The 57,671-nt window shown below is 38.0% G+C and carries 48 protein-coding genes and 1 other RNA gene (2 of these 49 cut by a window edge); 13 read left to right on the forward strand and 36 right to left on the reverse strand.

Annotation, left to right across the window (positions count from 1 at the left end; translation table 11 throughout):
- Positions 1-1,557 carry the 3' portion of a class 1b ribonucleoside-diphosphate reductase subunit alpha gene (gene nrdE / locus ACFIKX_RS04485; protein ID WP_375627657.1) on the forward strand. 594 nt of this gene lie to the left of the window's left edge, so only the last 1,557 of its 2,151 coding nucleotides appear in the window; the start codon falls outside the window, past its left edge; its stop codon occupies positions 1,555-1,557.
- 11 nt (positions 1,558-1,568) lie between these two features.
- Positions 1,569-2,543 (forward strand): class 1b ribonucleoside-diphosphate reductase subunit beta, encoded by a 975-nt coding sequence (gene nrdF, locus ACFIKX_RS04490; RefSeq protein WP_273722534.1) that lies wholly within the window; start codon positions 1,569-1,571, stop codon positions 2,541-2,543.
- Here the strand turns inward: nrdF and prmC are convergent.
- The 4 genes from prmC to secA all read right to left on the reverse strand — a co-directional run bounded on the left by prmC (position 2,540) and on the right by secA (position 7,849).
- Positions 2,540-3,406, reverse strand: a complete 867-nt coding sequence (gene prmC / locus ACFIKX_RS04495; protein WP_375627656.1) for a peptide chain release factor N(5)-glutamine methyltransferase — start codon at positions 3,404-3,406, stop codon at positions 2,540-2,542. The two genes, nrdF and prmC, sit on opposite strands and share 4 nt — an antisense overlap.
- Entirely contained in the window at positions 3,403-4,479 is a 1,077-nt protein-coding gene (prfA, locus tag ACFIKX_RS04500; protein WP_375627655.1) for a peptide chain release factor 1, read from the reverse strand. Before prfA ends, prmC begins: the two co-directional genes overlap by 4 nt.
- A gap of 222 nt (positions 4,480-4,701) precedes the next feature.
- Positions 4,702-5,193, reverse strand: a complete 492-nt coding sequence (locus tag ACFIKX_RS04505; RefSeq protein WP_273790603.1) for a Fur family transcriptional regulator — start codon at positions 5,191-5,193, stop codon at positions 4,702-4,704.
- On the reverse strand, positions 5,132-7,849 hold the full coding sequence (gene secA, locus ACFIKX_RS04510; protein ID WP_375627654.1) for a preprotein translocase subunit SecA: 2,718 nt from the start codon (positions 7,847-7,849) through the stop codon (positions 5,132-5,134). Before secA ends, ACFIKX_RS04505 begins: the two co-directional genes overlap by 62 nt.
- 435 nt (positions 7,850-8,284) lie before the next feature.
- Between secA and ACFIKX_RS04515 the strand changes: the two genes are divergently transcribed.
- From ACFIKX_RS04515 to mutT, 3 genes are all read left to right on the forward strand, one after another.
- Positions 8,285-9,238, forward strand: coding sequence for a peptidylprolyl isomerase (locus ACFIKX_RS04515; RefSeq protein WP_375611828.1), 954 nt, complete (start codon positions 8,285-8,287; stop codon positions 9,236-9,238).
- A 128-nt stretch (positions 9,239-9,366) separates the two neighbouring features.
- Positions 9,367-10,599: a bifunctional glutamate N-acetyltransferase/amino-acid acetyltransferase ArgJ gene (argJ, locus tag ACFIKX_RS04520; protein ID WP_375627653.1), complete on the forward strand. Its 1,233-nt coding sequence runs from the start codon at positions 9,367-9,369 to the stop codon at positions 10,597-10,599.
- Between the two features lie 125 nt (positions 10,600-10,724).
- Complete coding sequence (gene mutT / locus ACFIKX_RS04525) at positions 10,725-11,138, forward strand: 8-oxo-dGTP diphosphatase MutT (RefSeq protein ID WP_375627652.1); 414 nt, start codon at positions 10,725-10,727, stop codon at positions 11,136-11,138.
- A gap of 912 nt (positions 11,139-12,050) precedes the next feature.
- On the opposite strand, the gene ACFIKX_RS04530 is transcribed toward mutT, so the two are convergent.
- The 4 genes from ACFIKX_RS04530 to ACFIKX_RS04545 form a co-directional block, all read right to left on the reverse strand.
- Complete coding sequence (locus tag ACFIKX_RS04530) at positions 12,051-12,914, reverse strand: NlpC/P60 family protein (protein WP_375627681.1); 864 nt, start codon at positions 12,912-12,914, stop codon at positions 12,051-12,053.
- Between the two features lie 165 nt (positions 12,915-13,079).
- Positions 13,080-14,447, reverse strand: a complete 1,368-nt coding sequence (locus tag ACFIKX_RS04535; protein ID WP_375627651.1) for a M17 family metallopeptidase — start codon at positions 14,445-14,447, stop codon at positions 13,080-13,082.
- 13 nt (positions 14,448-14,460) lie between these two features.
- Positions 14,461-15,459, reverse strand: coding sequence for a type I pantothenate kinase (coaA, locus tag ACFIKX_RS04540; protein WP_375627680.1), 999 nt, complete (start codon positions 15,457-15,459; stop codon positions 14,461-14,463).
- 123 nt (positions 15,460-15,582) lie between these two features.
- A complete protein-coding gene (locus ACFIKX_RS04545) occupies positions 15,583-16,572 on the reverse strand; it encodes an asparaginase (protein WP_375627650.1) in 990 nt (329 codons plus the stop codon).
- Positions 16,573-16,792: 220 nt separating this feature from the next.
- Here ACFIKX_RS04545 and hslV point away from each other — a divergent pair, with 220 nt between their 5' ends.
- On the forward strand, positions 16,793-17,374 hold the full coding sequence (gene hslV, locus ACFIKX_RS04550; protein ID WP_012754621.1) for an ATP-dependent protease subunit HslV: 582 nt from the start codon (positions 16,793-16,795) through the stop codon (positions 17,372-17,374).
- The gene (hslU, locus tag ACFIKX_RS04555; RefSeq protein ID WP_375611822.1) at positions 17,375-18,685 is read left to right on the forward strand and encodes an ATP-dependent protease ATPase subunit HslU; all 1,311 of its coding nucleotides are present in this window, start codon (positions 17,375-17,377) and stop codon (positions 18,683-18,685) included.
- A 19-nt stretch (positions 18,686-18,704) separates the two neighbouring features.
- Here the strand turns inward: hslU and ACFIKX_RS04560 are convergent, their stop codons facing one another.
- The 3 genes from ACFIKX_RS04560 to rpsO all read right to left on the reverse strand — a co-directional run bounded on the left by ACFIKX_RS04560 (position 18,705) and on the right by rpsO (position 22,483).
- Positions 18,705-19,700, reverse strand: coding sequence for a class I SAM-dependent methyltransferase (locus ACFIKX_RS04560; protein WP_375627649.1), 996 nt, complete (start codon positions 19,698-19,700; stop codon positions 18,705-18,707).
- Positions 19,701-19,772: 72 nt separating this feature from the next.
- Positions 19,773-21,965, reverse strand: coding sequence for a polyribonucleotide nucleotidyltransferase (gene pnp, locus ACFIKX_RS04565; RefSeq protein WP_375627648.1), 2,193 nt, complete (start codon positions 21,963-21,965; stop codon positions 19,773-19,775).
- Between the two features lie 248 nt (positions 21,966-22,213).
- Positions 22,214-22,483, reverse strand: coding sequence for a 30S ribosomal protein S15 (rpsO, locus tag ACFIKX_RS04570; protein ID WP_375613306.1), 270 nt, complete (start codon positions 22,481-22,483; stop codon positions 22,214-22,216).
- A gap of 314 nt (positions 22,484-22,797) precedes the next feature.
- Here rpsO and ACFIKX_RS04575 point away from each other — a divergent pair, with 314 nt between their 5' ends.
- Positions 22,798-24,426 (forward strand): MFS transporter, encoded by a 1,629-nt coding sequence (locus ACFIKX_RS04575; RefSeq protein WP_375613307.1) that lies wholly within the window; start codon positions 22,798-22,800, stop codon positions 24,424-24,426.
- 458 nt (positions 24,427-24,884) lie between these two features.
- Here ACFIKX_RS04575 and truB read toward each other — a convergent pair whose 3' ends face one another.
- The 24 genes from truB to ACFIKX_RS04695 all read right to left on the reverse strand — a co-directional run bounded on the left by truB (position 24,885) and on the right by ACFIKX_RS04695 (position 50,897).
- On the reverse strand, positions 24,885-25,847 hold the full coding sequence (truB, locus tag ACFIKX_RS04580) for a tRNA pseudouridine(55) synthase TruB (protein WP_375611817.1): 963 nt from the start codon (positions 25,845-25,847) through the stop codon (positions 24,885-24,887).
- Positions 25,848-25,851: 4 nt separating this feature from the next.
- Positions 25,852-26,259, reverse strand: coding sequence for a 30S ribosome-binding factor RbfA (gene rbfA, locus ACFIKX_RS04585; protein ID WP_375627647.1), 408 nt, complete (start codon positions 26,257-26,259; stop codon positions 25,852-25,854).
- 121 nt (positions 26,260-26,380) lie between these two features.
- A complete protein-coding gene (infB, locus tag ACFIKX_RS04590) occupies positions 26,381-28,900 on the reverse strand; it encodes a translation initiation factor IF-2 (protein ID WP_375627646.1) in 2,520 nt (839 codons plus the stop codon).
- Positions 28,897-29,532: an RNA-binding protein gene (locus tag ACFIKX_RS04595; RefSeq protein WP_375627645.1), complete on the reverse strand. Its 636-nt coding sequence runs from the start codon at positions 29,530-29,532 to the stop codon at positions 28,897-28,899. The genes infB and ACFIKX_RS04595 overlap by 4 nt, the downstream gene beginning before the upstream one ends.
- Positions 29,533-31,164, reverse strand: a complete 1,632-nt coding sequence (gene nusA, locus ACFIKX_RS04600; protein WP_375627644.1) for a transcription termination factor NusA — start codon at positions 31,162-31,164, stop codon at positions 29,533-29,535.
- A gap of 47 nt (positions 31,165-31,211) precedes the next feature.
- On the reverse strand, positions 31,212-31,862 hold the full coding sequence (rimP, locus tag ACFIKX_RS04605; RefSeq protein WP_375611870.1) for a ribosome maturation factor RimP: 651 nt from the start codon (positions 31,860-31,862) through the stop codon (positions 31,212-31,214).
- Positions 31,863-31,989: 127 nt separating this feature from the next.
- Positions 31,990-32,691, reverse strand: a complete 702-nt coding sequence (locus ACFIKX_RS04610) for a tRNA (guanine(46)-N(7))-methyltransferase TrmB (protein ID WP_375661216.1) — start codon at positions 32,689-32,691, stop codon at positions 31,990-31,992.
- The gene (metK, locus tag ACFIKX_RS04615) at positions 32,688-33,956 is read right to left on the reverse strand and encodes a methionine adenosyltransferase (protein ID WP_375613312.1); all 1,269 of its coding nucleotides are present in this window, start codon (positions 33,954-33,956) and stop codon (positions 32,688-32,690) included. Before metK ends, ACFIKX_RS04610 begins: the two co-directional genes overlap by 4 nt.
- 130 nt (positions 33,957-34,086) lie before the next feature.
- The gene (locus ACFIKX_RS04620) at positions 34,087-34,500 is read right to left on the reverse strand and encodes a helix-turn-helix domain-containing protein (RefSeq protein WP_375611810.1); all 414 of its coding nucleotides are present in this window, start codon (positions 34,498-34,500) and stop codon (positions 34,087-34,089) included.
- Between the two features lie 148 nt (positions 34,501-34,648).
- Positions 34,649-36,283: an apolipoprotein N-acyltransferase gene (gene lnt / locus ACFIKX_RS04625; protein WP_375646188.1), complete on the reverse strand. Its 1,635-nt coding sequence runs from the start codon at positions 36,281-36,283 to the stop codon at positions 34,649-34,651.
- Positions 36,246-37,271, reverse strand: a complete 1,026-nt coding sequence (locus tag ACFIKX_RS04630; protein ID WP_273790583.1) for a hemolysin family protein — start codon at positions 37,269-37,271, stop codon at positions 36,246-36,248. Before ACFIKX_RS04630 ends, lnt begins: the two co-directional genes overlap by 38 nt.
- Positions 37,272-37,354: 83 nt before the next feature.
- Complete coding sequence (ybeY, locus tag ACFIKX_RS04635; RefSeq protein ID WP_375627641.1) at positions 37,355-37,846, reverse strand: rRNA maturation RNase YbeY; 492 nt, start codon at positions 37,844-37,846, stop codon at positions 37,355-37,357.
- Positions 37,843-38,967, reverse strand: a complete 1,125-nt coding sequence (locus ACFIKX_RS04640; RefSeq protein WP_375613339.1) for a PhoH family protein — start codon at positions 38,965-38,967, stop codon at positions 37,843-37,845. The genes ybeY and ACFIKX_RS04640 overlap by 4 nt, the downstream gene beginning before the upstream one ends.
- Before the next feature lie 159 nt (positions 38,968-39,126).
- A complete protein-coding gene (miaB, locus tag ACFIKX_RS04645) occupies positions 39,127-40,503 on the reverse strand; it encodes a tRNA (N6-isopentenyl adenosine(37)-C2)-methylthiotransferase MiaB (RefSeq protein WP_375627640.1) in 1,377 nt (458 codons plus the stop codon).
- Between the two features lie 31 nt (positions 40,504-40,534).
- Positions 40,535-41,026, reverse strand: a complete 492-nt coding sequence (gene rimI, locus ACFIKX_RS04650; protein WP_375627639.1) for a ribosomal protein S18-alanine N-acetyltransferase — start codon at positions 41,024-41,026, stop codon at positions 40,535-40,537.
- Positions 41,026-41,712, reverse strand: coding sequence for a tRNA (adenosine(37)-N6)-threonylcarbamoyltransferase complex dimerization subunit type 1 TsaB (tsaB, locus tag ACFIKX_RS04655; protein ID WP_375627638.1), 687 nt, complete (start codon positions 41,710-41,712; stop codon positions 41,026-41,028). The genes rimI and tsaB overlap by 1 nt, the downstream gene beginning before the upstream one ends.
- 734 nt (positions 41,713-42,446) lie before the next feature.
- Positions 42,447-43,475 carry a YeiH family protein gene (locus ACFIKX_RS04660; protein WP_375618033.1) on the reverse strand — a complete coding sequence of 343 codons (1,029 nt, stop codon included), beginning with the start codon at positions 43,473-43,475 and terminating at the stop codon, positions 42,447-42,449.
- Positions 43,476-43,544: 69 nt separating this feature from the next.
- Complete coding sequence (recR, locus tag ACFIKX_RS04665) at positions 43,545-44,150, reverse strand: recombination mediator RecR (RefSeq protein WP_375627637.1); 606 nt, start codon at positions 44,148-44,150, stop codon at positions 43,545-43,547.
- Positions 44,151-44,180: 30 nt separating this feature from the next.
- Entirely contained in the window at positions 44,181-44,504 is a 324-nt protein-coding gene (locus ACFIKX_RS04670; protein ID WP_375606797.1) for a YbaB/EbfC family nucleoid-associated protein, read from the reverse strand.
- A gap of 14 nt (positions 44,505-44,518) precedes the next feature.
- Positions 44,519-46,459: a DNA polymerase III subunit gamma/tau gene (locus ACFIKX_RS04675; RefSeq protein ID WP_375627636.1), complete on the reverse strand. Its 1,941-nt coding sequence runs from the start codon at positions 46,457-46,459 to the stop codon at positions 44,519-44,521.
- Between the two features lie 223 nt (positions 46,460-46,682).
- Positions 46,683-46,780: signal recognition particle sRNA small type (gene ffs, locus ACFIKX_RS04680), an RNA gene on the reverse strand.
- A 1,580-nt stretch (positions 46,781-48,360) separates the two neighbouring features.
- On the reverse strand, positions 48,361-48,768 hold the full coding sequence (locus tag ACFIKX_RS04685) for a hypothetical protein (RefSeq protein ID WP_375613320.1): 408 nt from the start codon (positions 48,766-48,768) through the stop codon (positions 48,361-48,363).
- Between the two features lie 537 nt (positions 48,769-49,305).
- Positions 49,306-50,169, reverse strand: a complete 864-nt coding sequence (locus ACFIKX_RS04690; RefSeq protein ID WP_273790573.1) for a prephenate dehydratase — start codon at positions 50,167-50,169, stop codon at positions 49,306-49,308.
- Positions 50,166-50,897 (reverse strand): 3-deoxy-manno-octulosonate cytidylyltransferase, encoded by a 732-nt coding sequence (locus tag ACFIKX_RS04695; RefSeq protein WP_375627635.1) that lies wholly within the window; start codon positions 50,895-50,897, stop codon positions 50,166-50,168. Before ACFIKX_RS04695 ends, ACFIKX_RS04690 begins: the two co-directional genes overlap by 4 nt.
- A gap of 104 nt (positions 50,898-51,001) precedes the next feature.
- Here ACFIKX_RS04695 and ACFIKX_RS04700 point away from each other — a divergent pair, with 104 nt between their 5' ends.
- Positions 51,002-51,565, forward strand: coding sequence for a c-type cytochrome (locus ACFIKX_RS04700; RefSeq protein WP_375627634.1), 564 nt, complete (start codon positions 51,002-51,004; stop codon positions 51,563-51,565).
- Positions 51,566-52,490: 925 nt separating this feature from the next.
- On the opposite strand, the gene ACFIKX_RS04705 is transcribed toward ACFIKX_RS04700, so the two are convergent.
- Positions 52,491-53,285, reverse strand: a complete 795-nt coding sequence (locus ACFIKX_RS04705) for a molybdopterin-synthase adenylyltransferase MoeB (protein WP_375627633.1) — start codon at positions 53,283-53,285, stop codon at positions 52,491-52,493.
- An 87-nt stretch (positions 53,286-53,372) separates the two neighbouring features.
- On the opposite strand from ACFIKX_RS04705, the gene gshB reads away from it, so the two are divergent.
- The 4 genes from gshB to pstA form a co-directional block, all read left to right on the forward strand.
- Positions 53,373-54,320 carry a glutathione synthase gene (gene gshB, locus ACFIKX_RS04710; protein WP_375627632.1) on the forward strand — a complete coding sequence of 316 codons (948 nt, stop codon included), beginning with the start codon at positions 53,373-53,375 and terminating at the stop codon, positions 54,318-54,320.
- A 133-nt stretch (positions 54,321-54,453) separates the two neighbouring features.
- Complete coding sequence (locus tag ACFIKX_RS04715; RefSeq protein WP_375627631.1) at positions 54,454-55,500, forward strand: substrate-binding domain-containing protein; 1,047 nt, start codon at positions 54,454-54,456, stop codon at positions 55,498-55,500.
- A 75-nt stretch (positions 55,501-55,575) separates the two neighbouring features.
- Positions 55,576-57,036, forward strand: a complete 1,461-nt coding sequence (gene pstC, locus ACFIKX_RS04720) for a phosphate ABC transporter permease subunit PstC (RefSeq protein WP_375627630.1) — start codon at positions 55,576-55,578, stop codon at positions 57,034-57,036.
- Positions 57,033-57,671: the start of a phosphate ABC transporter permease PstA gene (gene pstA, locus ACFIKX_RS04725; protein ID WP_375611793.1), read on the forward strand. Its footprint extends 651 nt past the window's final position; the window shows 639 of its 1,290 coding nt (coding positions 1-639); the start codon lies at positions 57,033-57,035; its stop codon lies beyond the right edge, outside the window. Before pstC ends, pstA begins: the two co-directional genes overlap by 4 nt.

Consider the following 57,671-nt stretch of genomic DNA (forward strand, 5'->3'; position numbering starts at 1 on the left):
GCTTTGCAGCTTTCAAAACGTGGTGGAGGTGTGGCGCTTTGTTTAACGAATTTGCGGGAAGCAGGGGCGCCAATTAAGCAAATAGAAAATCAGTCCTCAGGTGTTTTACCGGTGATGAAACTCTTGGAAGATTCTTTTTCTTACGCCAATCAGCTTGGGGCACGACAGGGGGCTGGAGCTGTTTATTTGCATGCTCATCATTTAGATATTATGAAGTTTTTGGATACAAAGCGTGAAAATGCTGATGAAAAAGTTAGAATTAAAACGCTTTCGCTTGGTGTCGTTATTCCTGATATTACTTTTGAGCTTGCACGGAATAATGAGGATATGTATCTCTTCTCATCGTATGACATCGAGCGTGTGACAGGTAAGCCCTTTAGCGATATTTCTTTAACGGAGCATTATCGTTCTTTTGTTGATAATGCAAAGATTCGTAAAAAGAAAATAAGTGCACGCGTTTTTTTCCAGACATTAGCGGAAATACAATTCGAGTCGGGTTATCCCTATATTTTATTTGAGGATACTGCTAATCGATCGAATCCGATAGCTGGGCGCATAAGTATGAGCAATTTATGTTCAGAAATTTTGCAGGTGAGTGAGGCGAGTGAACTGGAGACAGATTTAACTTATCGCACGATTGGAAGTGATATATCCTGCAATCTTGGATCCATGAATATTGCCAAAGCAATGGAAAGTCCTGATTTTGGACAGACCGTGGAATCTGCTGTTCGTGCTCTTACTGCTGTTTCGGATATGAGCAATATTGCTTGTGTGCCTTCCATTGCGAAAGGCAATGCTGAAAGTCATGCGATTGGTTTGGGACAAATGAATTTGCATGGGTTTCTAGCGCGTGAGCAGATCTATTATGGGTCTCCAGAAGCGATTGATTTTACCAATATCTATTTTTATATTGTGACATATCACGCCATACGGGCTTCCAATTTAATTGCGCACGAACGTCAAGAAATGTTTGCAGGGTTTGAAAAATCAGCTTATGCAGATGGACGTTTTTTCGAAAAATATATTGAAAAAGAATGGAAACCGCAATTTGCGCTTGTGCAAGAGCTTTTTGCACGGAATAATATTGTTATTCCAGATCAAAAGGATTGGCAGGAACTCAAAAAATTAGTTATTGAGTACGGGCTTTATAATCGCAATCTACAGGCAGTTCCTCCCACGGGATCTATTTCCTATATTAATCATGCCACTTCCTCCATTCATCCGATTGCTTCAAAAATCGAAATTCGCAAAGAGGGAAAAATTGGGCGCGTTTATTATCCTGCTCCTTATATGGATAATACGAATTTGAATTTTTACCAAGATGCTTATGAGATTGGCCCTGAAAAAATTATAGATACCTATGCTGCGGCAACACAGCATGTTGATCAAGGTCTTTCATTAACATTATTTTTTCCTGATACGGCTACTACACGTGATATTAATCGCGCACAAATTTATGCCTGGAAAAAGGGGATAAAAAGTATTTACTATGTACGATTACGGCAAGTAGCATTGAGTGGAACAGAAGTAGATGGCTGTGTTTCGTGCAGTTTATAGGAGATCATCATATGACAAAGATTACAACCAAAAATCCTGTTGTGTGCGCTGTTAATTGGAATAGATTACATGATGAGAAAGATCTTGAAGTATGGAACCGCTTAACTGGGAATTTTTGGTTACCTGAGAAGGTTCCACTTTCCAATGACATTCCCTCATGGTCAAGCTTAACGGATGAAGAACGCAAGCTAACGATTCGTGTTTTTACAGGACTAACGCTTCTTGATACAATTCAAAACACTGTAGGAGCCATTTCGCTTCTGGCTGATGCGATAACAGAGCATGAGGAGGCAGTTTTGACGAATATTGCCTTCATGGAAGCGGTTCATGCACGTTCTTATTCCTCTATTTTTTCAACCCTTTGTTCGACGGTAGAAGTTGATGATGCGTTTAGATGGTCAGAAGAAAATATTCATTTGCAGAAAAAGGCTAGATTAGTACTTGAGCGTTATGAAGCAAATGATCCACTTAAGAAAAAAATTGCTTCGACTTTGCTGGAAAGCTTTTTATTTTATTCTGGTTTTTATTTGCCCATGTATTGGGCCAGTCGCGCTAAGTTGACCAATACAGCAGACCTCATTCGACTAATCATTCGTGATGAAGCGGTCCATGGTTATTATATAGGTTATAAATTCCAATTGGGCTTTGCAAAGCTTGATGAAGCCAAAAGACAAGAAATTAAAGATTTTGCTTTTAACCTGCTCTTTGATCTTTATAACATCGAGTGCAAATATACTGAAGATCTTTATGATGCGCTTGGATTGACAGAAGATGTTAAAATTTTTCTTCATTATAACGCTAACAAGGCTTTAATGAATTTAGGTTTTGAAGCTCTTTTCCCCCCTGAGGTTTGTCGTGTTAATCCCGCTATTTTGGCAGCTTTATCACCAAACTCTGACGAAAATCATGACTTTTTTTCAGGGGCAGGTTCTTCTTATGTCATTGGCAAGGCGGTTGCTACTACGGATGATGATTGGGAATTTTAATGTTTGCATGCAAATAGAAGTGCGCGGGGTATTCCACTGAGGTCTTTGCGCATTTCTAAACATTGAAAACCATTTTTTTCAAACAAATTGCAGACTTCATTTTCTTGAGAGAAACCAATTTCAACAGCGACATAGCCGTTTTCTTTTAAGTAGTTGGCTGCTTCATGGGCGAGTTTTCGATAAAAATCAAGTCCATCTTCCCCTCCTATCAGAGCGCGCAATGGGTCATGTAAGCGCACTTCTTTTGCAAGTTTTTTGATATCTTTTGCGGGAATATAAGGTGGATTGGAAACAATAAAATCAAAGCGATCTGTGACAGAATCAAACCAGTCGCTAAGAAGAGGTGTGAAGCGGTGTGCTACTTCAGCATTTTTTGCATTTTTTTTCGCTGTTTTAAGGGCATCTTCAGAAATATCGACTGCCACCGCATAGGATTGGGGAATTTGTTTAAGGAGTGCAATGGTAATGGCGCCACTTCCTGTCCCCATATCAAGGAATGTTGTTCTTCTCGAATTTTCGACCTGTTTTTGGAGAAAAGGGAGAACAAGATCTATCAGCGTTTCTGTATCAGGGCGTGGTTCTAACGTCTCTTGAGATAATGTAAAAGATATACCATAAAATTCTCGTGCTCCTATAATACGGTAAACGGGTTCGCCTGCTATACGCCGTTGTAAAACCTGTTCTATTTGTATAATATGCTTAGAAGATAGATGCATATCTGGTTTAGAAATTCTTTCAGCAGCATTTATTCCTGTTATCCATTCAACGAGTATTTTCGCATCGAGATCGGCTTCAGCAATCCCTTTCGTGCGCAATTTTTCTTGCATCTGTTGGATAACATTCTTGAAAGAATATTTGCTCAATTATTATCCATTTCCATCAGCAGTGTTGTTTGATGATCTGAGATGAGTGCATGAAGAAGCTCATCAAGATCTCCCTCTAGAATGCGATCAAGCTTATACAAGGTTAGATTAATACGGTGATCCGTGACACGTCCTTGTGGAAAATTATAGGTACGAATACGTTCTGAGCGATCACCAGAACCAACTTGGCTTTTACGAGAAGCTGAACGTTCACTTTCCGCTTTTTGTCGTTCGATATCGAATAAGCGTGCCCGTAAAATTTGAAGGGCTCTTGCTCGGTTTTGATGTTGTGATTTTTCTGCTTGTACGACCATAATTCCTGTTGGAATATGCGTGATACGAACAGCTGAATCCGTTGTATTAACATGCTGTCCTCCTGCTCCAGATGCACGCATTGTGTCGATACGAATATCTTCAGGACGAATATCGATATCAATATCTTCAGCTTCTGGAAGCACAGCAACGGTAGCAGCAGATGTATGGATACGTCCACCTGTCTCTGTTTCAGGGATGCGTTGCACACGATGAACCCCTGATTCATATTTCAATTTAGAAAAGACACCTTTTCCTGAAATGCTAGCAATAATCTCTTTATATCCGCCAACTTCCCCCTCACTAAGTGAAATAACTTCTACTTTCCAATGGTGAGCATGGGCATAACGTTCATACATGCGGAAAAGATCACCGGAAAAGAGTGCTGCTTCTGAGCCACCCGTTCCTGCTCGAATTTCAACAATAGCGTTTTTTTCATCAGCAACATCTTTAGGCAAAAGCAGAATTTGGAGTTCTTTTTCAAATTGCTCTACTTTTTTATATAACGATGGTAGCTCTTCCTGGGCAAGATTACGCATCTCTATATCTGTTTGTTTATCGTTGATAATCGTTTCTAATTCTGTAATCTCTTCGTAAAGAGCATTTAATGCGCGTATAGAGGTAATAACGGGTTGTAGTTCTGCATATTCAGAAGCTAATTTGACATATGTTTCAGCATTTGGATTCGTCGTCATTTGGCTTTCAATTATTTCAAAGCGCTTTTCAAGCTGTCTCATACGATCTTGTGGCAAAGAAACCATGATAATATTGGCCTAATTTTTCATAATACAATTTTTATAATATTTTGTTGCAATGATTTTTTGTTATAATATTGGCAATGAATTACCGTATAGCATCATACAAAGAGGGGTAATAAAGCAATTCTTTTTTTTTGCCAATGAAAACTATTATATTTTAAAGGTAAATTTTTATAAAATTTGATTTGCCTGAGGTTTTTTATCTAATGATATATGATCACTTTTTTAAGAGTTTTTTTTTCCGTAAAGTTCAAGGCGGTGATGAATAATATCATAGCCAAGAGATTTTGCAATTTCCTCTTGTAGCTTTTCAATAACATCAGAATGAAACTCGATGACTTGTCCTGTTTCTATATCAATGAGATGATCATGATGTTGCCCATCTGCTTGCTCAAAACGAGATGGACCACCACTAAAGCTATGGCGATGAATTGTTCCATTTCCTTCTAATATTTTCATGGTTCGATAAACAGTTGAGAGTGAAATATTCGAATCTATTTTGTTTGCACGCTGAAAAATTTCAAATGCATTGGGATGATCATTTGTATCAGTCAAAATATCAAGAATAACTCGTCGTTGACGTGTTACTCTTAAACCAGCGGTGCGCAATTCTTGCTCATAATTTCGCTTTTTATTCATTTGCATAATTTGCTTTTCAAATAAAGGCTCCATGACAGTGTTTGTATTTTTTCTCTGAACCGCAAGGACAACGCTCATTACGTCCAACTTTTCCCCATGTGGTTATATCGTTAGGGTCACGATCTTGTGGATTAACAAATCTATTTTCTTGTGATCGTGCCGATAAGGTGGGAGAATTTTCTTGACTTTGATCATTAAAGACAGAAGAAGCAGCATCAGTTTGCTCAGGCATGGTCGGTTCTGTGGGGTGTTGAATGATTTCAAAGCGCATAAGCTTAGAAGTGACAATTCGGCGCAAATTTCTCAACATACTTTGAAAGAGTTCAAATGATTCTGTCTTATATTCATTGAGCGGATCCCGCTGCGCATAACCACGAAAACCAACAACAGAACGCAAATGGTCTAAACTCACCAGATGTTCACGCCATAACGTGTCAATAGTTTCGAGCAATACTGCTTTGTGAAAATAAGCCATAACTTCTGGAGAATATCGTTCAGTACGCTCATTTTCAAGTTTTGTAACAGCATCTGATACACGCTCTAGAATTTGCTCCTCGGCAATTCCATCTTCTTTTGCCCATTCTTCCACTGGAAGCTCAAGATTAAAGAGTTGTTGAAGCTCTTCTTCGAGAGTTTTTGCATCCCATTTTTCAGAATATGTCCCTGATGGAATATAAACCTCTACGAGATCCTCTACGACTTCATTACGCATTTCAAGGATCGTTTCTGATAAATCATCTGCATTCATGACCTCCATACGCTGTTCAAAAATAACCTTGCGTTGATCATTCATGACATCATCATATTTTAGCAGATTTTTACGAATTTCAAAGTTTCGTGCTTCGACCTTTTTTTGTGCTTTTTCAAGGGCTTTATTAATCCATGGATGGATAATAGCTTCATTTTCTTTCAATCCAAGTTTTTGCAGCATACCATCCATACGGTTAGAGCCAAAGATACGCATAAGATCATCTTGAAGAGAGAGAAAGAATTTTGAGCGACCAGGATCGCCTTGGCGACCAGAACGTCCACGAAGCTGGTTATCAATACGACGGCTTTCATGACGTTCAGTAGCGATAACGTAAAGCCCTCCAGCCGCTAAAGCTTTTTCTTTAAGCTTCTGAACATCTTTTTTTATTTCTTCAATTTTAGCTGTCCGCTCTGGACCTTCCGGGATATCCTGTAACTCTTGCCGGATGCGCATTTCAACATTACCACCAAGCTGTATATCCGTACCGCGTCCTGCCATGTTGGTTGCAATGGTGAGAGCTCCAGGAACGCCTGCTTGCGCAATGATGTATGCTTCTTGTTCGTGATAGCGAGCATTTAAGACTCTAAAATCGGTAATGCCTTCTTTTCGCAAACGCTCTGCCAATTGTTCTGACTTTTCAATAGAGGTTGTTCCAACAAGAATAGGCTGTTCTTTTTCGTGTGCTTGACGGATATCACGCACAATTGCCCGATATTTCTCCTCTGCTGTTCGATAAATCTCATCATCTTCATCAATACGTTGTATTGGCAAATTTGTAGGGACTTCGACAACGTCAAGACCATAAATATTTCTGAATTCTTCGGCTTCTGTTGTTGCAGTTCCAGTCATGCCAGATAATTTTCTATACATACGGAAGTAATTTTGGAAAGTGATGGAAGCAAGTGTCTGGTTTTCTGGTTGAATAGCAACATGCTCTTTAGCTTCTAACGCTTGATGAAGTCCTTCAGAATAACGCCGCCCAGGCATCATTCGCCCTGTAAATTCGTCAATAATAACGATTTCATCATTGCGAACAATATAATCTTTATCGCGAGCAAACAGTTTATGAGCTTTTAGAGCATTATTGACATGATGAACGATAGCGACATTTTCTATGTCATAAAGACTCTCACCTTTAAGATGCCCAGCTTGTTCGAGCATTTTTTCAATTTTTTCAGTACCAACTTCGGTAAAGGTCGTTGTTTTTTGTTTTTCGTCTATTTCATAGTCTTCTGGAGTTAAGGCAGGAATAAATGTATCAATAAGGTTATAGAAGTCAGTACGATCTTCTAGAGGACCAGAAATAATAAGGGGGGTACGGGCTTCATCAATAAGAATCGAATCGACTTCATCAACAATTGCGTAATGATGTCCACGTTGGACCATTTGACTATGATCGAAGGCCATATTATCACGCAAATAATCAAAACCTAGTTCATTATTTGTGGCATAGGTGATGTCGCATGCATAGGCCTCTCGACGGGCATCACTATCAAGATCATGAAGAATCACGCCTGTTGTAAGCCCTAGAAAACTAAAAATTTTCCCCATTGTTTCAGCATCACGACTGGCGAGATAATCGTTTACTGTCACAACATGAACGCCTTTACCTTCCAATGCATTGAGATAAATTGGTAGAGTTGCCATTAATGTTTTACCTTCACCAGTACGCATTTCAGCTATGCCGCAGTCGTGAAGGACCATTCCACCAATAAGTTGTACGTCAAAAGGACGCATGTCATAAACACGTTTTGCGGCTTCACGAACAGTCGCGAAAGCTTCTGGTAAGAGCAAATCAACACTCTCACCTTCACTAAGACGTTTACGAAAGGCATCTGTTTTTTGGCAAAGCTGCTCATCACTTAATTTTACGAATTGTTCTTCCAAAGCATTAATTTGTGCAACTTTTTGGCGGAGTGCTTTGAGATGTCGCTCATGAGCTGAACCAAAAAACTTACGGGCAAAAACACCTAAACTGACCATCTCTGGCCCTTTCTTTTAATTGTTGTCACTCTTGTTGGGTAATTCATACGCTCTCCCCATACTCTACATTTTCTTCAAATTATCTGATATCATTAGTGACATCATGAAATGCAGATGGTACCATTATACTTGCTGGTGTGCAATTTTTCACTCTAATTGTAAAGTAGAGATAAGAGGCTAAGCGCTTTATGTCAACTTTAAGTATGCTATTTAACTGATACAATACAAAGTAATTTAAGATACAATATGTCATTTTTCTCTATTATCATGTTTTTCATCTGCATTAGATAGGATTGGAGAAACTGAGATAAAAGGATAATTTTATACTTTTTTAAAATAAAATTACTAATTTATTTCTCTATGTTTAAAGATTAAAGTGTTATGGTAAAGAAAATTGGAATCTTGAACCTGCCTTCATTTTTAAGGAGTATATTTATGAAATTTAACTTTATCACGCTTTTTTTAGCATCAACTTTATTGGCAAGTACAAGTTTAGGGGTGAGTGCTCAAGAAGGTTTGAATTCATCGTCGAGTGATTTAAAGACTTTAGAGAAAGCTTCTGAAAAAGCCGTTTCTCCTTCTCATGTTATGGCGGTTATTGATGGGAAAAATATTACAGCAGGCCAATTGGATGATTTAGCGCTTGAAATAAATCCTAATTTAGCACGTTTTCCTGATGAACAACGCCGTATGATGGTTCTAAAAGCTTATTTAGATATGCAGGCCCTCGCAAAAGCAGCAAGAAGCAAAGGTCTTGATAAGACAGAAGCTTACGATAAACGTATGGCAGTCATGCGTGACAATGTTCTTCAACAGCTTTATTTTAAACAGGCGATTGTTGATAAAATATCGGATACTGATTTGGAAGCTCTTTATAAGCAAGAAGTTGCTGCTTTACCTAAAGAGGATGAGGTTAAAGCGCGTCATATTTTGGTCAAAACGAGAAAAGAAGCAGAAGCTATCATTAAGCATTTAAATAAAGGCGAAAATTTTGAAGAGATTGCAAAGAAAAGTTCAACAGATGGTTCTGCTGCCGTTGGGGGTGATCTTGGTTATTTTAGCCATGGTCAAATGGTCAAGCCTTTTGAAGATGCCGCATTTGGTTTGAAAGTTGGCGAATACACAAAACAACCCGTTGAAAGTCCTTTTGGTTGGCATATTATTAAATTAGAAGATCGTCGTGTAAAACAACCGCCTGCATTTGATGATGTTAAAGAGATGTTGCGGACACAGCTAATAAAAAAGCGCTATCAAGAACTGATTGTTGATTTGCGTAGCAAGATAGATGTGAAATACCCTGATCCTAATGTTACAAAAATCATGGAATCGCTTCATCAAAATGGGACGCTACTTCCCGATGAGACATCTGATGAAGAAGATACGGAATAGCTAGGAAAAATAAGTAGATAGCCTCTTTAATAGATAATTTGCTAGGTTAGTTTTGTTCAAAAAGCCTAGCAGTTTTCTATGAGAGGTTATTGATCTGCAATCATTTCATTTTTTATAGAAGGCATATTGTGGTTTTGAAAATCTCTCCTTTGTCTCCTCAAAAGATCCAAGAGCTTTCTCCATTATCTGGTGTACGGATAGCAACAGCTGAAGCTGGGATTAAATATAAAGATCGTACAGATCTTCTTTTCATCATATTCGATAAGCCAGTGAGTGTGGCCGGTGTTTTTACTCGTTCAAAATGTCCATCTGCCCCTGTAGAGCATTGTCGTGCATCGCTTCCTCATGGGGTTGCGAGGGGTGTTGTTGTGAATTCTGGAAATGCAAATGCTTTTACAGGAAGCAAAGGAAAGCACACAACCGATGCAATTATTTGTGCAGCAGCGAACGCTTTAAAGGTTAGAGAAGATGAAATTTTTATAGCTTCTACGGGTGTTATTGGTGAGCCAATGGATGCATCGGGTATTGTCAATCTTTTACCAAGTATGACAGAGACAGCAGAAGAGGGAAATTGGTTGGAAGCTGCAAAAGCCATAATGACAACGGACACATTTCCAAAACTTGCGACGCGCACTTTTGACTGTGGGGGAGAGCGTGTTACCATTAATGGAATTGCAAAAGGTGCTGGTATGATTGCACCCGATATGGCGACAATGCTGTCATTTGTGGTTAGTGATGCTACCATTTCTTCGGATGCACTCCAATCCATGTTATCAGAGGCAGTTGAGGGTTCTTTCAATTCAATTACTGTTGATAGCGATACCTCAACTTCAGATACGCTTATGTTGTTTGCGACAGGAAAAGAACATTTTCCATGTCTTACAAGTAAATCTGATCCGCGTTATGGGGTTTTTGTGAAACAATTGAGTGCACTTCTGCATGAACTTGCACTACAAGTTGTTTGTGATGGTGAAGGTGCTCGTCATTTAATTGAGGTTAATGTGGTGGGTGCTACAACAAATAATGCAGCTAAAACTATTGCTTTATCAATTGCAAATTCACCGCTCGTAAAAACGGCTATTGCCGGTGAAGATGCGAATTGGGGGCGGGTCGTTATGGCAGTTGGGAAGGCCGGTGTTGAAGTCGATCGTGATCTATTGACGATTTGGTTTGGTGAGCATCGTGTGGCCGTGAATGGCGTACGAGATCCTGAGTATTGTGAAGAGACAATAGGTACTTATATGCAAGGTAAGCACATCACGATTCGTGTTGATATCGGTTTGGGTAAGAGTACGGCGACGGTTTGGTCTTGCGATTTAACAAAAGAGTACGTTATGATCAATAGCGATTACAGAAGTTAATGGATGCACTTTATATTTAACAGTTTATTATTTTTCAGAGCAAATGGGGTATGTGAGCTCTTTTAGGAGCAGAGGGGATATGATAGAAAAGTCAGTTATCTTTATGTTCCCTATTGGGGAGTGATATGTGTATGAAAAGTTCCATTCTTCTTGTTGTTGCATGTGCACTGTTAGATCAGAATAATCGTGTTTTGCTTACACAGCGTCCTGAAGGAAAATCATTGGCTGGTTTATGGGAGTTCCCTGGTGGCAAGGTTGAGCAAGGTGAAACTCCGGAAGCATCATTGATTCGTGAATTAGAGGAAGAGCTTGGTATTTATGTTCAACCAAATAATTTACACCCTTTAACATTTGCAAGTCATAGCTATAAAACATTTCATCTCTTAATGCCATTGTATCTTTGTGACCATTATGAGGGCGTTGCGCAAGGACGAGAGGGCCAAAATTTAGAATGGGTTTTTATTAATGATCTTGATAAATACCCTATGCCTGATGCTGATAAACCATTGGTTCAGGTATTGAAAAATCACCTTCTTTAATGTGTTATAAGGAGGAAATATTGCTTAAATTATAAATCAATATATTGAGTTATAATGATAATTTATAATTTTTTTATGTTGAATGGGAAAGTCCAGGGTCATAAAAATTTTCTCATTTCAAATCTGTTTTATGTTAAATTAGTCAAAACCATTCTTTTGCACGTTCCAAGCGGGGCGGGTCATGTGGATAAAATTATTTAAGAAAGAAATAAAATACGTGTTGAAAGAATACTCTCCAATAGCCAAGGGTTATCGCAACATTGAGAATTGGCAAAGTGTATAATGATGCCTTTGCACGCTTCATAAGCATAAAAATGGTGGTAGATAATGGATTTATACTTTTCGCGATTATTATTGAGAGATTGTCTTGGATGCACCGAGAGATATTAGAAGTATTTCTTTCATAAGATATCGATAATAGGAAAAATTTCAAAAAATGTTGCTTTTGATTAAGAGGGGCATATCCCTTACGTAATATAGAACGCCATTGTGTTGCATATTTGCGGGGTTGTTTAAAAGAGGCATCTCGCAATATTCCAAAGCCCATTTCGTGCCGGCACTCGTGAATGGTATAATGGTAGAGCTTTATAAGATAAAATCTATTGAGCGCCACTATCTTTACGCTTGTGAAGGAGTAAGCTGGTTCCAATGTTAGTTATGATAGCTCTTGGCATTTGAGAGCATTCAGAAGGGATATTTTTCTTTTCGTAATCATTTTTACTTATACATCAATTTCGCTTGTGATGAACAAGCAAGCGATTTTGATTGATTCAACATAAAAACAGATTTGAAATAAGAGAATTTTACGATATTTAGAATGCTTGATGCAGAGTGAATGATGGATAATTATCCTTATAAATCAATCTATTGCATAATAAAAACATTCAATTAATTTTTTATAGGAGGCATGTATTAAGTTTCTTGAATTGGACGGCGTTTTGCGATGGGATATTGATTTTTTTTAGCGATACGCGTAATTGCTTTTTCCAATGGCTCAATCATAACGTCCATAGAAAAACCATTTGCGTGAATAATATTTGCGTGATCGACCATAATAGCAACATGATCTTTCCAAAAAATTAAATCACCTCGTTGAAGTTTATCAGTATCTGTAAGAAGACTGCCTATAGTTTCTTGCTGCATATCGGTGTCACGTAAGACTATTTGATCGGTCATCATCATAGAGAGCTGAATGAGTCCCGAACAATCAATTCCAAAACCGCTGACACCACCCCAAAGATAAGGTGTACGGATAAAGGTTTCTGCAACTGTGACATAATCTTCATATACGCGTCCAATGGGGCTGAGATGGCTCGTAATGATTGCTGTTCCATTTTCAAGAATAGAATACATTGTGTCACGGACTTCAATTTCATCAACAACACTGACTTTGCTTCCCATAGATAATGGGGATACTATTGATCCACGTAAGTCAGCGTGTAAATATTTAAATGTGCGTGGTACTGAAACCACATGTGTTTGTTTTATGGTTGATGTACAAAGAACTTTTGTATCAATATAACCGACATAACCATCTTTGAGTGATTGTCCCCACGACAATGTTTCCCCTTGTTCAAAAATGAGAAGTTCTTCTCCCAATAAGCATTCTGTTTGTCTTTCACTTTTTTTACTATTTTCTTTAAAAAGTCCAGCGACCGCTGTATTAACACGTCTTTTTTCACCTTGAACAAAGCGTTGAGCTGTAATTTCTGTTTCAAGACGTTGATCTGCTAGATCATCTCTGAATGCATGAAGTCTTGGATCTTTAGAGATCATCTTTTTGCTTTCCATTTTGTTACTCCTTACCTTTAAACAAACTCATGAAAACTGTATTGGTAAGGTTTTTATCCTCAAACAAAACTAAGAACACAATTTAAAACGATAGCAACTGTTCTTGAAATTGCAAAATTGTCCATTTTTGTGGATATTTTGTGTCAAAATTCATTTTTTAAAAATATTATAAAGGGCACGAATAGTTTGTGCTGATCCACCAACAGGGTATCCTGGTTTTTCTTTTGGAACCCATCCATAAAGGTCAAAATGCGCAAAATATTCAGCTTTTTCAACAAAAGAATTAAGAAATAAAGCAGCCGTTATAGAACCAGCAAAGCTATTTCCAGTTACATTGTTAAGATCGGCAATTGGTGATGATAACATCTCTTGGTAAGGTTTCCAAAGGGGCATTTGCCAAAGAGGATCAAAGACAGCGTGAGCAGATTCAGAAATTTGTTGTGCCCATATTGAATCATTACAATAAAATGCGGGAAGATCTGGTCCTAATGCTATACGCGCTGCCCCTGTTAAAGTAGCCATACAAAGCATGAATTGTGGACTTTCTTCATCACCATAGGCGAGTGCATCGGCAAGGACAAGTCGCCCTTCAGCATCTGTATTGCCCACTTCAACACTTAAGCCTTTACGACTTTTGAGAATATCACCTGGTCGGTAAGCATTGGCAGAAATTGCATTTTCTACGGCTGGAATCAAAACACGGAGACGGAAGGGCAATTTTGCATCCATGATAAGTTTAGCCAATCCCAAAACGTTTGCTCCACCCCCCATGTCTTTTTTCATAAGCAACATGTTATTGGCTGATTTAATATCGAGGCCTCCAGTATCAAAAGTTACGCCTTTGCCCACCAACGTTATTTTAGGATGATGTTCTTGCCCCCAGAGTAACTCAATCAGTCGTGGTGCAGTGCTGCCTGCTCGTCCTACAGCATGAATCATCGGAAAGTTATGGGTTAAGAGATCGTCTCCACAAATACTTTTGATACGAGCACCATAGGTTTTTCCTAGTTTTCGAGCTTCTTTTTCGAGAGTATCAGGGTTCATATCATTGGCTGGAATATTAATGAGATCACGGACGAAAAAGACAGCTTCATAAATTCGTTGGAGTTCATTAAGATCAATAGCCTCATTGACATGGATAGATAATGATTTGAAAGAAGAATTTTGACGATAGCGATTAAATTGATAGCTACCGAATGCTAATCCAAGATAGGTATTTATTTCATCAGAGGTTGTACCTTCTAAATGCCATTGACCAGCAGGAAGTTTTTGAGCAAGAACTCCTGTGATAAAAGGATCGTTACCATTGCCAATTCCAAATAAAACTTTTTTTAAATGCCCCGTTTCGTGAGGAATAAAGAGTATTTGTCCCGCTTTACCAGTAAAGTCATTAACTTTTATCCATGCTGTTGTTGACGCATCAAGTGATAAGTTGGCAAGAGTTCTTTGGTTTACCAAGATGATAGGGCAACTGTTATCGATACGTGTTGAGGTAAAATGAATGTGGTGGTGCTGCATAGTTATGAGATCCTTATAGTCGTCTAAGTGCGACATATTCGACCAAATGATTTTTTCCCTTTCGTAGAATGAGATTGGACCGTGGTCGTGTTGGCAATATATTTTCCTGTAAATTTTTTAAATTAATCGTTTGCCAAAGATCCTCAGCGATTTTTGAAGCTTCTTTTTCATTGAGATGGGCATAACGATGAAAATAGGATTCAGGATTTTGAAAAGCTGTTTTACGCAAACGTTTAAAGCGCTCCAAATACCAGTGACGAATGACTTCTGTTTCAGCATCGACATAGATTGAAAAATCAAAAAAATCTGATACGAAAGGAATAGCTTTTCCATCTTTAGGAAGATCACTGACCTGTAATACATTAATACCTTCAACAATTAAAATATCAGGACGATCAATGGTAATAGTCTGATTTTCTAGAACATCATAGATCATATGTGAGTAAAGCGGGGCACGGACATTTCCGATACCTGCTTTTATAGCCGAAAGAAAGCACAGCAACTTTTTAATGTCATAGGAATCAGGAAATCCTTTGCGATTCATTCGATTTTTTTGCTGTAAGATTGCGTTAGGATAGAGAAAACCATCCGTTGTGATTAGATCAACTTTAAGGCTAGATGTCCATCTTTTCAACAGTTCTTGAAGAATGCGAGCCGTGGTTGATTTTCCTACAGCTACAGAACCAGCAATTCCAATAATAAAGGGCGTTTTTCTACTCTCTTCTTGATGGAGAAACTGCTGACGTTTGTGAAAAAGTTCCTGTACTGCTTCAACATGGCATGATAATAGACGCGATAAAGAAAGATAAATGCGTTGGACTTCTTTAAGATCAATAGGATCATCAATAGAGCGTAAACGCTTAATTTCATCAAAAGTCAAAGTAAGAGGTGTGTCTGCACGAAACTCTGACCATTCTTGTGCAGTAAAAACGCGATAGGGTGAATATCGGTCAGAAACGGATTTGATCAGATTATCTTTCTGATTAATTTTTTGTATAGTCGTATCAATCATTTGTATTGGTCGAGAATTTTTTGCAGCAGCAATTGATTTAAGAGTAGACAGATGAGCGGCTTCATTTTCAAGTAAATTTTGTTTTGCATGCTCTCTTCTTTTAAGATAGTAGATCATTTTTCATTAACTTATAGTCCAGTCATTCCAGTTTGCACGGATTTGTGCTAATGAGTGCCCTTGCGCCAAAAAAGTCCATAAAAGTAGACGCGCTTTTACGGCTGATAAGTAACCAGACATGAGAGCACCAGAAGCAATCATATCGATTTCGGAGCCTTTATAGCCATAAGTTATACGAGTTGTTGAGCCATTACAACAACGACTAGCAATAATGATTGGTATTTTTTGTGCATATTGTTGTACAAGGTCTGCTTCTTGAAAACTACAGTGTCCTGCACCAAAACCAGCAATAACAACTCCAGCATAATACCCACTTTCAAGGCATAGTTTCATTAATTTTGCATCAGATGATAAAGAGGAATAGAGGAGTGCAATTTGATGATCATGGTTTTGGGGAAGATCAAACGTTTTTGGGAAAAATTTTCGATCATTGAAATAAATAAGTTTTCCCTCTAAAATAGTTCCTAAAACACCTGCAAGACCTGATTGAAATGTTTCGACTTTGACGGTATGGCTTTTATAGAGCCAATAAGGTGAATGAATTGCATCATTTATGACAACGAGAACGCCCCTGTTACGACTTTGTGTGGCTGCTGCGACACGAGTGGCTGCTAAAATGTTGGCGGGGCCATCGGCGCCTGCTTCATGAGGCATGCGCATAGCACCGGTTATGATGAGTGGTTCGGCTTCTTTCCAATAAAGAGAAAGAAAAAAAGCTGTTTCTTCCAGAGTATCAGTCCCTTGTGTTAAAACAATACCTTCTGCACCAGCGTTTATTTGTTGTTTTGCCCACTTAATTATTTCAAAAAGCATTTGAAACGATAAAGATCCACTTGGTATTTGCATCAATGTTTGTGCATGAATATCAGCAACGTTATTTAAATCAGGAACACTTTTTATGAGGTTATCTGAAGTTAAAGTCGGTTGCATGTGACCAAAACTATCAGCAGTCATTGCAATTGTTCCACCTAAGGTCCCTATGGCTATTTTTTTCATAATTTTCCTCTAAAAAGCACAAACTGTTTATATAAAGCTATTTAGCAGTAATTTACATTGACAACAATGATATCATTTTTCCATTTTCAACAAATTGAGTTGTGCTGAATCATTGTGTTTTGCTGTATATGTTCTTAAATAGGACAATAGTAATTGAGTTTTACATTGTATGAAAAGAAATCAATATTAAAAAGTAAAGTTAATATTAAGGAGTTTCCTTATGACAGAACATAAGCCAGACATAATGTATGGTACAACAATTATTACGGTACGAAAAGGTGGAAAAGTCGTGATGGCCGGTGATGGTCAGGTCTCTCTTGGACAGACAATTATGAAAGGCAATGCACGTAAAGTGCGTCGTCTTGGAAAGAACGGAGTGGTTATTGCTGGTTTTGCAGGTGCTACGGCAGATGCTTTTACATTACTGGAGAGATTGGAAACAAAGCTTGAACAATATCCTGATCAGCTTATGCGTGCTTGTGTGGAACTTGCAAAAGATTGGAGAACAGATCGCTATTTGCGTCGTCTCGAAGCAATGATGCTCGTGGCTGATAAGAAAGTAACTTTGGCTCTAACAGGGCTTGGTGATGTCTTAGAGCCAGAAGATGGGGTTATGGCAATTGGCTCTGGAGGAAATTTTGCTCTTTCAGCAGCGCGTGCACTCATGGATTTGGATTTGGATGCAGAAACTATTGCTCGTAAAGCTATGGCTATTGCCGCTAAAATTTGTGTTTACACCAATGATCATTTTACGATTGAAACATTGGATGCAGAATTATCTTCTTTAGAGAAAGCTATTTAAATGTGTGTTGTATTTTCCCCTCGTGAAACTGTTTCTGAACTTGATCGTTTTATTATTGGCCAAAATGATGCCAAACGCTCTGTAGCTATTGCACTGCGCAATCGGTGGCGTAGGCAACAGCTTGATGAGCCGATGCGTGAAGAAGTTATGCCAAAAAATATTTTAATGATAGGGCCAACAGGAGTTGGTAAAACTGGTATTGCACGTCGATTAGCAAAACTTTCTGGAGCACCCTTCGTTAAAGTAGAAGCGACTAAATTTACTGAAGTTGGTTATGTGGGACGTGATGTTGAGCAAATTATTCGAGATCTTGTTGAAATTGCCATTTCTCTTGTGCGTGAAAAGAAACGGGATGAAATAAAAGAAAAGGCTCACGTGAATGCTGAAGAGCGCGTTTTAGACGCCCTTGTTGGTAAAACAGCAAGTCCTGCTACCCGTGATAGTTTTCGTAAAAAATTGCGTGAAGGTGAATTGGATGAGAAAGAGATTGAAATTGAAGTCGCCGATAATAATAGCAATAGTGCTTCAACCTTTGATATTCCTGGTATGCCTGGGGCACAAATGGGTATTATGAATTTATCAGATATTTTGGGCAAAATGGGCAGTCGTACAAAAGTCCGTAAGACGACAGTAAAGGATTCTTTTAAACCGCTCATTGATGATGAATCTGAAAAACTCCTTGATCAGGAGCAAATTATTCAAGAGGCGCTTCGTGTTGCTGAAAATGACGGTATTGTTTTTATCGACGAAATTGATAAAATTGCAACCAGGGATGGTGGAGCAAGTGTTGCGGTTTCGCGTGAGGGCGTTCAACGGGATCTTTTGCCTTTGGTTGAAGGAACAACAATTGCTACAAAATATGGGCAAATCAAAACAGATCATATTCTTTTTATTGCCTCAGGTGCATTTCATGTTTCCAAGCCATCTGATTTATTACCGGAACTTCAAGGACGTTTGCCCATCCGTGTGGAGCTGAACCCTTTAACAAGGGAAGATTTACGGCGCATTCTAACGGAACCAGAAGCTAGTTTGATTAAACAATATATCGCTCTTATGGCAACGGAAGAGGTTCATTTGGAAATTACCGATGATGCAATTGATGCTTTAGCAGATATTGCTGTAGATTTAAATGCAAGGATTGAAAATATAGGGGCACGTCGTTTGCAAACAGTGATGGAGCGCGTTTTGGATGAGATTTCTTTCACTGCACCTGATAAAGCTGGAACATCGTTTAAAATTGATGCTGCTTACGTGAGAAAATCTATTGGCGAGCTTGCTGCTGATATCGATCTTTCACGTTTTATTCTTTGAAAGTTATTGCTTATTCTGTTTATCTGCGTGCTTCGATAATTTTGAAACCATGGGCTTGTTCATGTATCAACACTGTGCGGAAAATATTTTTTAATAATGTTTCATAAGGCAGGTGGCGGTTTGCAACAAAAAGCAGACTGCCGCTTGGCTTTAAGCACTTTGCAGCATTTATAATAAAATTTTTTCCTAATGCAACATCTGTTGTTTGTTGTGTGTGAAACGGTGGATTTGAAATGATTGTGTCATATAGATTTGTGATAGGTTCATGTACAAGGTCATGCCAATAAAAATGAATTGGAAAAGGAGCTGTTATGGATTTAAGGTGCTGTTTTGCTGCTCTCAAAGCATTGTAGTCTGCTTCATAAAGGTCGAGAGCGGTGAGTTTTTCACTTCTTTCAAGCGCAACGTGAGAAAGATAACCCCATCCAGCACCAAAATCAGCCGTTTTTCCAGAAATAATTTTGAGCATATAAGAAGCAAGCGCAGCAGATCCTGGATCAATACGTCCGTGTGAGAACATACCAGAAGTGGTTTGAAATTTACCAAAAGTGAGCGGTGGTGAGCGCAATTGCGCAATGTTATGTCTCTCAATTTGTTGAGGAACTTGCAACCAAAATACAAGACCATGATTTTTAGACAATTTATTGGTGATGGGAACAATTGTTTTGACCCATTTCATCATTGAAGCAGCACCAGCAGTTTTATCCCCACTGATTACAATCCATCCATTGGATTTAACGCATTCTAATAAATCAAGAAAACAATTTTGGTTCAAACCACGATATTTGCTCAAATGTAAAAATGCACCATCATAGCTGAAAGTTTTATCTATTTGAGGAGAGCAGTGAAATTGAGTATCGACAAATTTTAAAAAATCTGGTCGCCAAGGCGTAATAACTTTTAAATTTTGTGCCCATTCTGGAGCTGGGATTTCTGTTAAACCAAAACTTAGCCAACACTGGTTTGGATCAGGATACGGGAGTTCATGATTTTCAAAAGGCAAAAATAATAACACATATGACTCTTTCAAAGAAAAATGCCACTCCAATGTTGGGATGGCATTTCATGATACGATAAGAGGAAAAACTTACTCTTCTTTCTTACGGCGGCGCTTATTTTCAGGTTGTTTTTTTTCATCCACGCACTTTTCTTCATTCATCGCTTTATCACCGGTGATTTCCTTTCCGGTTGTTTGATCAACGACCTTCATTGATAACCGAACTTTTCCACGCTCATCAAAGCCCATTAATTTAACCCAAACTTTGTCACCTTCTTTTACAATATCTGTTGTTTTGGTGACGCGTTCTGATGCAAGCTGAGAGATATGAACGAGTCCATCACGAGAACCAAAGAAGTTTATAAATGCACCAAATTCTGCAGTTTTTACAACTGTTCCTTGGTAGATAGCACCAACTTCAGGCTCATCGACAATAGAATGGATCCAACGTTTTGCTGCTTCAATGGTTTTAGCATCAGCAGAAGCAATTTTAATGGTACCATCATCTTCAATATTAATTTTTGCTCCAGTTTGTTCCACGATTTCCCGAATAACTTTACCACCAGAGCCGATAACATCACGGATTTTATCGACAGAAATATTCATAACTTCGATTCGTGGAGAAAATTCACTCAGCTCAGCACGTGCACTGGTTAAAGCTTTCGCCATCTCATTAAGGATATGGATTCGTCCACCTTTGGCTTGTTCAAGCGCGATTTTCATAATCTCTTCGGTAATACCATCAATTTTGATATCCATTTGCAAGGCAGTAATACCATTTTCTGTTCCTGCGACTTTAAAATCCATATCTCCAAGATGATCTTCATCCCCTAAAATATCAGAAAGAACAGCAAAGCGTTCTCCTTCTTTAATCAAGCCCATAGCAATACCAGCAACAGGGCGTGCTAGAGGAACACCAGCATCCATAAGAGCAAGTGAGGTTCCACAAACCGTTGCCATAGAAGAAGAGCCATTGGATTCAGTGATTTCTGAGACAGCACGAATGGTATAAGGAAAAGATTCTTTCGTTGGTAACATGGGGTGAATTGCCCGCCATGCCAATTTGCCATGTCCAATTTCACGACGACCTGGAGAACCAAGGCGTCCCGTTTCACCCACTGAAAATGGTGGAAAATTGTAATGGAGAAGGAATGTTTCCTTATACATTCCTGTCAAAGAATCAACATATTGTTCATCTTCACCAGTTCCCAATGTTGCAACGACAATCGCTTGTGTTTCTCCGCGGGTAAAGAGTGCTGATCCATGTGTGCGGGGTAAAATACTTACTTCTGATTGGATAGGGCGTACGGTAGAAAGATTGCGTCCATCAATCCGCTTTTGGGTATCAAGAATGTTTCCGCGAACAATTTTTGCTTGCAACTGTTTAAATACGGTTGCAATTTGATCTGCACTAAATTGACAGTCTTTTTCTGGTTCTGGCATAAATTTATTGAGGATTTCTGTCTTTAGTGCATCAATTGCAGCATAACGTTCTTGCTTATCAGTAATTGTGTAAGCCTTTCGTATATTCTGTTCTGCCATTTTCTGCATCGCTTTTTCAAGCTCAGAAAGATCTTCAGGAACAAAATCACGAGGATCTTTTGCAGCAACTTCAGCAAGCTTTATAATGGCATCAAGGACAGGTTGAAGGCCTTTGTGACCAAACATCACAGCTCCCAACATGATATCTTCCGGTAATTCTTGTGCTTCTGATTCAACCATCAAAACAGCACTTTCTGTTCCAGCAACAACAAGATCAAGTTTTGATTCAGGCATTTCATCGATATGAGGATTAAGAACATATTGTCCATTACAATAGCCAACGCGGGCACCGGCTATAGGCCCCATAAAAGGAACACCTGACAGGGTCAATGCGGCAGAAGATGCAATCATCGCAAGGATATCGGGATTGTTTTCGAGATCATGCTGTATAACGGAAACAATAACTTGTGTATCATTTTTATATCCCTCAACGAAAAGGGGACGAATTGGGCGATCAATCAAACGTGAAACCAAAGTTTCATTTTCACTTGGTCGACTTTCACGTTTTAAATAGCCCCCAGGTATTCGACCAACAGCATAGGATTTTTCTTGATAATTAACGGTGAGTGGAAAAAAGTCCTGGTCTGGTTTTGGGATTTTGGCCGATACAACGGTAGCTAAGACAATCGTTTCTCCATAGGTAGCAATCACTGCACCATCAGCTTGACGCGCTATTTTCCCTGTTTCAAGGGTGAGCGGACGCCCGGCCCATTCAATTTCTATCTTGTGCGTTTTGAACATTTTTTATCCTTAATGACCAGTGTTTAAATCTTTGATTGCTCACATTCTGGTTTTGCGTAGCATACTTCCAAGATCTGGGGTGGACAACATACTTTTTATCTTTGTTGCGAGAAAAGAGAAGTAAACTGCTTAAATGCGAAACGATGAGCAGTTCTATCCCATAATAACTTATCAGTTTTTAAAATTTTTAATTAAAAGCAACACGTTGAAAAAATGGGTGTTTTTTTAATACCACTTCCATTTTTCTTTTAGCGACGCAAACCTAACTTCTTTATAAGTGTCTGATAACGATTTTGGTCAACTCCTTTAAGATAATCAAGAAGACGCCGACGTTGAGACACCATCTTCAAAAGACCACGACGAGAATGATTATCCTTTTTGTGAGATTTAAAGTGGTTTGTTAAATTAGAAATACGTTCAGAAAGTACAGCAATTTGCACTTCTGGTGATCCTGTATCACCAACTTTGTTTGCGTATTCTGAGACAAGAGCTTTTTTACGTTCAGCTGTAATCGACATCGTATTATCCTTTCCAAAAACGAAGAAACATAAAGTCACCCATAGCCGAGATGTCGTTCAGCAAGGGTCTGTGAGAAAACAGGAAAAGTCGAAGACTCTTACCTATTTTCGTTCTTATATAGGAAAGAAGGTTAAAATACTAGTCCTTGACAGCATTTTGAAGTCTTTCTTTAAATAAAAGCTTTTGTTTTGAAATATTGATTTAAATAGAGTTTTATGAGAAGTTTTTTAAAGAATTATGCATCCTTTTGATACAAAGATTATGAGCGTGTATGTGGTAACAAAAGTGATAAATACCGATTTGGAGGAAAAAGATGCAGAGCATTTCAACATTAAAACTTTTTCGTAATTCGGTATTTCGAAATTTATGGTCATCTACTCTTATTTCTAATTTAGGGGGGCTGATACAGGCTGTTGGAGCAGGGTGGTTAATGGCGTTGATTAGTTCTTCGCATTCCATGGTTGGGCTAGTTCAAAGTGCCACAACATTACCACTTGTTATGTTTTCTTTGATGGCAGGGGCATTAGCTGATAATTTTAATCGGCGTCAAATTATGTTGTGTGCGCAGATTATGATGATGGTCATATCGATGAGTTTATCTGTTTTAGCCTATATGGGATTTCTAACACCTTGGCTTTTGTTATGTTTTACGTTTTTGATTGGATGTGGTACAGCTTTTTATAATCCTTCTTGGCAAGCAACGATAGGAGATATTGTGAGCAGGGAAAATATTCCTGCTGCTGTTAGTTTGAATAGTGTCGGCTTTAATTTGATGCGGAGTGTTGGTCCTGCTATTGGTGGTGCCATCATTGCAACTTTGGGGGCATCTGCTGCTTTTTTGTTTAATGCTATAAGCTATATTCCTCTTATTGGTGCGTTGTTTTTCTGGAAGTCGAATTATGAAAACAACTCATTGCCACGAGAAAGGCTGTTAGGAGCTGTCTCAGATGGTTTGCGTTATGTTGCGATGTCACCTAATCTGCTGAGTATTATGGTTCGAGCGTTCCTTTTTGGTATAGGAGCAATTTCTATTTTAGCACTTTTGCCAATTGTTGCGCATAAAGTTCTTGGAGGAAGTGCCCTTCTTTATGGTACATTGCTCGGTTGTTTTGGGTTAGGAGCCATGACAGCAGGTATTATTAATGCAGTTGTACGGCATCATTTTCGTTCAGAAACAATTATTGCAAGTGCATTTATTGGTTTTGCCTTTTCTTGCTTTTTATTGGGAATAAGCCGTTCACTGATTATAAGCCATATTGCTTTATTTCCTGCAGGGTTATGTTGGGTTTTGGCATTATCATTGTTTAATACATCTGTACAACTCTCTACACCACGCTGGGTTGTCGCACGTTCTTTAGCACTTTATCAAACGGCATCTTATGGGGGGATGGCTATTGGAAGTGCAATCTGGGGAGTTTTGGCTGATGGTTATTCTCCAACAATTGCTTTGAGCGTTTGTTCTCTATTCTTGATTTTTGGTGCTCTTGCGGGGGTAAAATTTAGAATTCAAGAAATTCCTCAGATAGATTTAAATCCTCTTGATCATTTTAGAGAGCCGGAATTATTACTTGACCTCAAAGCAAGAAGTGGCCCGATCATGATAATGATCGATTATAAAATTCATGAAAATGATCTTGAAGAGTTTCTCAAAGTGATGACGCGTCGACGCCATATTCGATTACGTGATGGTGCGCGTCAGTGGGTCCTTTTACGAGATCTTGAAAGACCTGAATATTGGACAGAGGCTTATCATATGCCAACATGGGTAGATTATTTACGCCATAATCATCGTCGTACAAAAGCAGATGCAGAAGTCAATAAGCGTCTGCGTCATTTAAATTGTGCTCCTAACGGTATAAGAGTGCACCGCATGATTGAACGCCAAACAATACCTCAAGCCAATGAGATGCTTTTAAAAGTTTCCTCTGATCATCTTCCTTAGGGTTAAAACAGTTTTTGTAAATATTACATATATTAATATTATTTCGATCAATTTGTTAGCATAATCATAAAAAATTGCTATTTCAATATTTAATGAATTGATTTATAATGGTTATTTGTCATTTTTCATGTTGAGTGATAGTTCTGAAAATCTTAAGCTTTTCTCGTTTCAAATCTATTTAGAGTAAATCAGTCCATATCTTTGCTTGTACATTATAAACGAGGACTAAAGTATGAGTAAAAAACGATTGAAAAAGAAATAAAAAGCCTCTTATGAATCCTTTAAATGCAAGGATTATTGCGACATTAAGAGGAAAAAGTGTGTGGTGGTGTTAGCTTATAGCACTGACTTAAATTTTGATATGAATACGGTAAATATAGACAATGAAAAGCACCATATTTTTCTTAATTGATAGAGAAAAATATCTTTCCGCAAAAGGTGGTTGGGAAAAGAATCGATTAAATTGTGAAAATCCGCTTTGGTTTAAATAGACCTTTGTCGAGAGTGCCAATAGCAAGAAGTTGTTCCTTATAGAGGACACAAATTTCCTCTTCATCAAGAGGTGCTTTGTGATGATTCAAGAGGATAGAATGGCCTCTTATAATTCTCTGTGCTTGAGTTTCATTAAGGATATAGTGAGGGAGGCAATCCAATGCGGCGCTTGTGTCAATTAAGAGCCCATCGAGTGTTGAGAAGTTTTTTTCAAAAGAACGATTATTCTCATCTGTAGTGTTTTTATTTGGCGGAATGGCCGCTTTTAGTTCCTCCCATGTAATGAGATCTTCTTCATCAAAAGGTGCGACGGCAATACGTCTTAAATCAGCAATATGCCCATAGCAACCGAGATCACGTCCCATATCGCGTGCTAAAGAGCGCACATAAGTTCCTTTTCCGCAGGTTATTTCAAAGATAGAATGCTCTTTGGTAGGCATTTCTAATAACTTGAAAGTTTCTATTTCCACTTCACGGGGCGGAATGTCAACAACTTCCCCTTCACGCGCTAAATCATAGGCACGATTTCCAGCAATTTTGATTGCTGAAAATTGTGGAGGTGTTTGCAAAATAACACCTGTATATTGAGGAAGAAGAGCAAGTATTTCTTCTTGTGTTGGACGTATGAGAGAAGTTTTCGTTATTTCTCCTTCTAAATCATCTGTTGAGCGCTCTTGCCCCCAAGCAATATGAAAACGGTAAGTTTTTTTGCCTTGCATCACGTAAGGGACGGTTTTGGTTGCTTCGCCCAATGCAATGGGAAGGAGACCAGAAGCAAGAGGATCAAGTGTACCCGCATGTCCTGCCTTTTGAGCATGGAAGAGCCATTTGATTTGTGAGACAGCTTCTGTTGATTTCATTCCTTTTGGTTTATCAAATATGACCCAGCCAGAAACAGGACGCCCTTTTTTCTTGTGTTGCCGCGCCATATCTTTAATCCTCATCTGTATCACTATGGTGAAGATCGCGTGCAACCTCAGGCGAGCGAAGGAGGGCATCAATTTTTGAAAAATTATCAAAACTATTATCAAGTCGGAAACGCAGTTCTGGCATATATTTCATTTGTCGCAACGCATGACTGATTTCTCCACGGAGAAAACGACTATGTTTATTGAGGGTATCAACAACATCGGTATGAGAAGCATTTTTAAGAGTGCTGAGAGGTGATACAAAGCAAGTAGCAATTTTTAAATCTGATGACATGCGTACTTCAGAGACAGAAATAACAATATTTTTTAAGATATCATCAAGCAAAATATCACGCTGTAATATATGCGCTATTGCATGACGTACTTGCTCTGCTACTCTAAGTTGCCGTTGTGATGGCCCTGCATTTTTCATCAAAGTTTTATCCTTGCTACAAGATCTCTTTTTTGACCATTTAGATAAGGAAAAAGAAATATTGTGTATAAAACCTAATAACTTTTCTCATTTCACAACAGAGTAAAGTTATTGGATTATTTTATAATGTGCGATTAATATGTTCGATACGGAAGGTCTCAATGATGTCTCCTGCACGCATGTCTTCATAATTTTCAAAGGCTATTCCACATTCTTGACCACTTTGCACTTCATTGACTTCATCCTTAAAGCGTTTGAGTGTTTTCAGCTTTCCTTCGTGAATAACGATATTATCGCGGATAAGGCGAACACCGGCTCCTCGTTCTATTTTACCTTCTGTAACACGACATCCTGCAACTTTTCCAATTTTTGTAATGTTAAAGACTTCTAGAATTTCAGCATTACCAAGGAAAGTTTCACGCTGTTCTGGTGAGAGTAATCCAGACATAGCAGCCTTGATATCGTCAACAAGATCATAAATGATGTTGTAATAACGAATTTCAATTCCTTGTGTTTTAGCAAAATCACGTGCCTGCTTATTGGCTCGAACATTAAAGCCAATTACAGCAGAGTTAGAAGCTTCTGCAAGAGAAATATCACTTTCGGTAATTCCTCCAGCACCAGAATGTACAATACGCGCACGAACCTCGTCATTTCCGAGTTTTTCCAATGCTGAAGCGATTGCTTCAATTGATCCTTGCACATCTCCTTTTATAATAAGAGAAAATTCCTTAACACCAGTCGTTTGCAATTTTGTCATCATCTGTTCAAGAGAACCACGCGAACCAGTTTGCCGCGCAACAGCTTTATCACGTGCTAATCGTTGCCGATATTCAGAAATTTCACGTGCTTTTGCTTCATGTGTGACAACAGCAAAACGGTCTCCGGCTTGTGGTGTTCCTTGCATGCCTAAAATTTCAATTGGTGTAGAGGGAACGGCCTCTTTGACATGGCGGCCATGGTCGTCAATCAAAGCACGTACACGACCCCATTCATTTCCAGCAACGATAATATCAGAAGGGTGTAATGTACCTTTTTGAACAAGAACTGTTGCAACAGACCCACGTCCGCGATCCAATTTGGCTTCAATGATAACGCCCTCTGCAGTTCGTTGAGGATCTGCTTTCAGATCAAGCATTTCAGCTTGAAGAAGGATAGCTTCGAGAAGTTTATCAAGATTTTGACCAGTTTTAGCAGAAACTTCAACGTCCAAAGTTTCTCCACCCATAGTTTCAACAAACACTTCATGTTGTAGAAGTTCTGTACGCACTTTTTGTGCATTCGCAGCTGGTTTATCAATTTTGTTGATAGCAACAATGATAGGTACACCAGCAGCTTTCGCATGATTGATTGATTCAATCGTTTGAGGCATAACACTATCATCAGCGGCTACAACGAGAACAGCAATATCAGTAACACGAGCTCCGCGTGCACGCATAGCGGTAAATGCAGCATGACCTGGTGTATCAATAAAGGTAATTTTTTGACCATTTTGTTCTACTTGATAGGCACCAATATGCTGCGTAATACCTCCTGCTTCGCCAGAAACAACATTTGCTTTACGAATAGCATCCAAAAGCGAAGTTTTTCCGTGGTCAACATGGCCCATAATGGTTACAACAGGGGCGCGCTGCTGCATGTTTTGAGGATTATCTGTTATATTAAAGATACCTTCTTCTACGTCAGATTCTAAAACACGTTTAACAGTATGGCCAAATTCAACAGCGATGAGTTCGGCAACATCTGCATCAATAACATCGCCAGGTTTCATCATTTGTCCTTGTTTCATCAAGAATTTAATCACATCAACAGAACGCTCAGTCATACGTTGTGCGAGCTCTTGAATAGTAATCGTTTCAGGAAGAACAACTTCGCGAGAAATTTTTTCTCTTGGTTCTTGATTTTGTGCACGCTTAAACTTTTCCTGTCTACGCCGCATTGCAGCCATTGAGCGCCCACGTGCGCTTCCTTCTTCATCCAGTGCACTATTCAGAGTTAACTTTCCGCGTCTCCGCTCATCAGCTCCTTTGACAACTTTGGGTACACGTATTTCTGATTTAGCAGGATTAGCACGTCGACTATGCCGTTCTTCCTCTTTATTGTCATCTATTTTGCGTTTTTCAACCACGGTTGTCTGTTTAGGGGCAATAGGAATATCTGTCTGTTCAATGAGAGGGGGAACAGATGGAGTCTGTACTGGCGATATTTCTTCTTCTTGTTGGAGATGTATTTCTTTTTCTTTAATTTCTTGCTGTAAAATTTCTTCACGCTCTTTAGCGCGTCTTGCTTCTTCTTCGGCTTGTTCTCGCGTTATTTTTTCTTGGATATGTGCTTCTTCTAACGCGCGAAGTCTCGCTTCCATTTCAGTTGATGAAAGATTGCTTTTGGTCACAGATTCTTGAGGCTTTTTTCCCTCAAAACGCGGTTTAGAACGCTGGGGGGCCACATGCGGCTTTGTAATGGGCTGTAGGGTTTCAGCTTTTTCATCAGGTCGCGTAATTTTACGCCGTTTGGTTTCGACAACGACAGCCTTCGTACGGCCATGACTAAAATTTTGTTTAACCGTACTCGTTTCCAAGACAGACCTCTTGAGAGTTAGTGTCTTCTTGACGGTTGTTTTGTCGTTGTTATTTTCACTCATTGTACTTCCTTCACGGCTTGGGCCGTCATCTCACTAGACTTACTATGCTTGTCGTCACGATAGCTGATCAATTTACATGTTGTTTTGAGAAATCCTTCAGCAGCTTTTGTGTCCAGTAAGGCCGCGTGCATTACAGGATTAGAGCCAAAAGCCACTCGCATTTCATCACTTGTAAATAAAGATATGGTTTTTATAGTCCGATTTGTTTGTTGTTGTATTGAATGGATGGCCTGTGCAATTTTTCGTTTCCCATCTTCTGTTGTTTCTTTAGCATGAAGTACAAGAATAACTTTACCAGAGCGGATAGCAGCGTCAACCTTTGTTGCTCCCATAACAATTGCTCCCGCTTTTCGTGCCATGGAAAGGCTTGAAAGAGCGGCTTTTAGTAAAAGCGTATCAACAATATGCACAAGATTTGGTGCAACCTCAACATCTGTTTTAAAATTTCTATGAAAAGCTTTCTGTTTGATTGCTTTCTCAATAACAGCGTGATGGGCAGAAATCCAAACGCCACGCCCTGGTAAATTCGCTTTAAGATCAGGAACAATTTGGTTATTGGGACCAATAACAAAACGGATCAGCGTTTGTGCTGAAGCATTTTTTCGGGTCACAATGCAAGTCCGTTCATTCATTTAAAGTGTATCCACATCCAAATCATCTATTTTTTCATTTTCTGTAGAATTTCCATCTTCTACAGGATTTTCTGTAACAAGATCAGCTTGGTCTATCCAGCCTGCTTGTACACGTGCGGCTAAAACCATAGCTTCTGCATCTGCGCGTGTAATGTCAAAAGGGGTTAAAATACCAGAAAAATTCTGTGTTTGACCTTCTTTACGTTCTCTCCAACCAGCTAAATCATCAACGGCATAGCCAGCAAAGTCTTCTATTGTTTTTACACCATCCTCACCTACAGCAACCAACATAGCACTTGTCATTCCAGGAAGTGTTCGCAATTCGTCAGAAACTCCGAGCTTTTTGCGTTTTTCATCAAGTGCTTTTTCTTGATGATCAAGATATTCGCGGGCACGACTTTGGATTTCAGCGGCGGTATCATGGTCAAAACCATCAATAGAAGCGATTTCTTCAAGATCAATATAGGCGATTTCTTCAATAGAAGAAAAACCCTCTGATGCCATAACCTGTCCGATCATTTCGTCAACCTCTAAGGCTTCCATAAACAATTTACTTCGTTCAGTAAATTCTTTTTGACGATTTTCAGATTCTTCCTTTTCCGTTAAAATATCAATGTTCCATCCTGTTAGTTGCGAAGCCAAGCGAACATTTTGCCCACGTCGTCCAATAGCAAGGCTAAGTTGATCATCTGGCACAATAACTTCAATCCGTTCAGCATCTTCATCAAGGATGATTTTAGAAACTTCAGCAGGTTGCAGTGCATTAACGACAAATGTTGCCGCATCAGGCGACCAAGGAATAATATCAATTTTTTCGCCTTGTAATTCAGCAACAACAGCTTGTACACGACTTCCTCGCATTCCAACGCATGCTCCAACAGGATCAATGGAACCATCACGTGAAACAACGGCGATTTTAGCCCGTGAACCTGGATCACGAGCAACAGATTTGATTTCTATAATACCATCATAAATTTCTGGTACTTCCATAGTGAAAAGTTTTACCATAAATTGGGGATGTGTGCGTGAAAGGAAAATTTGCGGACCACGCGTTTCACGGTGTACATCATTGACAAAAGCACGAATGCGATCTCCATAGCGGAATGATTCACGAGGAATTAATTCATCACGGCGAACAATAGCTTCACCGCGCCCTAGATCAACGATGACGTTACCATATTCCACACGCTTAACTGTACCAGAAATAATTTCACCAACTTTATTTTTGAATTCTTCATATTGCTGATCGCGCTCTGCATCGCGTACTTTTTGTACAATAACCTGTTTAGCAGATTGTGCTGCGATACGTCCAAAATCCATAGGAGGTAAAAGATCAGCAAAAAAATCACCAATTTTTGCTTCTGCTTGACGTTTGAGAGCATCAGACAAAGTAATTTCCGTTGTATAGTCTTCAACGACATCAACGATTTTAAGCAGGCGCTGTAATTTAATTTCACCTGTTTTAGAATTGATTTCAGCACGAATATTGGTTTCTTGACCATAACGAGAACGTGCTGCTTTTTGAATAGCATCAGCCATCGCAGAAATGACAATTTCACGGTCGATTGACTTTTCACGTGCAACAGCATCTGCAATTTGCAGAATCTCAAGCCTGTTAGCGCTTGTAGCCATCAATTTTCTCCTTCTTTGTGCCACACGATGGGTATTTCCCAGTGATATTATTTTTTGAAATTGAGCGTCTGTATAGAGTCGTTAGCGTTCTCTTCGGCAATGAATTGTTGACTTAAATCTTTATTTTGTTTCAATGCATCGCGAATAAGCTCATCGGTAAGCACTAAATGCGCATTTATGATATCACAAAAGGAAATAGGGGTATACATGGCTTCTCCATAAGCAGCTTTATCAGTGTTTAAAATAAATCCATCTTGCGTGATATTTGTAAGTGTCCCACGAAATTTTCGGCGCCCATCAATTGTTATTTTGGTTTCAATTTTTGCAAGATGCCCTTGCCAATGAAAAAAATCAGATTTTCTTACCAATGGACGATCAATTCCAGGTGATGAGATTTCTAAATGATATTTGCGTTCAATAACATTTTGTACATCAAGGAGGGGAGAAACTGTTCGACTAACAGTTTCACAATCTTCTATGGTCATAGAACCATCGGCACGTTCAACCATAATTTGAAGTGTTAAACCATTTTGACCAAGAAGTTTCACACGAACCAAACGAAAACCTAAAGGTTTAAGTAGTGGTATGACAAGAGCAGCAACCTGTGCTTCGATACCATCTTCTTCAAACAGGCGCGGTTCGTCAAGATTGCTTATTTTTTCAGCTTCGTTCATACATTTTATCCAAGTTGGTTTCATCAGTTTTATGATATTAAAAAAGAGCGGGTCCAACGGCCCACTCTTCATCATAAGACCAAGAATTTAACTATTGATACTCTTAAATTCAAAATTTTTCAAGTTGTTTATGAGAAAAGCGCTTGATCATTTATTTCTTGATAAAGGTAAGATAGGCAGGCGTTCGTCCTTCGCGTAAAGCTTTTGCTTCATAGCGGGTTCCGCTCCATAGTGGATAAGGGAGTTTCCAGTCTTGAGGGCTTTCTGCTTTCCATTCAAAGTGATCATGTTGTGCACAATGGTACAAAGTCCAGTTGACATAACTGTCTATATCGCTAGCAAAGCGCAAAAATTTCCCTATTTTAAGAACACGAGCAAAACGGTTAAGATTTTTTATATTGATGAAGCGTCGTTTCCAGTGTTTTTTTTTCGGCCAAGGATCAGGATAGAAGAGGTCTATTCCGTCAAGCGAGTTATCAGGGAGCCAATCAAGAAGGCGTGTAGCATCATCATTATAGAGGCGAAGACGATTTTGATGGTTTTGATGCTGTTCAAGAGACGACAATATTTTTGCCATGCCATTGATAAAGGGCTCGACGCCGATAAAACCGGTTTTTGGAAAATATGCCATTTCATGAAGTAAATGTTCACCTCCACCAAAACCGATTTCAAGTCGAATTTCTCTTATTTTGCTTGAAAATAAGGATGTAAGGTTTAAGGGAGGAGGGACATTTAAATCAATATTCAAACTGGGGAGAAGCATTTGTATACGTGTAAGCTGACTGTTTCGAAGTTGTTTTCCTTGTCGGCGTCCAAAAAATGCTTCACTCTTACGTATATTATGTTTAATCATGGGATTTGGATCATTGTTTGAAGCGTTTTCACGAGATCAGTTTTTTCCCATGAAAACGAACCATCGTGTTTTGGTTTACGACCAAAGTGACCATAGGCAGCTGTTTTCGCATAAATAGGTTTATTGAGGTCAAGATGTTTTCGAATGCCGGTAGGTGAAAGGTCCATTATTTTGCGGATGGCTTCTTCAATAACCTTTTCATCGACTTTTCCTGTTCCATGAAGATTAAGATAAATAGATAAAGGTTGTGCAATACCAATTGCATAGGAGAGTTGAATGGTGCATCTCTCTGCTAAATGAGCAGCAACAATATTCTTAGCCAGATAGCGTGCCGCATAGGCAGCAGAACGATCAACTTTTGTTGTATCTTTTCCTGAAAAAGCACCGCCTCCATGGGGTGCTGCACCTCCGTAAGTATCCACAATAATTTTGCGTCCCGTTAATCCGGCATCGCTTTGAGGGCCTCCAATGACAAATTTTCCTGTTGGGTTAATATACCAACTACATTGAGCTGCAATGGGAATGTCATGTAAAGCTTGGCGAATGTAAGGTTCAACCACTGTACGTACTTTATTGGAATCCCAGCTTTCATCAAGGTGCTGCGTTGAAAGAACAATGGATGTGACCTCTATCGGTTTTCCATTTTTATAACGTATGGTTATTTGGCTTTTAGCATCTGGTCCTAATTTTCCAGTTTCTCCCTCTCCTTTATGACGAGCTGCGGCAAGAAGTTTGAGAATTTTATGCGCATAATAAATTGGCGCAGGCATGAGATCAGGTGTTTCACGGCAAGCATATCCAAACATGATACCTTGATCACCCGCTCCTTCTTCACCATGCCGATCCGTAGCATTATCAACCCCTCTTGCTATATCAGCTGATTGTGGGCGCAAAAGAACATCAATTTTAACAGTTTTCCAATGGAAGCCTGCTTGTTCATAGCCAATGGTACGAATAGCACGGCGCGCTGCTGTACGAAAACGTGTAGGATTAATGAGTGGAAAGCTAGTTTCATCATAGATGAATTCTTTATTTTTATCTTTTTTTAATAGCGTATCGGGAACACGTACTTCACCAGCGATAACAACACGGTTGACACTGACGAGAGTTTCACAGGCAACGCGTACTAACCATGGATCAGTACCAGTCTTTTCAGCTTCTTTATAGATCATATCAACGATTTCATCGGAAATACGATCACAAATTTTATCAGGATGTCCTTCCGATACCGATTCGCTCGTAAAAAGATAATCTTGATGCGGCATAGGAACTCCTTCAAAAAAGAAAACCAACGATTTAATCAATTGCTTACTAAAGTCGTCACCATTTGCTAATTCTACAGCAAATAGTCAATGCAAATGTATATGAATAAAAGAGAAAAGATATAATTTTAATTTATAACTTATTTGTCAAATCTTCCTCAGAAAGTGCTTTTGCCAAGTCAATAATTTTTCGACGCACTTTAGCATCAGATATATTTGTAAAAGCGCGCATGAGCTGAATCCCTTCGCTGCTAGAACAAAAGTCTATAAAATTGTGTTCACTTTCAGCAAAACCCTCTACTTGTTGGGAGGTAATACCTTTATCAAAAAAGTAAGAAACAGGAACATCCATAATTTCCGCTATCGCTTGAAGACGGCTGGCACCAATACGGTTTGTTCCTTTTTCATATTTTTGGATTTGCTGAAAAGTAATTCCTAATTTTTCACCTAGTTTCTCTTGAGTGAGTCCTAAAATATTACGACGTAAACGGATACGAGTTCCAACATAGATATCTATAGGGTCAGGTTTTTTTCTAGTTTCGGTCATAATGCAACTCTTTATTTCCAGCATTTTTCTTCTAAACCAACATCATATTTATGCGCAGTTGATTTATCATATAATTAAAACAATATGTAATATTTTTTCCCAATATCACTGGTACACGCAACACAATACCGTACAAAGGGCACTTGAATCATTTAAGCTGTTTTGTAAAACCAAAACCAATACGACACAATAGCATAAGGATGAATAAGATAAAAGTAGAGAAAGTTCTGTATTCATTGCTTCCTATAGGGGTAATGGATGATGGAACTTGTGAATCAATAATGCCCACAGCATTTTGTCGAAGAGCTACAACGATTCGTCCATAAGAATCAATAACAGCTGATATGCCATTATTGGCTGCCCGTATGAGGGGGATTCCCAGTTCAACGGCACGAAGCTGTGCTTGTTGAAGATGTTGATAGGGTCCAGGTGTTACACCAAACCATGCATCATTTGTAATATTAATAATTGCTTGAGGCGGGGAGCCTTTAAAAGTCATTTCATGGGGAAATATTGCTTCATAACAAATTAAGGGTAGATAAGAAAATCCGTTTGGCATTGTAACAATTTTGCGCACACTTGCAGCACTATATCCACCAATATTATCAGCAAGGGTACGCAATCCAATTTTTTTCAATAAATTCTGATAAGGAAGATACTCACCAAAAGGAACCAAATGAAGTTTATCGGAAGTATTTAAAATATTACCTTGAGCATTAATGACTGCAATTGTATTAAAATATTGTATTTGGGAATGAGGTAGATCATTGCTGGCGCGTATTGCTCCAACAATAGCCCATTGTTTAGGTTTTAAAAGAGAGGCAATGCGCATTGTGATAGATGAATTATCATAGAGAAGGTAAGGAACGGAAGCTTCAGGCCATACGATAAAATCGGGTTCTGAATTTTGATCGGTTGTTGGCGTTGCACTTAGCTTCATATGCGCTTCCAACATAGATTCTCGTGTATTATCACGCAATTTTATATTTTGTTGGATGGACGGTTGAACAATGCGCACCCAATAAGCACTTTTTTGATCTTCAGTTGTGTTTTCTATAGTATGAAGACGATAAAACCCAAAACCACAGTGAATGAATATAAGTGATAAGCAAAGAGAAAGTGCCACTTTCTTTTTTTCATCCGTTAATAAAACAGTTGGCAAACTGTAGGCTAAGACAGCAAGAATATTCATTCCGTAAAGTCCTACGATTGCATCAGATTGCATGAACATTGGGGTTGGCATGGCTGTATAGCCAAGAGAATTCCATGGAAATCCTGTGAATAAAAACGCACGCAACCACTCGGATAATCCTAATGCAAAGGCTAAAACAAAAAAACGTGCTATTCCTTTTGTCCATAATAAACCGACAATGAAACCAGAAAAAAACCAATAAAGAGAAAGGTAGAGTGGAGGGAATAAAATGGCTAATGGGACTGCCCAACCAAAAGAATCTGGATCTGTTAACAAAGCATTGCATAGCCACCAAAGGCCGCAAATAAAATAACTAAAACCAAATGTTCCACAGCTTAAAGCGTAAGTAAAAAAATGTTTTTTATTGTTTTTGGTGGCCTGTATTGAGTCAAGTAAAACAATAAAGAGAGGGAAAGTTAAAAAGCAAAGAGGTGTTAAATAAAAGGGTGGAAGTGCAAAAGAAGTAAGAGCACCACACAGAAATATCCATGCTTGGCGCTTCCAGCCTGTAACAGAGAACAAAAAAACGATGAAATTGTTTAAAAATGCTGGACTATTCTTTAGGGATGGCATTGTTCTCAAGATTCTCATTTTTGGGAATGCGAAAAATGCGCAATCGTTTAATCCGGCGTTTATCAGCTTCTAAAATACGAAATCTATAGCCAGGTACAGCTTCGACAATTTCACCTTTAGCAGGAATGCGATCAAGAATTGAGACGATCAAACCACCAATAGTATCAACTTCATCACCATATTCCCCTACGATAAAATCAGGACCAAGAGCTTTCTCCACATCTTCTAGTTCAGTTCTTGCATCAACGAGCCATTTATTATTTGGTTCACGTACGATAGCATTGTCGACATTATCATGTTCATCTTCGATATCCCCAACGACTAACTCAACAATATCTTCCATTGAAACGAGACCATCTGTTCCTCCATGTTCATCAATAACTAAAGCCATTTGAGTTCGTGTAGTTTGCATCCGTGTTAATAATTTGCTTGCAAGCATAGAACTGGGAACAAAGAGAACGGTTCGGATCAAATCCAATTCACCGATTGGAGTATGCAAGTCTGTATGGTTTAATTGAAGCAAATCGGATTTTTGTTCGGTTTTTGTTGGGTTGATAATAAAGCGAGTGATGTAGTTAAGAATATCGCGGATATGGATCATGCCGCGTGGATCATCTAAAGTTTCAGCATAAACGGGTATACGAGAATGACCGATTTTTGCAAAACATTGAAGGGTTTCTCCAAGAGAGGTGTTTATTTCTAATGCTTCGATTTCAGAACGAGGTATCATAACATCATCCACGCGTGCTTCACGTAAGCGTAAAATGTTATGCAGCATAGTACGTTCTTCAGGTGAGAAGAGGGCGGTATCTTTTTCATTGTTAGTCGTGAGTGCAACGGTAAGATCATCGCGCAGCGACGTAGATGCACAATTACGACCCCGTAAGAATGAAAATAAATGATTCATCAGGGAATATTTCTCTGTATGATTCGTCTGTTGAGAGGGGTCTTTTTCATTATTAGAAGATGCTTGACTATTATTTTGTGCATTTATTTTGTTGGCCATGGTTTTGAAATCTTCTAAACTTTCTTTTTATAATAGATGAATGAGAGGCTTAAATGGTATGCTCGTAATATTAATTTTAAAAGTTAAATTTTATCATTTATAGACAATTCAGCGTAAGGATCTTTTATGGAAAGCTTTTGAAGAATTTCTCTTTCAAGCTTTTCCATTTGATGTGCTTCATTATCAGTTTCATGGTCATAACCAAGCAGATGCAAGATGCCATGAACAATCATATGCATTAAATGGTCTTGAAATGTTTTTCCTTCTTTCTCTGCTTCGAAAACAACAGTTTCTCGGGCAATAATAATATCACCGAGCATGGGACCAGGTTGATTTCCAGCTTTAAGTGGAAAAGCAGGAAAGGATAATACATTAGTAGATTTGTTTTTGTTGCGCCATTGTGCATTGATTTGTGCCATATGTTCATCATCCGTAAAAAGCAGGCTAATCTCGCTTACAACATTTTCCAATGAAACATGATGCATAGTTGCCATTAATGCTTTTTCAGTGATATTATAAAGCATTTTCTCATCATTCCACCCTGCGCTTTTAATCATTATATCAATAATAATCATGATGAATCAAATTCATTTTTTAATGCATCGCATGCGAATGATTTTTTTTTATTTTGTATTTCGGAATCACGATCATAAGCACGAACGATAGCAGCAACAAGTGGGTGGCGTACAACATCTTTTTCATCAAAATGCACAATTGCAATATTTTCTACATTTGAAAGAATGCGAATTGCTTCAATGAGACCTGATTTTTGCCCTGTAGGCAAATCAATTTGGCTTACGTCACCGGTAACAATCATACGTGTTCCTTCTCCAAGACGTGTGAGGAACATTTTCATTTGCATGGGCGTAGTATTTTGTGCCTCATCAAGAATAACAGCAGCATGGGCAAGTGTTCGTCCGCGCATAAAGGCGAGAGGAGCAATTTCTATGACACCAGAGGCTAAAATGCGTTCTATTTTTTCAGCGGGCATCATATCATAAAGAGCATCATAAAGTGGTCGTAAATATGGGTCGACTTTTTCTTTGAGATCACCGGGAAGAAAACCAAGATGTTCTCCAGCTTCAACAGCCGGACGTGAGAGAATAATTCGCTCAATGATACCACGTTCTAGAAGCATTGCAGCATGAGCAACAGCAAGATACGTTTTTCCTGTTCCTGCTGGTCCTACACCAAACACAAGTTCAGTATGCTCCATAGCACTTATGTAAGCGTCTTGTGTTGGAGTTCTTGCATGAATTATTTTTTTATGGGTACTCAACCGAGCTGCTATACGTTTCGTTGCAGATTTGTGTGTTATTGTGTCTTCTTTCTGCTTCTTTGGTATATTTGCCATAGCAATCGCTCCTTTTATATCTGATAAAGTGAGCTCTTGATGTGTTTTGGCACGTTCATAAAGCTGCTGCAATGCATATTGCGCACGTTTTATAACAGAAATATTTCCACGGATTAAGACTTCATTACCACGCGGATGAATACTAAGTTCGAGTTTTTTTTCGATATAAGCGAGATTTTCGTCAAATTTACCAAAAACTGCTTTTGCATATTTATTATTTTCGAAAATCAAAACAACTTGGCTCACATCTGAAGCGCTTGTTTGTTTCAAGGTATCAGCCTTTTCAAGGGACATATTTACTTTTTCTTTAATACGCTTTATTTTTTCGGTTGAAGCTTTCAGCCTATTCTCCATATTTACATAAATATTGCACATTTTGTTAAGTAAACTTTATAAAAGACAATTTTTACAAAAAGTGCACGCTTTAGATGTAATCATTTGCTTTTAAAATAAAAGAGTTTTCCAAAATATTTATTTTTGAACAAGGTATTAGAGGCATGTTTATCTATTTGTCACTTCACCAACAAAACTGTTTGAGCTTGCATTTTTAATATGAATTTCTATCACGCTACCTGTAGAGGCTTCTGTATCGACAACAACAGGTAAAAGCCACGGGGAACGCCCTACCATTTGCCCTGAGTGACGTCCAGGTTTTTCGATGAGAACGTTCGTTTTTTGATCAATTTTAGAACGCAAAAACGCATTTTGTTGCTCAAGGAGAAGGGCTTGTAAATGTTGAAGTCGGGCATCTTTTACAGATTCATCAACATGATTTTTCATTGTGGCTCCCACTGTTCCAGGACGGGGGGAATATTTAAAAGAATAAGCTGAACTGTACTGTACTTGTTGAATAAGTTTAATGGTTTCTTCAAAGTCTTCATCTGTTTCTCCTGGAAACCCTACAATAAAATCACCTGAAAAGGCAATATCGGGTCGTGCCGTCCGAATTTTTTCGATAAGATGAAGATAATGAGAACTTTTGTGTTGGCGATTCATGGCTTTTAAGATGCGATCTGAACCTGATTGAACAGGCAGATGGAGGTAAGGCATTAACATATCAAGATCTCGATGTGCGGCGATAAGGCTATCATCCATATCACGCGGGTGGCTGGTTGTGTAACGCAAACGCTTTAAACCATCGAGTTTTGCAAGATGATAAAGAAGATCGCCAAGACGCCAAGTTTTGCCATCAGCACTTTGTCCATGCCAACCATTGACATTTTGTCCAAGCAGCGTAATCTCTTTAACACCTGCTTCAATAAGCTGGCGGGCTTCCTCGGTAATTTGCTCGACGGACCGTGATATTTCAGCACCCCGCGTATAGGGAACAACACAAAAAGTGCAAAATTTGTCGCACCCTTCTTGTACTGTTAAAAATGCGCTAACACCCCGTTTTCTTACTGCATGTTTATTATGAGGCGGCAAATGAGCAAATTTATCTTCAACAGCATAGTCTGTTTCGATAATCTTTTTTCCTTGTTTGGCTTTTTCTAACAATTCTGGCAGGCGATGATACATTTGTGGACCAATAACAAGATCCACTGTTGGCGCACGGCGCAAGATTTCACTTCCCTCAGCTTGTGCAACACAACCCGTTACACCAACTGTCAAGGGTTTATCAGGTGTGCGTTCTTGACGCATAATGCGCAAACGACCAAGATCAGAATAAAGTTTTTCTGCTGCTTTTTCACGAATATGACAGGTATTAACAAGAATAAGATCGGCATCATTGGGAATTTGTGTTGTCACATAGCCTTGCGAACTGAGACTATCAGTCATCCGTTGGCTATCATAAACATTCATTTGACATCCATAAGTTTTGATAAAAACCTTTTTAGGAGCAACAGGAGATGTATTTTTAGGATTTACTTTATTCATAGTGCTTGTCTAAATGTTTTTTACACAAATCTCAATCTATTTGCTTAAAAGTTTTTTGCATGATAATTGCATCACCACGACCATTTTTTGACGCGTAATAGGCAAGACGTTCAGAAATTTTTTGAAATTCAAAGCGTTGATAAAGGTTCAAAGCAGAAAGATTTGTGGCTTCTACTTCCAAGAATAATTTTATGGCGCCCTTGTCGTGAAGATAGTGAACTGTGCTTTCAATAAGAAAGGTACCAATTCCTTTTTGACGATAATGAGGGTGAACAGCAATTGTGATGATTTCTGCTTCATCAAGGATGAGACGGCATAGGCAAAAGCCTAAAATTTGATCAGAGTGATCAATGAGAAAAGCTTTGTATCCGAAGATAGAGTGATCTGTTAAGAAATTATCAAAAGCTTGTTTTTCCCAAGAAGGGGTAAAACAATGCTGATGAATTTGATGAAGAGAAGCACTATCATTAACTTGTAGCGGAGCAATTCCAAAATTCTTTTTTGTCAATGAAAATTTGGGCATTATTTTTTTTGTGGTAAAGCAAAATTGGTTTGTTGTTTTGCATCAGCGCTGCGTAGATAGAGTGGGCGAGGTGAATTTTTTGATTGTTTGTTTGCAGCAAGATAAGCATAGTTTACAATATCGGCCGCTTCGCAGGGGATTTTTTCTAGGACAATTTTTTCGTATATTTTATGGTTTTTAACATGCTCCACAACGACATCAGCAGCTGGGCCAGTCAGTCGGGTTTTTTTTGGCAAATCTTCGAGGATATTTTCAATTGTTTTTAATCCCGGCGCTCCCAAAGGTGTGAGATCATTATGAAAATTTTGATGGTAGAACATCCCTCTCCCTGCTTCAATGACAACAGTAATTGCCGATGCTGTACTTTTACTGTTTATGACTTGTGCTGCTAACGCTTCAAGAGCACTCACTCCAACAGCTGGTATTTCAAGTGCTAATGCCAAAGCGCGCGCTGTTGCAACACCGACACGCACACCAGTAAATGATCCAGGTCCAATATTGACAGCAATACGCTCAACTTGATCAAGCGTCATATTGGCTTGTTTCATTATTTGTGTAATCTGCCCAATAATTTTTTCGGCATGTCCTTTGTTTATGCGTTCATTGATACGCGCAATAACAGATTTATGACGAATAAGCGCAACAGCACAATAAATTGAAGCGGTATCTATAGCAAGGATAAGCATAAAAATATTTTAGTTGAATAAAACGATAAATAAAAGTCCTGCTGTATTTTTAATCTTTTCATTATCGTATATTTCATTTGTAAGAAAGTTACTAGTGACAATAAGCAACAATATCTTTTTATGGGATAGAACGAGATGTTGATTTAATCCTTATTTTTATCACTTTTTGAATGAGTACCTTGAGTATTGTAAGATTCTCTTATTTTAAGTCTACTTATGGTGAAACAATTAAAGTTATTAGCTTGTATATTACAAGCGGAGTTAGCGTATGAATCAAAACTGTTGAAGAAAAGAATAAAAACTCCTTCACGAATCGTTTAAATGGAAGGGTTGTCACAACTTGTAAGCTATCAAATAGTACTTTGATGCCACTTGTATTACATAGTAAGTAAAAGTAATTTAAAAGAGGAAAAGTTATGACCCCACATTTTTTCCAAATAAGAACATATTCTATCCGTCTTTATATAAAAAACTCAGCGTAATGAGAGCAGATGAAAGAAATGGCATTGTTTTGCATGAGTTACGTATTTTGATACTACCCTGTTGCAAATCATTATGGACTGAAAAGCACATTTGACAGTTTTCACTTAAATATCAGCTCGTTCAATTTTTTGTATAGAATAATGAGCAGTATTTTAGAACTTTTTCTGGTTTATGAAAGAACTGATTTTAATAATAATGAGGACTTTGGGTTGATTGTATACTACGTTGAAAAAATAATAATCAATGCACATTTAAAATGTTATATGATTTAAATCATTCAATTGTATCATGATAAGGCTACAAATACCGAGAATAATTATGGAGCAGGTTGAAGCCAAAATGACGCGCCATCCTGCTTTTTTTAGTGATCGGATATCAACACCTAATCCTAGTGCAGCCATTGAGATAACAGTAAACAACTGGGCAATAAATTTGATGGGATTGATAGCCTTTTCAGGGATAAGACCACTTGAGCGAACAAGCATCATGATAATAAAGCCAATGATAAACCATGGGACGAGGGTATGTAAACGCAAGCGTGTTTGTGCTGATCGGCGATAAATGATTGATAGAGTAAAAATAACAGGGCCTAACATGAGAACCCGTACTAATTTGACAATTGTTGCAATTTGAACACTCAGAAAAGAGACAGATGCTGTTGCTGCTAAAACCTGTGGTACAGCATAAACAACCATGCCAGCAAGCACACCATATTGGCTAAATGACAAATTCAGAGACGGATGTAAAAAGGGTAGAAATAAAATAATAAGAATTCCTAAAAGAGCAGTGAAGGCAATTGACGCGGCTACATCGTCATGTTTTGCTTTTATGACAGGTGCAACGGCGACAATAGCTGAATTGCCACAAATAGCATTCCCACAAGCGACCAGCATTGCTAAATGTGTAGAAAGCCCGAAAAGTCGGCCGATGGCAAAGCTCAGGATAATCGTTACGAATATCACGAATATGATACTAGCAAGCAAATTCCAGCCAGCTGAAAGGACTGCGTTAATGCTAATGCTTGCTCCTAGAAGAACGATAGCAATTTCGAGAAGTGTTTTTGCACAAAAGGTGATACCTTTTTGAAAATATGTTGGCAAAGGAAAACAACTACGGATAATCGATCCTAAAAGAATTGCCAAAACAAGGCTTTCAAGCCAAGCTTGTCCCAAAAGCTGTTTTTCTACGACTTCTAAGCCATAAGCTAAGGCTGATATGAGTAAACATACTAGAATACCAGGACCAAAGTCGTTTAAAAGTGAGAGTTTTTTCTTTATCACTTGAATATTTTCCCCATACAAAGAAATAATAGTAAATAAAACGAGATAACAGGTAAGAGAAAGAAATTTTTAAAGATTTGTTCTTGCTTGTACAGCTGCTGCTAAAGTTCCGTCATCAAGATAATCAAGCTCGCCTCCTACAGGGACACCATGAGCAAGTCGCGTAATTTTAACTGGAAAATTGGAAAGCTGATCGGTGATATAGTGAGCAGTTGTTTGACCTTCGACAGTCGCATTGACAGCAAGAATAATTTCCGTAATAGGTTTTTGTACAACACGCTGTATTAAGGTGGCAATGTTGAGTTCGTCAGGACCTATTCCATCTAAGGGGGAGAGTCGTCCACCCAACACATGGTAACGTGCGGCTAAAGTTTTTGCGCGTTCAAGAGCCCACAGATCAGCAATATCCTCAACAACGATGATTGTTGTATCATCGCGGCGCAAATCTGTACAAATTGAACAAGGATCAATGGTATCGACATTTCCACAAACAGAACAAATGCCGACTTTTTCTATAGCTGCTTGTATAGCTGCTCCTAAAGGCTCCAGCAAAGTCTCCTTTTTCTTGATAAGATGCAGCGCAGCACGACGCGCTGAACGTGGACCAAGACCTGGTAACCGTGATAAAATCTGAATGAGACGTTTAATCTCAGCTCCTGCAATGTATTTAGACATATTTTTGTCTCACGGGAAAAATCCGTTTCATTAAAATGGAAGCTTGAAACCTGATGGGAGTGGTAGCCCTGCCGTCATACTTTTGGTTTTTTCTTCTATTGCGACTTCGATTTTTGTTCTTGCTTCATTATAAGCTGCCATAATGAGATCTTCAAGAATTTCAGCTTCCTCAGGTTTGAGTAATGAAGGATCAATTTGAATTGCTGTTATAATATTTTTGCCATTTAAAGTGATATTGACGAGACCACCCCCTGCAGTGCCCACAGCTTGCAGATTAGCTATTTCTTCCTGAATCTTCTGCATTTTTTCTTGCATTTCTTTGGCTTTTTTCATCATGCTCATCATTTCACGCATAGGAATAGGTATCCTTATTCATCATTGATATCATTTTTATTTTTAAAAATATCAGCATTTTTAAAGGTATTGGGGAGTAAATCAAGATCATTTTCTTCTTTATTGAGTCGAATATCGACAATTTTTGCTTCTGGGAAATGATTGAGGATTTTCGCGATATCAGGATCTGTTTCTGCATTGGAAAAAAGAGTCTTTTGAATCGCTATACTTTCCTCCTGTAAGGTTGGGCCACCTCCTTCATTAACAAAAGTTATTGTCCAGCGTTTTTCAGTCCATTGAGATATCTTTTTTTCTATATCATGAGCAAGAAATTGTGGGGTATTTTCAGAAAGTCTTAAGGTAATATGCCCAGCTTCAAAAGAAACAGGATGAACAAATTCTTTAACAAGGAGTTTGAAAGGAACGTCATTATGCTGTTCGGCTAATTGAACAATATCGTGCAAAGAATTAATCACGAGAGTTTTAGGTTCAGTAATCTTTTCTGTTTTTTGCGTGACAGAATGCGATGAATTTGCAATCTTTACAGAAAGATCAGTAGATTGAGAAGTTTCTAGAATTTCTGTTACTTCTTGGGCGCTGATTTTGTCATGGTTTTGATTTTTAACTAAATTTTCTGGTTGTAAGGAATGATCTAATTGGTTTTTCAAAGATGTTTTTAAATCTGATTGATCGGCTAATGTATTTGAAATGCTCGAGGAAGCATGGGCTCCGACCATTGTTTCTTTTGTTATATTATTTGCATTTGTAGATTCTTGATGAGAAGAGTTTTTAACCAGTGTGAGAGGCGTTTTTTCTTGCGTAAGCTTTTTTAAAGCCTCATCAAGGGTTGGTAAGTCAGCCGTGTGAGCAAGACGAATTAAAAGCATTTCAGCGGCTTGAAGAGGACGTGCAGTTTGATTAACTTCCTGTAAACCTTTGAGTAACATTTGCCAGTTTCGGGATAAAACAGGAACGGAAAGTTTTTTTGAAAAGTCTAAACTTCTTAAACGTTGTTCTTCAGTCAGAGAAAAATCTTCCACTATTTCTGGTGTAAAACGTAAACGTGTGACCAGATGATTAAAATCGGCTAGTTCTGTCAATATAGTAAGAGGATCAGCACCTGCTTCATACTGACTGCGTAATTCATGTAACGCATTGACAACATCGCCCTTCATGATAAATTCAAAAAGATCAATAATACGTGCTTGATCCGCTAATCCTAACATTGTACGCACCGCAATAGCATTAACATTGCCATTGCTATGGGCGATTGCTTGATCAAAAATGGATAATGCATCACGTGCAGATCCTTCTGCAGCACGGGCAATCATAGAGAGTGCTTGATCTTCTACTTCTACCTTTTCATATTTCGCAATTTGACGCAAATGTGCACTCAAAGCTTTTGAGTCAATACGGCGTAAATCAAAACGTTGGCAACGCGAAAGAATTGTAATAGGAACTTTGCGAATTTCTGTTGTGGCAAAAATAAATTTCACATGGGAAGGTGGTTCTTCAAGAGTTTTCAATAAACCATTAAAGGCTTGTGTTGAGAGCATATGTACTTCATCGATAATATAAACCTTATAGCGTGCAGAAACAGGACGATAGCGTATTTGTTCAATAATTTCACGAATATCATCAATGCCCGTATGAGAAGCGGCATCCATTTCTATAACATCAATATGGCGTCCTTCGATAATTTGTGTGCAATGTTCACCAAGAGAGTCCAATACAGTTGTTGGTTGGTCAGTATCTTTTGTTTTATAATTAAGTGCACGTGCCAAAATACGTGCTGTTGTGGTTTTACCTACGCCACGAATCCCTGTTAACATCCACGCTTGTGCAATACGACCTTTTTCAAAGGCGTTGGTGAGAGTACGCACCATAGCTTCCTGACCAATGAGGTCAGAGAAGTTTTGGGGTCGATATTTACGAGCAAGAACACGATAGGCTGTTTCTACCGGTAAATTTTCCATGAATATTTCCAACTTCGAAGTTCTTTATGCGTACATTTTGATAATACAAAAGCATAGATCAATACTGTAGTCTCATATAAAAGGATTTTTTCTTAATCAAATTATTTATGGGACAATTTGTTTAAAAACAACAAAACCCCTTTATTTGCTGCATACAAATGCCGCTCTGAAGATTAAAAATACCTCGCTAAAAGACAGCATAAAAAATAATTTCTTCAGCAAAATAGGAGGTTGGAACGATGACCCGTACCAGAACTCGTTGGGGCTGCTTCTTTCCAGACCTGACCCAGTTGGCGAGTAGTTCGTCCACCACCAACCTCCCAAGTTCATATTGTCGATTTGGAATGAAAAATCAAGCTCAGAAACGAAAAATATCCTAAGAAAGACGAAGAATTTTCCTTTGCGTTTAATTTATTGACATATAAACAACAAAGAGATTGTGGATTTATTAGTTTTTATAGCAGTAGCTCTGCATATTTATTTGGTATGAAAATATCTTTTCGCTTAAGATAGTCTGAATGTATAATTATTCTCATTCGCTGAAACATATAAGAGTTTTAGGATAGACACGTCTGTTCTAAAACTACGAAATTGAATCATCAAAAATTTACAACAGTTAAAGAAGAAAATAAAGCAGATAGATCATGTAATTGGCTAACATTCGAAAGTCAGGGGGAAGAGTGCTATTTAAATAATTATAAAATATTGCTTTAATGGTGTTGCTCCTCTATACAAAAAATCCCAAACAGAATACATTTAATGTTGTACATTCACAGGCTTTTTAAAGAGCGATTGCTCAATACTCTTAACTATATTTCAAACTCTACTCGTAAATAGTATACATACTCTCCTTGAGATATAAGTCCATTGTGCACTATCTTTTTTATGCTTAATAAAAGTATAAATTTTAGCCCTCATACTACTTAACAACTCCCAATGTTGCGATCCCTTGCACTTGAGAGGCTTTATAAGAAGCATTTTTATTCCTTTTTTAATCGTTTTTACTCACACACCACTCCCATTTGTAACTTTCAAGGAAATGATTTTAATTGATTCAATATGAGATTTAAGATGGGAGGATCTTACTTTATTTGTGGTTGTAATTCAGTATAAAAAATCGAACTCTTATAATGATAAGTCAATATATTAAATATCTTATAAGAGAACCACCTCATTTCTATAGTGAATGAGAATATCAAATATGTAATATTTTTTCTTTTAACGTATATAAATACTGAGTAGATGTTATCGCTCTTTTTTTGCGTGCTTGTTCTTTTAATTAAAAAACATTGATGTTTATCACAAGATGGATCAATATATGAATTTTTATTATTTGAGAAAAGGTTTCATATATTTTTAAGAGACTGTACTCATGCAAGAGAAGATGCAACATTAAACGCTATAGAAATAAGGGGGTACTGATTTTATAAGCATAAAAATGGTTCTTATTCGATATAAGCGACATTTTATAGTTTCAGATAATTATATTCTTTAATAAGGAGGGAAAAGCGAGATAATTTTTATAAAAAGCTGAATGAGTATGACTTAAAGTGCAGTAAGGAATGCATCTGTAGAGCAAATTTTACTTTTCTGTTTATCTAAGTGATTTGGGTACGATGTGCTTTATAGTACTTAAAATAAAGCAGTTGCAAAGATAGAAGTTATATTCTTATTAAAAAAATAGCTCTGATAGTAGAAAATACAGAACAATTTAATTTTAGTCATTTAGTTTTCGCAAAAGTTCTTTAATATCTAACCTTATAAGCAGCTTAAGGTTTGCCATATTAGGATAAAAATAAGCTTTTCAGCGATTAGTTTTAATGGCTCATTATGCCCTATTTTGAAAAAAATACCTAAAAAAAGAATAACTCTACTCAAATTTAGATGTTATAGAAATATTGTTAATCATAATCTCCTGTGTCACAATTTGTTCCAACAACTTTTTTCTTCGTAATATTTTTAAAAATATAATGTCCTGACGAAGGAAAACTTATATGAAGAGATTTTATATTTTTTAGGATAAAGATCTTCTTTTCTTTATCATGGGTTATTTTCTTTTCATCATCAACAGCAATTCTCAATTTGTTTAAATCAGAAGGGGTAGAGTATGATAAAGTAAAGGATACTTTCTTCGGTTCAAAGATACTACAAGAGTATTCAGCTCCTTGATGGATTGTATCGGATGGGATGATCACAACACTTTCATCCAGCCCAAAATTCCATTTTCTCTCACCAAAGCCAGCAAACGCACCACTAGAGTAGGCGAGAATATTTGCGGCTAATAATCCTTGCATGAAGATTTTTTTCATTATCCTCTCCTTTTTCTAAAGTGAGGTGAATCATAAATCAATTTTTATAAAGATAAAAGCTCAAACTTAACGCTAAAATCAGGGCTAAGTTGCATTTTCTAGTTTTAAACCATGTTTAGAATGACATTAATCTAAGAGATTTGAATGCTCTATTATGTATAATAATTTGAATTGTTTTGAGAGCTAATTTAGAAGTTCGTTATCTTTATTGGAATATTGTCAGAGGAAATGACTTTTCTCAAGAAGCTCTCTTTGAATATATAAAAGGAAATAGATGGTACAAGCGTTTTTATTTTTGGTTACTGTGTTTTTTTACACTGGTTTTTATACAAGTTGAAGTGCTTTTTATCATGATATAATTTGTGAGAAAATATTATGCAAATAATTTATATATTCTGTTACGAGCTGTTTTTTCTTCTTCAGTTTTTATGAAGGGTGTTGAGTAGAAAAAAACGAGCTCTTTCAAGATACGTTGCATTATGAAATTTTTACGATGCTTTTTGATATCAACAAAAAATGATAGCAGCTTAATTGCTTTTATATATACGATGTTCGATCGTTTTGTGCTGGATAAGTACCGATAATACGCAGTTCTGCAGAAAAGAAAGATAATTCTTCTAAGGCAAGTTTCATCATCGGGTCTTCAGGATGTCCTTCAATATCAACAAAGAACTGTGTTGCATTGAAATTTCCACCAATTTGATAGCTTTCTAATTTTGTCATATTGATACCATTCGTTGCAAATCCTCCCATAGCTTTATAGAGAGCAGCGGGGACATTGCGCACTCGAAAAAGAAGACTGGTGATGATTTTTTCGCCATTTTGAGGTTTGGGGACATGTCGTTTGGAGCGTGAAAGGATGACAAAACGGGTAATATTATGAGGGTTATCTTCAACATCTCTTTCAAGAATATCAAGTCCATAGAGTTCTGCTGCGATTAAAGGTGCTAAGGCAGCCTGTGAACGTTTAGCATTTTTTTTAATAAATTTTGCAGCTCCAGCGGTGTCAGCAGAAACAACAGGTTTCCAACCGTTGTTTCGTATGATTTTTCGGCATTGTGCAAGGGCATGCGTATGGCTGTGGACGGTTTTAATTTCGTCATGTGTAACGCCGGGCAAAACCATGAGTTGAAAATGGATAGGTAAAAAATATTCATCAATAATATAAAGAGATGACTGTGGTAAAAGATGATGAATGTCTGCAACGCGTCCCGCAAGGGTATTTTCAATAGGGATCATAGCAAGATCAGCTTTCCCGCTTTCCACTAAATTAAGGGCGTCTTCGAAAGTAGCAGAGGGAACAGCATCCATATTGGGGAACATATTGGAGCAAGCAATATGGGAATTAGCGCCGTATTCTCCTTGGAAAGAAATTTTATTGGTTTTTTTAAGTATTTTCATGCTAAAATCTCACAAACTCTATCGAGATCATGTTGTGTGTCTACACCTAAGGGAATTGTATCGACTATTTCCACATCGATACGCATATTGTTTTCTAATGCACGTAATTGTTCAAGTTTTTCACGTTTCTCAAGTGGTGAGGGTTTGAATGATACAAATTTCTCAAGTGCTTCGCGCCTATAGGCGTATATTCCAATATGGTGATAAAGAGGACCCTCTCCATAAGGTGCTTTGGCGCGCGTAAAATAAAGAGCACGAAGGCGATTTTGAGAAAGCGGTGTACCAATGATTTTGACAACATTGGGATCTCTTGTTTCATTTTCTTCAATGATTTTGGCACCCAAGGTTGCAATATCAGTAAAGCTATTTTCTAAAGGGCGTAGCGCACGAATGATTTCACGAGGCATGATTGTTGGTAAGTCACCTTGTATATTTAAAATGGCGTTGTAGCGTTGTTCAGGATCAATGCGCACTAAAGCTTCATAAATACGATCAGATCCAGACTTATGATCACCTCGTGTTATGATATATTCATGCCCATAATCTGCAACAGCTTTAGCGATATCATTATGATCTGTTGCAACGATTGTACGTCCTATTCCAGCTTTTTGGGCTTGTTCTGCGACATGAACAATCATCGGTTTTCCGCCAATTTCAGCGAGAGCTTTTTGAGGAAGACGGGTTGAGCCCATACGGGCAGGAATAAGAATAATTGTTTCAAGAGCCATTGTAAGATTCCCAATGTCATCTGTGATGCATTTATGATGTTGTGTGTTATAAAGAAAAAGCTTAAACTAAAAATGGTAATAAAACCGTGAACATTTGAGTTTTTATGAATCGCTCGAGATTTATTTATTTTATTTGTGCTTGTTTATGTGTGTTGGTCATTGTTGTGGGGATTTTCACACTCAGCAATATAGTTTACGATCATCCTACATCAGTCCAATATCATCATAGAGTTGCCAAGAATGATATATTTCAAGAAAAACAAAAAGCACCTGATGTTTCCCTATCACTAAATAGCCGCCTTCAACAAGGCAATTTTGAAAATGGCCGTAAAGTTTTTCGCCAATGTGCCATATGCCACACATCTGGACGCAATGAAACAGGGCGTGTTGGTCCAGTTCTCTGGGAGATTGTTAACCGCCCTTTGGCATCAGCAGCAGGTTTTGCTTATTCACGGGCATTACGTGCTCATTCTGATCAAAAATGGGATTTTGTAACGTTAGATCGTTATTTACATTCTCCACGTGAAGCTTTTCCTGGGACCATTATGTCTTTTCGTGGAATTAAAAATGACCAAGATCGTGCCGATCTTTTGCTTTATTTACGCAGTTTATCCGATCATCCTGTTCCTTTACCAATGGATAATAATAAAGCGAACGAGCCAAATTAACTTATACCATAGATGTTAATTTTAGAAAGAAGTCTGATTTTTTTTGTAATTTTAGTTTCACAGTTTTATAAAAAGAGCTCTTATTGATGTTTTGTTAGGGGGAACGCCCCTCACGCAAAACAGAACATATTTAACATTGCATATTTACTCGCTTATTTTAAAGAGATCTTTTATAAAAATGCACTCTTTACACTGTCGTCTGTGGATTGGTTTTCAAGATTTGTGTGCTTCACTTTTTCTACATATACTTGTCTGTGAAATTATTGCTGAAGGATTATCAATTCATGAGCCGCAGCTTTCTGCTTCTGAATGCAATAATTATGTAATTAAAGCTCTCCATGAGGTTTATCTCAATCCTTCTATACACATCAATCCCTATGTACTTTTACATCAAGTCCCATGTATTTTTCTTATGAACAGAGACAATTGATTGTTCTTATACGTGCAATAATCCTAAGCTGCATTTTATGATGCTCGATGAATAGACGTTTTCTCTTGAGGTTAGAGATGTACGGACAGATCATTGACCTTTTATAGTATCGATCACTAAAATATGACTTAAATTATTTATTTATAGGTTATGGTTTGAAGTAAGCACTTTCATGTGAAACAATTTTTATGTGTGAATAGTAAAATAGTTGAATAGAGTTCTGCTGATTGTATTTTTATCTACGTCGAAAATTTTTTACACAAGAATACTGATAGCAGCTGCGTTCCCACGAGTCTCTGTCCATTTATAGACGATGACATGAAATTATGCTGATAATCCATTATAGAGAATTATTTTTTCACAAAAAGTTTGCCATATTTGTGATAAATTTAATAGGTTTCATTGGTTACAATGTTTCGATGACTTGCGATAAAATTAATTAGTATTTCAATACATATTGCGAGAGTGCTAAAATTAGTGGAAGAGAGGACATAATCATGATTCTCCAAGCTTCTTAATAACTATGGTATTTTCTTTATAATTTGAGCGTTTATAAGTAATAATATTAAATTGCGCTAATAATCCATTATAGAGAAGAATCTTTCCTACTAATGGCTCTCCGATGTTTGTGATCATTTTAATAACTTCCATTGCTTGTAGGGTCCCAATAACGCCAGGTAAAACACCGATGATTCCAGTTTCAGCGCATGTTGGGATAGTCCCGTGAGCTGGAGGGGTGGGAAATAAATCGCGATAGTGAGGATTATTGTCTTTATACGGCATAAGGACCGTTAATGAGCCATTAAAACGTTCTACAGCACCGCTTATTAGAGGTTTTTTGCATTGGGCAGCGTGATCAGCGAGAAGATAGCGTGTGGTAAAATTATCACTTCCATCAACAATGATGTGGTAAGCATTGAGCAGTTTATCCACATTACTTTTATCTAAGCGTAGGGTGTGTTTTTCAACTACAACATGGGGATTTATTGCTTTTATAGTGGTTTCAGCACTGTCTGTTTTGCTTTTGTTGATTGCATTTGTTTTATGAATAACTTGGCGTTGTAAATTGGAAAGTGAAACGATGTCGTTATCGACAATTCCAAGAGTTCCAACACCTGCGGCAGCCAAATAGGTTAAGACAGGAGCACCAAGACCACCAGCGCCTACAACAAGAACACGTGCTGTTTTTAGCTTTTGTTGCCCTGCACCACCAATCTCAGGCAGAATGATGTGGCGTGCATAGCGTTCGATTTCTTTGTTGTTTAATTTTATATCTGTTTCTTGTGTCATAAATTTTCTCTTGTCATAGTTCTTTTATTGTTTACTAAGTTTATGATGCATAGACCAGTCTGCTTTTAGGATAGAGAGGATTTATTTATGAAAATTGCCATTCAGATGGATCATATTTCAACAGTTCGGATTCAAGGAGATACGACATTTGCACTCGCTTTAGCAGCCCAAGAACGTGGACACTCTCTCTTCCATTATACACCAGATCGTTTATCTCTATACGATGGTTGTGTGATTGCACGACTAGAGCCATTGATTGTACATGATAAAGAGGGAAGCCACTATCGATTAGAAAAGCCTGTTCGTACGGAATTAACAGATATGGATGTGGTTCTTTTACGCCAAGATCCACCTTTTAATCTCAATTATATCACAACAACTCATTTGTTAGAGCGTATTCATCCTAAAACACTCGTTGTGAATGATCCTGCATGGGTACGCAACAGTCCAGAAAAAATTTTTGTTACTGAATTTTCTGATCTGATGCCAGAAACATTAATTACCAAAGATATTGAAGAAATAACAGCTTTTAGAGAGACATTTGGCGATATTATTGTTAAACCACTTTATGGGAATGGGGGCGCTGGTATTTTTTATTTAAGACAAGATGATCGCAATTTAGCATCATTGTTAGAAATGTTTGCAGAAATTTATCACGAACCTTTTATTGTTCAGCGCTATTTAGAGGCAGTACGAAAAGGAGATAAAAGGATTATTTTGCTTGATGGTACACCTGTTGGAGCTATTAATCGAATTCCGACAGAAACAGATGTGCGCTCTAATATGCATGTTGGAGGTCGCGCGGAAAATGTGGAGTTAACAAAACGTGATTATGAAATTTGTGAACGCATTGGTCCAGCCTTAAAGGAACGCGGTCTTCTTTTTGTGGGGATTGATGTGATTGGAGATTATATAACAGAAATTAATGTGACGTCTCCTACGGGAATTCGTGAAATTAAACGCTTCTGCGGTACGGATGTTGCTCATTTGTTTTGGGATGTTATTGAGTTCAAGCGTTCAAATGAATTTATTTGACAGAGGACAAAAACATGGTTTTAAAAAAATGATCCATGTTATTTTTTATATTTGTTATGTTGCAAATGTGAACTAGAATGACCGTATGATATAAATTAAGAGGCTTTGTTTTCAATTTTTAGGGAGTTTATAGATGAACAAAGTATTATCAATTGGAGTGGGATTGATTTTTGCGCTACTGCTGTCAGCAAATGGAGGCAATGCGCGCGATCAAATACAGATTACTGGTTCATCTACAGTTTTACCTTATCAAAAGATTGTTGCTGAAACATTTGGAGAAATTTACCCCCATTTTAAGGTTCCTGTTATCGAATCGGGAGGAACAGGAGCTGGTATTAAGGAATTCTGCCGTGGTATTGGGGAGAACACTGTTGATATTGTTAATGCTTCGCGAGCAATGAAACCGAGTGAATTACAGTCTTGTTTTGATGCTGGTGTAAAAGATGTTGAGGAAATACGTATTGGGTATGATGGCATTGTTTTTGCAACTGATATTAAGGGACCTGATTGGAAATTACAGCCAGTAGATGTTTATAAAGCCCTTGCTGCTCGAATTATTATAGACGGAAAGTTGCAACCGAATAATGTTTTGAAATGGAGTGCAGTCAATAGTGCTCTTCCTGATTGGACGATAGCAGCGTATATTCCTGGGGAGAAGCATGGGACACGTGAAGTTTTTGAGGAAAAATTACTTACTAAGGGGTGTAAAGAGAGTGGGGCAGTTGAAGTGATGAAGTCTTTAGGAATGGATGATAAGGAGATACACACTGCTTGTATTGCGGTACGTAAGGATGGAAAAGCGGTTGATATTGATGGTGATTATTCTGAAACGTTTGCGCGTCTAACTTCTAATAAAACAGGGGTTGGTATTTTTGGTTTGTCTTTTTATCAAAATAATGCTGATAGGCTAAAGGTTGCCGATATTAACGGTTTTGCGCCAACAGTTGAGACGATTTCTAGTGGACAATATCCAGTTTCTCGTCCGCTTTTTTTCTATATTAAGAAAGCACATTTAGGTATTATTTCAGGTTTGCGAGAGTATGTTGATTTTTTTCTTTCTGATCAAATGATTGGTCCAGAGGGTCCTTTGGCTGAATATGGTTTGATTGTTTCTCCTGAAAAGGAACGTCAAGCACAGCGTTCTGATTTTTCTGCTGGTCGAGTAATGACATTGAAATAATTTGCAGGGAAAATTTGTTGGATTTCTGAGATAGGAAATTTGGGTGCTATTTTTTTATAAAAACTGAAAGATAAAATGCGCATTTCCTTCATTATTTTGCTATTATTGATTTTTGGATTTTGTGGCTTTTGTATTTCTTATATGCGAGCACGCATTCTTGAATACAGACAACATAAAATGCATTCTCGTGCGTATTATTATGGCTGGTGGACATTTTTGATTACTGTTATTCCAGCTTTTATTTTTTTAATTGTTTGGGATGCTGGGAGTACAATTTATTTAGAGTATAATGCCTCTCGAGAGTTGGGGGCGTATAGTGCGCATGTAACAGAGCCTGTAAATCACGATCTACTTTGGGAGACACTTCGAAGTCTCGTCAAAAAGATTCATCGCTTTGAGGGGAATCTTTCTACCGCTTCCTATAAGGAAGTGCAGGCACAATTACTCGCGAAGGGATTGATTTTATCCGATGAAGCATCGGATGATGTGTTCAAAATAGCACAGTCGTGGGTATTCTCTTCTGAAAAGCTTAAGTTTATAGGTTATGTTTTTCTTTTTGCTATTGCGTCCTTTGGTTTTATCTGTGGAATGATGCAAATTGCGCCTCATCAACGTGCGCGTAATAAGGTTGAATCTTTTATTATTATTGGATTGGTTGGTGCATCTATTGTTGCAGTCTTGACAACAATAGCCATTGCGCTTTCTATGCTTTTTCAGACAGTAAGCTTTTTTCAGTCTGTATCCTTTTCAAATTTCTTTTTAGGAACAGTTTGGGATCCGCGTTTTTCCGCGAGCGGTTCCAGCGATGAAGTAGGACAATTTGGTTTAATACCGCTTCTTGCTGGTACGCTTTATATTGCATTTGTTGCCATGCTTTTTGCTGTACCTATAGGACTATTTTCAGCTCTTTATATGGCGGAGTATGCTTCTGCGCAATTGCGAGCAATTGTGAAGCCATTGTTAGAAGTTCTTGCTGGCATTCCAACGATTGTTTATGGCTTTTTTGCTTTGAAGGTTGTGGGACCATTTTTACGAGATCTCTCTGCTTCTCTCTCAGACGGGGTTAGTTTTATTATGGCACAAAGTGTTTTGACTGCTGGAGTTGTGATGGGAATTATGTTGATACCTTTTGTTTCCTCTTTATCGGATGATGTTATTACGGCTGTTCCACGCATTTTACGTGAAGGTTCTTATGGTTTAGGCGCAACGCAATCTGAAACAATTAAAAAAGTTGTTATACCAGCAGCGCTTCCAGGGATTATGGGGGCTATTTTGTTGACGGCATCGCGTGCAATTGGAGAAACAATGATTGTGGTTTTGGCGGCAGGTGTTGCTGCAAACTTAACACTCAATCCTTTCGAAGCAATGACTACGATGACTGTTAAGATTGTTAATCAATTGACCGGTGATTTTGAGTTTAATTCTCCACAAACTCTGGTGGCTTTTGCCTTAGGGATGACGCTCTTTGTTATGACACTTTTGATGAATATTCTAGCTCTTTATATTGTGCGTAAATATCGGGAACAATATGAATGAATGAAGATTTTTTTCCTCGTCGCAATATTAGTCTCAAGCGTCGGTATTGGGCTGAACGTCGTTTTCGTGCCTATGGTTTGATTGCCATTTTTATTGGTTTATTTTTTTTATTTACGCTTTTATGGTCTATCATTAGTCAGGGTTATACAGCTTTTTTTCAAAGTGAAATGACATTATCGATTTATTTGGATGAAAAGATCATTGATCCAAGTGGTCAACGTAAAACAAAACCACAAGTGCTCATGACGGCGAATTATCCACTTCTTGTACGCAATGCTTTAGCGAAGAAACTTAATATCAATCAAAATGATCGAGCCTCTCTTTTGGACGTTAACCGTATGTTTTCAAATGGTGTCCGTGTTCAACTGCGTGAAATGGTGACAAAAAATCCAAAACTGATTGGCACAATGCAAAAAGTTAAAGTTTTGGCATCTGCGGATATTGATTCTGCTTATAAGGGACAGATTGATCTGCGTGTAGCAGAAAAAAACCGTAAAGTTTCTAATCGACAAATAGAATGGATAAAGCGTTTAGCGCATGATGGTACGCTTTATAAAACATTTAATATTGGTTTTTTTACATTTGGCGCTTCAAGTCGTCCTGAGACTGCGGGATTAGGTGTTGCGATCATTGGT

The organism is Bartonella sp. CM86QHHN, from assembly GCF_042194695.1.
Classification (GTDB): Bacteria; Pseudomonadota; Alphaproteobacteria; order Rhizobiales; family Rhizobiaceae; genus Bartonella.

Bases quoted from the DNA above. Each gene is read 5' to 3' on its own strand.
- nrdF (WP_273722534.1), top strand. From the start codon at position 1,569: ATGACAAAGATTACAACCAAAAATCCTGTTGTGTGCGCTGTTAATTGG.
- prfA (WP_375627655.1), bottom strand. From the start codon at position 4,479: ATGGTTTCTTTGCCACAAGATCGTATGAGACAGCTTGAAAAGCGCTTT.
- ACFIKX_RS04505 (WP_273790603.1), bottom strand. From the start codon at position 5,193: ATGAGCGTTGTCCTTGCGGTTCAGAGAAAAAATACAAACACTGTCATG.
- secA (WP_375627654.1), bottom strand. From the start codon at position 7,849: ATGGTCAGTTTAGGTGTTTTTGCCCGTAAGTTTTTTGGTTCAGCTCAT.
- ACFIKX_RS04515 (WP_375611828.1), top strand. From the start codon at position 8,285: ATGAAATTTAACTTTATCACGCTTTTTTTAGCATCAACTTTATTGGCA.
- mutT (WP_375627652.1), top strand. From the start codon at position 10,725: ATGTGTATGAAAAGTTCCATTCTTCTTGTTGTTGCATGTGCACTGTTA.
- ACFIKX_RS04530 (WP_375627681.1), bottom strand. From the start codon at position 12,914: ATGATCTCTAAAGATCCAAGACTTCATGCATTCAGAGATGATCTAGCA.
- ACFIKX_RS04535 (WP_375627651.1), bottom strand. From the start codon at position 14,447: ATGCAGCACCACCACATTCATTTTACCTCAACACGTATCGATAACAGT.
- coaA (WP_375627680.1), bottom strand. From the start codon at position 15,459: ATGATTGATACGACTATACAAAAAATTAATCAGAAAGATAATCTGATC.
- ACFIKX_RS04545 (WP_375627650.1), bottom strand. From the start codon at position 16,572: ATGAAAAAAATAGCCATAGGGACCTTAGGTGGAACAATTGCAATGACT.
- hslV (WP_012754621.1), top strand. From the start codon at position 16,793: ATGACAGAACATAAGCCAGACATAATGTATGGTACAACAATTATTACG.
- hslU (WP_375611822.1), top strand. From the start codon at position 17,375: ATGTGTGTTGTATTTTCCCCTCGTGAAACTGTTTCTGAACTTGATCGT.
- pnp (WP_375627648.1), bottom strand. From the start codon at position 21,965: ATGTTCAAAACGCACAAGATAGAAATTGAATGGGCCGGGCGTCCGCTC.
- rpsO (WP_375613306.1), bottom strand. From the start codon at position 22,483: ATGTCGATTACAGCTGAACGTAAAAAAGCTCTTGTCTCAGAATACGCA.
- ACFIKX_RS04575 (WP_375613307.1), top strand. From the start codon at position 22,798: ATGCAGAGCATTTCAACATTAAAACTTTTTCGTAATTCGGTATTTCGA.
- truB (WP_375611817.1), bottom strand. From the start codon at position 25,847: ATGGCGCGGCAACACAAGAAAAAAGGGCGTCCTGTTTCTGGCTGGGTC.
- rbfA (WP_375627647.1), bottom strand. From the start codon at position 26,259: ATGAAAAATGCAGGGCCATCACAACGGCAACTTAGAGTAGCAGAGCAA.
- infB (WP_375627646.1), bottom strand. From the start codon at position 28,900: ATGAGTGAAAATAACAACGACAAAACAACCGTCAAGAAGACACTAACT.
- ACFIKX_RS04595 (WP_375627645.1), bottom strand. From the start codon at position 29,532: ATGAATGAACGGACTTGCATTGTGACCCGAAAAAATGCTTCAGCACAA.
- nusA (WP_375627644.1), bottom strand. From the start codon at position 31,164: ATGGCTACAAGCGCTAACAGGCTTGAGATTCTGCAAATTGCAGATGCT.
- rimP (WP_375611870.1), bottom strand. From the start codon at position 31,862: ATGAAACCAACTTGGATAAAATGTATGAACGAAGCTGAAAAAATAAGC.
- ACFIKX_RS04610 (WP_375661216.1), bottom strand. From the start codon at position 32,691: ATGATTAAACATAATATACGTAAGAGTGAAGCATTTTTTGGACGCCGA.
- metK (WP_375613312.1), bottom strand. From the start codon at position 33,956: ATGCCGCATCAAGATTATCTTTTTACGAGCGAATCGGTATCGGAAGGA.
- ACFIKX_RS04620 (WP_375611810.1), bottom strand. From the start codon at position 34,500: ATGACCGAAACTAGAAAAAAACCTGACCCTATAGATATCTATGTTGGA.
- lnt (WP_375646188.1), bottom strand. From the start codon at position 36,283: ATGAGAATCTTGAGAACAATGCCATCCCTAAAGAATAGTCCAGCATTT.
- ACFIKX_RS04630 (WP_273790583.1), bottom strand. From the start codon at position 37,271: ATGGCCAACAAAATAAATGCACAAAATAATAGTCAAGCATCTTCTAAT.
- ybeY (WP_375627641.1), bottom strand. From the start codon at position 37,846: ATGATTATTATTGATATAATGATTAAAAGCGCAGGGTGGAATGATGAG.
- miaB (WP_375627640.1), bottom strand. From the start codon at position 40,503: ATGAATAAAGTAAATCCTAAAAATACATCTCCTGTTGCTCCTAAAAAG.
- rimI (WP_375627639.1), bottom strand. From the start codon at position 41,026: ATGCCCAAATTTTCATTGACAAAAAAGAATTTTGGAATTGCTCCGCTA.
- tsaB (WP_375627638.1), bottom strand. From the start codon at position 41,712: ATGCTTATCCTTGCTATAGATACCGCTTCAATTTATTGTGCTGTTGCG.
- recR (WP_375627637.1), bottom strand. From the start codon at position 44,150: ATGTCTAAATACATTGCAGGAGCTGAGATTAAACGTCTCATTCAGATT.
- ACFIKX_RS04670 (WP_375606797.1), bottom strand. From the start codon at position 44,504: ATGCGTGAAATGATGAGCATGATGAAAAAAGCCAAAGAAATGCAAGAA.
- ACFIKX_RS04675 (WP_375627636.1), bottom strand. From the start codon at position 46,459: ATGGAAAATTTACCGGTAGAAACAGCCTATCGTGTTCTTGCTCGTAAA.
- ACFIKX_RS04685 (WP_375613320.1), bottom strand. From the start codon at position 48,768: ATGAAAAAAATCTTCATGCAAGGATTATTAGCCGCAAATATTCTCGCC.
- ACFIKX_RS04690 (WP_273790573.1), bottom strand. From the start codon at position 50,169: ATGAAAATACTTAAAAAAACCAATAAAATTTCTTTCCAAGGAGAATAC.
- ACFIKX_RS04695 (WP_375627635.1), bottom strand. From the start codon at position 50,897: ATGGCTCTTGAAACAATTATTCTTATTCCTGCCCGTATGGGCTCAACC.
- ACFIKX_RS04700 (WP_375627634.1), top strand. From the start codon at position 51,002: ATGAATCGCTCGAGATTTATTTATTTTATTTGTGCTTGTTTATGTGTG.
- ACFIKX_RS04705 (WP_375627633.1), bottom strand. From the start codon at position 53,285: ATGACACAAGAAACAGATATAAAATTAAACAACAAAGAAATCGAACGC.
- gshB (WP_375627632.1), top strand. From the start codon at position 53,373: ATGAAAATTGCCATTCAGATGGATCATATTTCAACAGTTCGGATTCAA.
- ACFIKX_RS04715 (WP_375627631.1), top strand. From the start codon at position 54,454: ATGAACAAAGTATTATCAATTGGAGTGGGATTGATTTTTGCGCTACTG.
- pstC (WP_375627630.1), top strand. From the start codon at position 55,576: ATGCGCATTTCCTTCATTATTTTGCTATTATTGATTTTTGGATTTTGT.